Below are 53,866 nucleotides of genomic sequence, written 5' to 3'. Positions count from 1 at the left end.
GGCCGTTCGGGCGCGTCGGAGCCCACGGACGTGAGACGGGACACGCCGCTCTGTGAGGGGCCGGGCACAGGGGGCTGCATTCCGCCAGCCTCCCAAGCCCGTCTGAACCGCCGGTTACGGCGACATGACGTGCGGGACAGCGGGAGGCGTCCCGGGGAGGTCCGGGGCACCGGGCCTCTTGGTCCCACCCGGTGCGGTCAGGACTCCGTGCGGTACATCAGATCCGTCTCGTGCACGGTGAAGCCGAGCCGCTCGTAGACCGTGACGGCCGCCGTGTTGTCCGCGTCCACGTACAGCATCGCCGTGGGCAGGCCCGCCGACTCCAGGTGCCGCAGGCCGATCGCGGTGAGCGCCTTGCCGAGGCCGCCGCCCTGCGCGCCGGGCGCCACCCCCACCACATACACCTCGCCCAGCCGCTCCTCGGCGTGCACCTTCGTCCAGTGGAAGCCGACCAGCTCCCCGGCCGGGCCCTCGCCGCCCGGCATCCGCTCCGCCAGGAAGAAGCCCTCCGGGTCGAACCACGGCTCGGCTGTCCGGTCGTCCAGATCCCGCTGGGTGAGCGAGCCCTGCTCGGGATGGTGCGCGAAGGCCGCCGCGTTCAGCGCCAACCAGGCCGCGTCATCCCGCCCCGGTACGAAGGTCCGCACCCGCACCCCCGGCGGCAGCACCGGCTCCGGCAGCGGGTCGGTCCCCAACGGCCGCCGCATCTGCCGCAGTTCACGGAAGAGGGTGAGGCCGAGCACCTGCGCCAGATGCCGGGCCGCGGAGTGCCCGCCGTGCGCCCACACCCGCAGCCGCTTCCCCGACTCGGCGAGCAGCGCGTTGCCCAGCGCCCGCCCGTGGCCGCGGCCGCGATGGTCCGGATCCACCACCAGCTCGGCGGCGGGCGCCTCCACCGGGTCGGTGTCCTCCAACTGCGCATAGCCCACGAGGTCGTCACCGGTACTCAGCAGCAGATGCCGCACGCCCGCACGGCGGCCGCGCAGTTGAAGCCGCCCCTGCTCGGACACGGCGTGCTGGCCGTCGGTCCTGGCGGCCTCCGCGATCAGCGCGAGCACCCGCTCGGCCTGCCCGGCGGACAGCTCGTCCACGCTCTCGATACGGCGGAGGGGATCGGGCACAGAGGCGGCACCGGCGTTGCTCGTCATGCCTACGAGGGTACGGCCGGCCCCCGCCGCGCGAACCCCTCCCGTCTCCCCCGTATCGGTGCTTTCCCGTACCCGACTGTGCCGGCATGACCCAGCGGCAACCTGTCCGTAACCATCAACCCCCTGTTGTGCTACGCGCGTTGACCCTAGGCTGCGCGCCAGGCGCGGATGAGTCCCCGACCGGCCGCGCCACCGTCCCACGCCACGAACCCCAGGGGGCCCCGTGTCAGCACCAGCCAAGTCAAGACGGTCGGCCGCGCGGCCCGCGCGCCGCACCCGTGTCCTCACCGCTCTCGCCGCGATCGCCACCGTAGGCGGCCTGGCCGCGGCCCTGCCCGCCAGCGCCGACGCCGTGACGACCGACCACGGCCATGGCCACGGCCGCACCGTCGACGTGCAGATGCTGTCCTTCAACGACTTCCACGGCAATCTCGAACCGCCGGCCGGCTCCTCCGGCGAGGTCACCGAGACCCAGCCCGACGGCAGCACCAAGAAGGTCGCCGCCGGCGGCGCCGAGTACCTGGCGAATTCGCTGCGCACCGCGCGCAAGGGCCACCCGTACAGCATCACCGCCGCCGCGGGCGACCTCATCGGCGCCAGCCCGCTGCTCTCCGGCCTCTTCCACGACGAGCCGACCGTCGAGGCCATGAACAAGATGGGCCTCGACGTCACCGGCGTCGGAAACCACGAATTCGACGAGGGCGCCAGAGAACTCGCCCGAATGCAGAACGGCGGCTGCCACCCCGACGACGGCTGCTTCCAGAAGGGCAAGACCTTCGAAGGCGCCGACTATCCCTATCTCGCGGCGAATGTCACCGACGAGAAGACCGACAAGCCGATCCTCAAGCCGTACACGGTGTGGAAGCACCGGGGCGTGAAGATCGGATTCATCGGAGTCACCCTCGAAGGAACTCCGGACGTCGTGACCGCCGACGGCGTCAAGGGCCTCAAATTCCACGACGAGATCAAGACCGTCAACAAGTACGCGAAGGTACTCGACCGCAAGGGCGTCAAATCCATTGTCGCCCTCATTCACGAAGGCGGCGAACCCGCTTCGGGTTCCTCCTACAACTACGACTGCGATTCACCCGGCCCCGGTGACGGAATCTCCGGCCCGATCGTCGATATCGCCAAGGGCATCACACCGAAGGTCGACGCGCTTGTCACCGGCCACACCCACCAGGCCTATGTGTGCACCATTCCCGACCCCGCCGGTCAGCCCCGAATGGTCACCTCCGCCTCGTCGTTCGGCCGCCTCTACAACGACACCACGCTCACCTACGACCGCCACACCCGTGACATCGTGCGGACCAGCGTGAAGTCCGCCAACCATGTGGTGAGCCGGGACCAGCCCAAGGCGAAAGACGTCACCGAGCTGATCTCCCGCTGGAACAAGCTCGCGGAACCCATCGCCAACAAGCCCGTCGGATACATTTCCGCGGACATTCCCGGCCGCGGCGCCACCACGCCCGAAGAGCCGCTCGGCGACCTCATCGCCGACGCCCAACTCGCCCACGGCAAGAGCCTCGACCCGAAGACCGCCGTCGCCCTGATGAACCCGGGCGGAGTGCGGGCCGACCTCACGTACAAGGCGAGCGGCAAGGAGGGCGACGGGGTCGTCACCTACGGCGAGGCCTTCGCCGTGCAGCCCTTCAGCAACACGGTCAACCTGCTCGACCTCACCGGCAAGCAGCTCCTGACCGCACTGCAACAGCAGGTCAGCGGCCCCAACGAGGCCTCGCCGAAGATCCTCCAGGTCTCCGAGGGCCTCACCTACACCCTCGACATGACCAAGAGCGGCGCCGACCGGGTCGTCGCCGACAGCGTCCGCCTCGACGGCAGGCCGCTCGACCCGGCCGCCACCTACCGCGTCGCCATGAACAGCTTCCTCGCCGGCGGCGGCGACGGCTTCACCGCACTCGGCGAAGGCGCCAATCCCCACGTCGGCAGCGACGACCTCGCCGCGTTCAACGACTACCTCACGGCGAACTCCACCAAGGACAAGCCCCTGACCCCGCCGAAGGCGGACCGCATCAACATCGTGAAGTAAAAGAGGACCGGAATTCCCAGAATCCCAAAGGGCGCCCCCGCCGGCCACGGCGGGGGCGCCCTTTTTTCCCTTCCTTTCCTTTTCCCTCCCCTCTCTACCGAGAGCTCGACCGAGAGTTCGAGACGAATTCCGGCCATCGGGCAGGCCGCGGCGCGATGTGCATGTGCGTCCGGTTGACTTCGAATTGCGGGGGAATGGTGGGTGGTGCCATGATCGGCCGCCAGTCGGCTGCGACGGGCGGCCGGACGGGCAGTAGGGGGAATGATGGGTCATGTAGCGCCGGGCTGTGTGGCGTCGACCATCGGCATGATCATCGTTTGTACGACTCTTGCGGGCTCCGCCAGAGCCGGGGAGGTCGGCTGGGGTGATGTGACGGCGTCATACGACGGGAAGAAGCGTTCGGTGGCGCAGGGTGAGTTCTACAACAAGAAAAAGGTCTATGCGGAGAACCGGGTGCGGACGAAGGACCTGGCTCCCGACGGGAACACCGTCTATGCGGAGATGGAGTTCCACTTCGACGGCGGGCTGACAGGAATCGGCTACCACACGCCGGAACACAACCACACCTATTACGTGCAGAACTATCTCAGGTCCGAACTCGACGGCGCTTCGCAGTCGGTTCGCGGGTCCACACACGCCTGTGTCCAGATGGGATACCCGGTACCCGACCGCTGCTCGGTATGGGCGCAACCGTCCTTCTCCTACTGACGGCAGAACACAGAAATGCCCGGTAGAGCAACCTCCGGAAGGAAAACCGTGAATGACACCCCGCAACCGTCGGCACCGGCACGGAGCGCGTTAGCAGAGGCAAGGATCCGTGTGGAGAACCTGGTGGTCAGATACGGCCGCCGGACGGTCCTGGATATCCCGGATCTCACGATCGGCACCGGAGTCACCGCCCTCACCGGGGCCAACGGGGCTGGAAAGACGACCTTGTTGAAGGTGTGCGCACATCTGGCTCCGCCCACCTCCGGCAGCGTGGGCCTGACCCGGCCCGGCACCGAAGAACCGGTACCGGACTCCGAATACCGCAGAATGCTCGGATACCTCCCTCAAGAGCCGGAATTCCCCGGGCACTTCAAGGTCGAGGAAGCCGTGACCTACTCGGCCTGGCTGCGGGCGGTTCCGGCGCGGGACCGGGCCGCAGTGGTCGCGGACGTGCTCGACCGGCTGCGGCTGAGGAAGGTGGCCGCCACCCCGTTGAAGAAGCTGTCGGGCGGCAACCGCCAGCGCGTGTACATCGCCCAGGCTGTCCTCCACCGCCCCGCGGTGCTCCTCCTCGACGAGCCCACCACCGGCATCGACGTCGAACACCGGCTGGAACTACGAGAGGTACTGGCCGAGTTGGGCCAGCAGTGCCGCGTGGTCCTCAGCACCCACCACACCGAGGACATCGAACTGCTCGCCACCCGGGTGGTCTCCCTGCGCGACGGCAAGATCGTCTTCGACGGCACTCCTGCCGAGCTCCTGGCCCGGGGCGATGAACCCGCTGTCGACCTGCCGCGGCCGTCCGCCGGTGCCCGCTCCATCGAGCGGGCTCTGCGTGAGCTGGGGGCGGCGGAATGAACATGCCGGGCATCGTCTCGCTCCATCTGCGGCGCTCACTCGGACGTTCGGCCCTCCCGGCCCTCCTCGTCCTGGTCCTCGCCAACACCCTGCTACGCACGCTGACTTGGCGCCATGAGTGGATGTGGGCCGCCTACCAGTACAACTTCACCGTCGTCCTGCTCGGGCCCCTGGCCGCCGGGGTGGCGGCGCGCGAGGGCTACCGGCTCGCTCGTTCCGGCCCGTTCCTCATCGCCCACCACCGTCCCCTCGCCCTGATCGCCGCCGCCTGGGCCGCGCTCTACGCCTGGTGCGCGGTGGCGTTCCTCACCGGGCTGGCCCTGGTCCTGGCGATCGTCGCCGCGTCCGGTACACCGTCCTTCCCCGGCTGGCGGGAACTGGTGACGGCGCTGCCGGCGCTGGGGCTGCTGGCGGTGGAGACGGCCGCCGGATTCGCGGCCGGCTGGCTCAGCCGCAGCCGGCTGACCGCTCCGCTCGCGGCGATCGTCGTCTTCCTGCTCTCCCTCGCGCTCTACGCGGGCGACCTGTCCTCGTTCGTGACCGTGGGCGGTGCGACCGGTTCTCTCGTCGGACTCCGGCCCAAGGTCCCCACGCAGGCCTCCCAGCTCGTCTTCTACACGCTGACCACGGTGCTGCTCCTCATCACCTCGGTCTGGCTGGCCAGTTGGTACCGGGTCCCGCGGCGCTGGATCCTGGCCGCGACCAGTCTGCTGGTGGTGGCCTCCGCCGCTCACCTCGCGACCCGCAGCCCGCTCTATCTGGAGTCCCGCCCCTCGGACGTGGTGTGCTCCGGGCAGCATCCCCGCATCTGCCTGGGCCGCAGCTACGCGAAGTACGAGGCGGGCGTCCGCAGGGAACTCCGCTCCTACTACACGGCCATGGACTCCATCGGCGTGGCGACGCCCCACGAGTTCCGGCAGGGCGCGGCCGGTGGCGGGCCCGGAGTGGGAGAACTGGGGCTGGACACGATCACCGACGGCAGCACACTTCTCGACGGGTTCCTGGGGACCTACTACGGGACACGCTGCGAACTGCCCATCGGCAGCCAGGTGAGCAAGGACTTCACCAACGCCCGGTACTGGCTGGCACAGGCCGCCGGAGACCCGGCCGACGGCGACGGGGACCCGGAGTTGAGCCCCGTACTGCTCCACGGCACCCGGGCGCAGCAGGCGGACCTGGCCAGGAAGTCCTTCCGCGGACTCCAGGACTGCGCGGCCCGTCATGCCCGCTGACCACCACCCGCCCGCCCCCCTCCTCCTCTACGCGCGGCGTTGGCAACTGGGGCGGCAGGTAGGGGTGTTGGTGGGGTGTGGGGGGTTGTGGGTGGTGACGCCGATGCGGATGTATGAGGTGCCGGCGCGGGATGGGGTGCAGGGGATGTTGTGGCCGCTGGTGCCGGTGGTGTTCGCGGCGTTTCTGCCGAGTGTGCTGGGGACGGCGGCGGAGGTGCCGGAGCGGTGTGCGGCGCGGCCGGGGCGGCTGCGGGCGGTGACGGTGGGGGTGGTGCTGTTGCTGGCGGCGGGGCTGGTGCTGTTCGGGGTGCGGGATCCGGCGGTGGCGGCGCGGAACACGGTGCTGCTGGTGGGCGCGGCCCTGGTCGCCGCCTGGTTGTTGCCGGCCGCCGCGGGGTGGGCCCCGGTGGTGGTGGCGCCGATACTGATGTGGCTGGTGGGTACCCGTCCGCACGGGGCGGTGGCACCGTGGGCCCTGCTGCTGGTCCCGGCCCACGGCACCGCGGCCTGGCTGTCCTGGGCGGTTGCCGTGGCGGCGCTGGTGGTCGGTACGGGCGGGTATGTGCGGTGGGGGCCGCGGGGGCCGGGGGGCGGGTGGGGGTGAAGTAGCGTGGCCGGTATGTCTACGCCGCCGCCTTCCCAGCCGTTCGGGGCGCCACCACCGGAGTTCGGTCCGCCGCCCGGCCAGGCGGCACCGGGAGTACCGCCACAGGAGCCGGGTCAGCAGGGGCGTCCGCAACAGCCGGGCGGGCCAGGCCAGTTGGGGCAACCAGCCCAGTGGGCTCAGCCCGGTCCGCCGGGGCAACCGGGGCAGCCCGGTCAGCCCGGCCCTTGGGGCCAAGGCCCGTACCCGCCGCCAGGGCAGGTGCTGCCCGGAGGCTGGGGCGCGCCACCGCCTCCGCCGGGGCGGCCGCGGGGCCCGAAGGTGATCGCGATCGTCGCCGGGGTGGTGGTGCTGCTGGTGGGGCTGGGCTGGTTCGGCTGGTGGAAGCTGTCCGGCGGGAGCGACTCCAGCTTCCCCGAGGCCCGGTTCCGGCTGACCGTTCCGCAGCAACTCCTCGACGGCGACTGGAAGTTGGCGCAGGACCGGTCGAGCCGGCAGCAGGAGGAGCTGGAGGGGAAGTGGAGCGGGCCGAACGTCCGCGACCTCAAGGCGACCGCCGCGCAGTACCGCTCGACCTCGGACGGTGCCGGCGTACTGGTGGTGTCCGGGATGTCGGGTCGGCTCAAGGACCCGGACCGGGAGCGGGCCGAGATCCTGCGGGGGACGGCCACCGCTGAGGGCGCCACGGTCGAGGTGAGTCCGGCGGACCACACCCCGAAGGGCTCGGACGTCACGGTGACCTGCCAGGTGGTGTCCGCCAACAGGGGTGCGGCGAAGACGAGTTTCCCCGAGTGCGCCTGGGGCGACGGGAACACCGCGGCCGCCGTGGCCGTCATCACGGCCGAGGTGGCGAAGCAGGATCCGCGGGACATCGACCTGGACCGGGTGGCGGAGCAGACGCTGAAGATCCGTTCGGAGATGCGCCGCCCCATCGGCTGAGCGGCCCCCGCCGAGTCTCCAACTCCCGTCCTCCGCAGGCCTGTTGGCGTTCAACCGTACGTCGGCTCAGAGGGCAGGGCCGGGGGTGGGGTCGGTGCGCCGGGGAGGCGGACGGTGGCGACGGTGCCGCCGCCCTCGGCCGGGCGGAGGGTGACCTCGCCGCCGCTCTGCCGTACCGTGCGCGCCACGATCGACAGGCCGAGCCCCGAACCGGGCAGACTGCGCGCCGAGGGCGAGCGCCAGAAGCGGTCGAAGACATGCGGCAGGTCGTCCGCGGGGATGCCGCTGCCGTGGTCCCGTACCGTCAACACCCCTTCGGTCAGGGCGACTTCGATGGTGCCGCCGGGTGGGCTGAACTTGACCGCGTTGTCCAGGACGTTGACCAGGGCCCGTTCCAGCGAGGCCGGTTCCGCCCGTACGTACCAGGGGTGGAGGTCGGCGGTGAGGGTGAGTTCGGGGCCGCGGAGGCGGGCGCGGGCCAGGGCGGTGCCGGTGAGGTCGTGCAGCGCCAGCACCTCGACCCTGTCGGTGTGCTGCCCGATGTCGGGGCGGGACAGCTCCTGCAAGTCCCCGATGAGCGCGGCCAGTTCGGTCATCTGCGCCTTCACCGAGGCGAGCAGGGCACGCCGGTCCTCGGTGGGGAGGGCGCGGCCGGTCTCCTCGCTGCGGGCGAGGAGTTCGATGTTGGTGCGGAGCGAGGTGAGCGGGGTGCGCAGTTCGTGCCCGGCGTCCGCGATGAGCTGGGCCTGCCGGTCGCGGGACGAGGCGAGGGCCTCCGTCATCGAGTTGAACGAGCGGGAGAGGCGGGCGATCTCGTCCTCCCCGTCGGCGGGGATGCGCACGGTGAGGTCCTCGGTGCGGGCCACGAACTCGACGGCGCCGGTGAGCCGGTCCACGGGGCGCAGCCCGGTGCGGGCCACCCAGGCGCCGGCGACCCCGGCGCCGAGCACCCCCGCTCCGGCGACGAAGACCAGGACCCAGACCAGGTTGGACAGCGGGGCGTTGACCTCGCTGAGGGGGCGGGCCACCGACACGGCGCCGGTTACTCCGCGCAGCGGGTAGGTGTAGACGCGGTAGGCGGCGCCGTCGGAGGCGGTGCCGTCGTGCACGGTGGCCTCGGCGCTCCCGTCCGCGACGGCCACATCGTCCGGGGTGACCTTCAGCGACTGCTGGCCGCTGATCACGCAGCTGTGGCCCTGCGGGTCGACGACCTGGATGGTGGACTGGAAGATGTTCGGCGCCCGGGTGCCGCAGCGGCCGGAGTTGACCGCGTCGACGACCTCACTGGACGTTATCCGGTTGGAGCGCAGCGCGTCGTCCAGGTTGTCCAGCAGGACGTCGCGGACCACGAACCAGCAGGCGGTGGCCGCGGCGGCGACCGCCACCGCCACCGCGGCCGCGACCAGCAGCGCCAGCCGGGACCGCAGCGGCAGATCCCGCATCCGGCGGGGGACCCGGCCCCGCCTGCCTCCCGGCTTCCCGGCACGGTCCCCGGGGCCGGCCGCGTCCGGTTCCGGGCGGGGGTGCGCCGGTTCGAAGGCTGCGTCGTCGGTGCTCATTCGGTGCTCATTCGGTGCCGCCGGAGCGCAGTACATAGCCCACGCCGCGCACGGTGTGCACCAGGCGGGGTTCGCCGCCGGCCTCCGTCTTGCGGCGCAGGTACATCACGTACACGTCGAGGGAGTTGGAGGAGGGCTCGAAGTCGAAGCCCCAGACGGCCTTGAGGATCTGCTCGCGGGTGAGGACCTGCCGGGGGTGGGCGAGGAACATCTCCAGCAGGGTGAACTCGGTCCGGGTCAGTTCCACGGTGCGGCCGCCGCGGGTGACTTCGCGGGTGGTGAGGTTCATCCGCAGGTCGCCGAAGGACAGCACCTCGCCCTCGGCGGGCTCCCCACCGGGGCCGCCCGCGCGGTAGGAGCTGCGACGGAGCAGGGCCCGCACCCGGGCGAACAGCTCGTCCAGCTCGAAGGGCTTGACCAGGTAGTCGTCGGCTCCGGCGTCGAGCCCGGTGACGCGGTCGCCGACGGTGTCGCGGGCGGTGAGCATCAGGACGGGCACGGTGTCGCCGGACTGCCGGATGCGGCGGGCCGCGGTCAGGCCGTCCATCCGGGGCATCTGGATGTCGAGGATCACCAGGTCAGGCCGCCCCTCCGCGACCCGTTGCAGCGCTTCGGCGCCGTCCGCGGCGACCTCGGTGGCGTATCCCTCGAAGGCGAGGCTGCGTTGCAGGGCCTCCCGCACGGCGGGCCCGTCGTCGACGATCAGGATGCGCTGGGGGTCGCCTTCGGCGGGGCTCATGGCGGGGGTCCTCGGGATCGGGCGGGCCGGGCGGCCGGCGGGTGGCGGTCGGGTGTGCGGCGGGCGGGCTCGGGGGTGCTCTTACCGGACCGTCCCAGCCTGCCACGCCCACCGCGGACCGGCGCCGTACGGGGTTCCGGCGCTGGTCGGGGGTGGGGACGGGGGGTCAGTTGCCGCGGAGCTGGTCGAGGTCCGCCTTGACCGTGTTGATCGGGATGGCGAAGCCGAGCCCCACGCTGCCCGCTCCGGACGAGGAGGCGCTGCTGCTCGAACTCGGCGCGTACATCGCCGAGTTGATACCGACGATCTGCCCGGACATATTGATCAGGGCGCCGCCCGAGTTGCCCGGGTTGAGGGAGGCGTCCGTCTGGATCGCCTTGTAGGTGGTGGTGGAGGACCCGGGGTCGCCGTTGAACTGCCGCCCGCCGTACTCGAACGGCCACTGGCCGCCGCCCTGCCCGCCCTGTGAGCCCTGCTGCTGGTCCACCGGCACGGTCACATCGCGGTGGAGCGCGGAGACGATACCGCTGGTCACGGTGCCGGAGAGGCCCTCGGGGGAGCCGATCGCCACCACCTGCTCGCCCACGGCCAGCCGGCCCGAGTCGCCCAGGCTCGCCGCCTTCAGCCCGGAGGCGCCGTGCAGTTTGATCAGCGCCAGATCCTTCTTGGGGTCGGTGCCGACGACCTTCGCGGTGTACCTCCTGCCACCGTCCAGGGTCACCTTTATCTGTGAAGCCCCGGCGACCACATGGTTGTTGGTGACGATCTCGCCGTCCGAGGTGACGATCACCCCGGAGCCGGTGGACTGCCCGCCGCCGGACGCCGCGCTGATCTCCACGATGCTGGGGCTGACCGCGGCGGCGACCCCGGCGACGGTGCCCTTGCTGCTCGCCGCGACAGCGGTGCCGGGCACGGTGGCCGCCGCGGTGTCCTGCCCGCCGTCGTTCAACTGCTGGAAGGCGTAGGCGGTACCACCGCCGATCGCACCGGCCACGATGGCGACCGAGGCGAGCAGCGCCATCGGCCCTCTCGCCCGCCGCCTGCCCCGACGGCCCGATCCGCCCGGCCCGTCACCGTGCCCCTGCGGCCCGAAGCCCGGCTCATACGCCGCAGGCGGCGGAAAACCACCGTGGCCGGAGTACGCGCCGGGCTCGGCCGGGGTCGGGCGCCCGGAGTACCCGGGCGCGCTGTGCTGGGGGTCCTGGTCGCCGCTGCGGCGGAAGCTCTCGGTCATGTGCACCAGGCTGTCCGCCGTTCATGAGAGCCCGCTGAGGAGGCCCTGAGAAGCCGGGCAGAAGCTCATGTGCCCGGCATGAGGCCGTGGCAGGGTGGTGGCTCGTGCGCAGTGCCGGGCGCGGTGGCCGGTGCCGTCAGGAACAGCCGCAGGACTGCCGGACGACCAGCCGGGACGGGACCAGCCGCAGGCGTTCACGGCGGGAGCCGACCACCCGCAGCCCGTCGTCCAGCACCAGATCGATCGCGGCCCGCGCCATCGCCGACCGGTCCGAGGCGACGGTGGTCAGCGGCGGATCGGTGAGCGCCGCCTCCTTCACATCGTCGAACCCGGCCACCGCCAGCTCCCCCGGCACATCGATCCGCAGCTCGCGGGCGGCCCGCAGCACCCCGATGGCCTGGTCGTCGGTGGTGCACATCACCGCCGGCGGCCGATGCGGGCCGGTGAGCAGCCGCAGCGCCACCTGGTAGGCGTCGTAGCGGTTGTACGGGGCCTGGAAGAGGCGGCCCTCGATGGGGCGGCCGGCCTCCTGCATGGCCCGCCGCCAGCCCTCGATGTGGTCGGCCACCGGGTCGCCGACCACGGGGGTGCGCTCGGTGCCGCCGAGGCAGGCGACATAGGGGTGGCCGTGCTCCAGCAGGTGGCGGGTGGCGAGCTGGGCGCCGCCCACGTCGTCGGTGACCACGGCGACGTCCTCGATCGCCTCCGGCCTGCGGTGCAGCAGCACCACCCGGGCGTCCCAGGCCTCGATCTCGGCGGCGGCGGTCTCGCTGGGGCCCTGGCTGACCAGGATCAGCCCGGAGACCCGCATCCCGAGGAAGGCGCGGAGGTAGTGCACCTCACGCTCGTCGAGGTAGTCCGAGTTCCCGACCAGGACCATCTTGCCGCGGTCGGAGGCGGCCTGTTCCACCGCGTGCGCCATCTCCGCGAAGAACGGCTGCCGCGCGTCCGGCACGATCATGCCTATGAGGTCGGTACGGCGGGAGGCCATGGCCTGCGCGACCCGGTCCGGGCGATAGCCCAGCTCCTTGATCGCGGCGAGTACTCGCTCCCGGGTGGCCGGGGCGACCGGCCGAGGTCCGTTGTTGATCACGTAGCTCACGACCGCGGTCGAAGTACCCGCCAGTCGCGCCACGTCGTCCCGCGTCACCTTGGCCACCCGCGAAGTCTACGCGGATGGATGCCCCATCCGTCCCCTCTGACCAGGACCCGCACCCGTCCTGCACAAGCCGCGCGGGCCCGGCCGCCCACCGGACCGGAGGCTGACGCTCCGCCGACGGACCGGGAGGGGCCGGGCCCCGCGAGATCTACTGGGCGGTACGGGAGCGGGCGGTCCCGGTGGGGCTCTGCCCGGACTTCTTCGCCTTGGCTGCTTCCGCGGCCCGCTCCGCCTTCTCCGGCACCACGAAGCGGTATCCCACATTGCGGACGGTGCCGATCAGCGACTCGTGCTCCGGGCCGAGCTTCGCCCGCAGCCGCCGGACATGCACGTCCACGGTGCGGGTGCCGCCGAAGTAGTCGTAGCCCCAGACCTCCTGGAGGAGCTGGGCGCGGGTGAAGACCCGGCCCGGGTGCTGCGCCAGGTACTTCAGCAGCTCGAACTCCTTGAACGTGAGGTCCAGTACCCGGCCCTTGAGCTTGGCGCTGTAGGTGGCCTCGTCCACCGAGAGGTCGCCGTTGCGGATCTCCATCGGGGAGTCCTCACCGGCGATCTGCTGGCGGCCGAGGGCCAGCCGCAGCCGCGCCTCGACCTCGGCCGGGCCCGCCGTGTCCAGCAGGACGTCGTCCACGCCCCAGTCCGCGGTGACCGCGGCGAGACCGCCCTCGGTCACCACCAGGATCAGCGGGCAGCCGGGCCCGGTGGACCGCAGCAGCCGGCAGAGGCTGCGTACCTGCGGCAGTTCCCGGCGACCGTCCACCAGGATCACGTCCGCCCCCGGGGTGTTCACCAGGGCGGGGCCCTCGGCGGGGGCGATCCGCACGTTGTGCAGCAGCAGGCCGAGTGCGGGCAGTACCTCGGCGGAGGGTTGCAGTGCGTTGGTGAGGAGCAGCAGCGAACTCATCGGATGCCCCCTCCCCGTGGGGCCCGGGCCGGGCCGGGCGGTGGTCCGCCCGCCCGGCCGGCCCCGCCTGTCCGGGGTCGTGCCTGGGTCGTCGGATGGTGGTGTGCGGTTCGCTCTCCCATTACTCCGGTTCCTCCTCGGTCCCTGAATGGGGTGCGCCCTCGCCCCTGCGGGCGTGGCGTGCGGCACTGCTTCGTACGGGTGCGGCTCCCGCGCCCCGGGGCCGCTGCGCCCTGCGGCCCGCTGGGGTGGCGGGCCGTGAACCGGGGGCGTGCAGCAGGGCTCCCGGAAGCACGAAAGGACCCGGGGGCGTCGCTGCCCGGATCCTCTGACAGGCAAGAATAGCCCACATGTGTGCTGGTCCGGCAGGTCGAACGCAGGGTTCTCGTGTGCCAACCGTCACGGCGCGTGGCGGTCCCGGGCCGCTGAGCGCGGTGCTGCGGACGGCCGACGGAGTACCGGTCGAGGCCGAGTACCGGCCCGGTCCCGAGGGCGATGCGGGCGATGCGCCGGTGGGCGCCGGGGCCGGTCCGGGCCCCGGCCGCGGGGCCGGCGGGACCGGGACCGCGATCGTCCTGGCCCACGGCTTCACCGGCGACCTGGACCGGCCGCAGGTACGGCGGGTGGCCGCGGTGCTGGCCCGGCGGGCGGCGGTGGTGACCTTCTCTTTCCGTGGGCACGGCGGCTCCGGCGGGCGCTCCACGGTCGGCGACCGCGAGGTGCTGGATCTGGCGGCGGCGGTCACCTGGGCCCGCTCCCTGGGCCACCTCCGCGTGGTCACCGTCGGCTTCTCCATGGGCGGTTCGGTGGTCCTGCGGCACGGAGCGGAGTACCGCACTCCGCCGGGTGCGGGCGGCCCGGCGGTACAGGGGGCGCACCCGGCGCGGGACGGCGGGCCCCTGGGCGGCGCCGAGGACGGTGCCGGCGGCCCGGGGCGCACGGGGGCGCATCTGGGCGCGGACCCCTGGGCCGGGGCGGACGCGGTGGTCGCGGTGAGCGCCCCGGCGCGCTGGTACTACCGCGGTACGGCGCCCATGCGCCGGCTGCACTGGCTGGTCACCCGCCCCCTGGGCCGCCTCGTCGGCCGCTACGGCTTCCGCACCCGGATCCACCACCGCGACTGGGACCCGGTGCCGCGCTCGCCCGTCGAGTCGGTCCCGCTGATCGCGCCCGCCCCGCTGCTGATCGTGCACGGCGACCGCGACCCGTACTTCCCGCTGGACCACCCGCGGACGCTGGCCGCGGCCGCCGCCCCCGGCGCCGCCGAGCTGTGGCTGGAGCACGGCATGGGCCACGCCGAACACGCCGCCACCGAGGAACTGCTGGAGCGGATCGGGGACTGGATCGCCGCCCGCACCCCCGCCGCCCGCGACGCCCGACCCGGCGGCGGCCGGGGCGCGGCGGTGAGCGGATAGCCTGTGCAGTCGCGGTCCGGCACACCGCGGGGCCGCCCGGTCCCGCCGACCCGGCCGCGCGCACCGTGAGCAACCGCGGGGAGCAACCGCAGAGAGCAACTGCGGGGAGGGGAGCGCCGGATGGCAACGGGCACGATCCGGTACTGGGCCGCCGCCAAGTCCGCGGCCGGCACCGCCGAGGAGCCGTACGACGCCGAGGACCTGGCGCAGGCCCTGGACGCGGCCCGGCGGCGGCACCCCGGGGAGCTGGTGCGGGTCCTGCTGCGGTGCTCCTTCCTGGTCGACGGGGCACCGGTGGGGACCCGCGACCATGGCACGGTGCGGCTGGCCGAGGGCGGCACGGTCGAGGTGCTCCCGCCGTTCGCAGGAGGATGACCACACACCCATGACCGACCACACCCCCTACGGCACCCCCCAGCCCCAACAGCCGTACGCAGACCCGCAGTTGTACGGCGACCAGCAGCAGCCGCACCCGGCGCCGCAGGCGTATCCCGCCGACCCGCAGGCTGCTTGTGTCTCCGCGCCCCAGCCGTATGCCCTGCCCGATCCCGTTCCGGCGCCCGCTTCCGTGGGGCAGGGGGACGCGGTGGGTGGGGGTGCTCGGCTCACGGCGGCGCAGCGGGCGCGGGCCGAGGGGCGCTCGCCGATCACCGAGCCCGGTGTGCGGCCCGCCGCCCTGACCGCGGTGCTCGCCCTGCTGGCGGCCGGTGGCGCCGCGCTCGGCAGCTATGGACTGCTGCTGCCGGTGGTGCTGCTCCAGGCGGTGACGGCGGCCGGCTGGTTCCGGCTCAACGGGATGTGGCCCGCCCGCCAGGGCATCGCACTCGCCTTCCTCGGCGGCCTGGTCGCCGACGCCGCGCTGCTCGCCGCCGGACGCGACCACGGCCCCGCCGCACTGCTGGGCACCCTCGGCGTCTGGGTCCTGCTCACCCTGGTGCTCCAACTCCGCAGCGGCGCGGCCCCGGAGGAGCGGATGTACGGGCTGACGGTGACCGTGGTGTCCGCCGCGCTGACCGTGCTGGCCGCCGGCCATCTGGCCGCCGCGGACGACGCGGTGCTGGTGGGCGGGATCGCGGTGGCGGTCACGATCCTGGTGCGGGCGGTGCCGCTGCCGACCGCGGCCTCCGTGGTGGTGGCGCTGCTCGCGGGCGCCGGTGCGGGCGCCGCCGCGGGCGGGCTCACCGACTACGGCACCGCCGGGGCGCTGCTCGGCGCGGGCGCCGCGGTGTGCGCACTGATCGGCCACCGGGTGGCGAGCTACGACTACCCGTCCCGCTTCGTCCATATGACGGCCGGTGTCGCCCTGCCCCTGACGGCCGCCGCCCCCGCCGTGTACCTCCTCGGCAACTCCCTTTCCTGACCGGCCAGTTGCACTCCGTCACCATTTACGTACGGAACGTCGCTGTCTGTGGCGGGGAGCCGTCGCGCTCGTCACAGGTGATCGACAAGGGGTTCGACGGCCCCCGCCCGGCGGGCCGTGGCGGTTAGGCTCCGAAACCGCCGGGGGCGGTCCCCGGCGCCCCGGGGAGAAACCCCGGCGGGATGCGGCCGGCGGCCGCGGACAGCGGGGGGAACGACCGAACCATGCGCGCCTTGCGGATACTTCTGATCGTCGTGGTCGTCCTCGGCGGCCTCTTCGTGGCGGCGGACCGGATCGCCCTGTACTTCTCGGAGCAGGACGCGGCCGACCGGCTCCGCTCCACCGAGGGCCTGTCCAAGACACCCGATGTCTCGATCCACGGCTTCCCGTTCCTGACCCAACTGGCCGGCGGCACCTTCGACGACGTCGAGGTGTCCATGTCCGACTACGAGGCGGACGCCGCCGGCGGCAAGCCGCTGCGCATCGCCTCCCTCAACGCCCGGCTGCACGGCGTCACGTTCTCCGGTGACTACAGCTCCGCCACCGCCGACACCGCCACCGGCACCGCCCGCGTCGACTACGACGAGCTGCTGAAGGCCGCCCATGTGAAGCCGGTCCAACTGGCGCCCGGCGTCAAGGCGAAGGTGATCGGCCTCTCCGACGGCGGCCAGGGCAAGATCAAGGTCGCGGTCGAGGCCACCGTCCTCGGCCGTACGCTGCCGCGGCCGGTGATGGTGATGAGCACCGCCCGGGTCACCGGGGACGAGGTCACGGTGCACGCGGACTCGCTGCCGAAGCTGGGCGGGGTGCCGCTCGCGGAGGAGAAGGCGCGGGAGATCACCGACTTCCAGCAGCAGGTCACCGGCCTCCCGGACGGCATCCACATCAAGTCGGTGCAGGCGGCGTCGGACGGCGTCCACATCGCGGTGAAGGGCTCCCACGTCAAGCTGGCCAACTAGAACGGCCGCAAGCGGGCCGACCGGAACGGCGGCGACTCCGGGACCGGTGTCCGTAGTGCGAGACGGGGGCGTCCGTTCCGTAGGTGAGGGGCCGGGGTGGAACGGGCGGTGAAAGGGCCGGGGTCGGTGCGGGAGGTTCGGTATCCCAGAATGAGGACGGCCGCGTCTCATCATTTGACACCCCGGTGACATCTCAGGGGAGGAATCCCTACGATCGCAGACATGCAGTGCTACCTGAGCGGTCCCCGTTCCCGGGGACAGGCTGATCTGACGAAGCGGCGGGCAGTCGACCTGTGCCGCGTCGCCGCCATGCTCTGTCGCACCGTCTGAGCTGGGGATTCGCCCCGCTTCCCGGCCGTAGTCGGCCGGCCCCCCGTGTCCGCGCCCACCGCGCGCCCTCGCCGCAGCGCACCGTCGCGCAGCAGCGCCGCCCATCCCGTCCGGATGCCGGACAACGGCGCGGCCACACCCTCACCGCACCACCCGCCGCAACTGCCCCGGAGGAAAGCATGAGCCGCAGCGACGTCCTGGTAGACGCCGACTGGGTCGAGGCCCACATCGACGACCCGAAGGTGGTGATCGTCGAGGTCGACGAGGACACCTCGGCCTACGACAAGAACCACATCAAGAACGCCGTCAAGATCGACTGGCAGCAGGACCTCCAGGACCCGGTCCGCCGTGACTTCGTGGACCAGGCCGGCTTCGAGAAGCTGCTCTCCGAGCGCGGTATCGCCAACGACGACACCGTGATCCTCTATGGCGGCAACAACAACTGGTTCGCCTCCTACGCCTACTGGTACTTCAAGCTCTACGGCCACGACGCGGTCAAGCTGCTCGACGGCGGCCGCAAGAAGTGGGAGCTGGACTCCCGCGACCTGGTCGCCGAGATCCCGTCCCGCCCCGCCACCCAGTACCAGGCCAAGCCGCAGAACACCGCGATCCGCGCCTTCCGCGACGACGTGGTGGACGCCATCGGCAGCCAGAACCTGGTCGACGTCCGCTCGCCCGACGAGTTCTCCGGCAAGCTGCTCGCCCCGGCCCACCTGCCGCAGGAGCAGTCCCAGCGCCCCGGCCACGTGCCGAGCGCCCGCAACATCCCCTGGTCGAAGAACGCCAAGGACGACGGCACCTTCAAGTCGGACGAGGAGCTGAAGCAGCTCTACGCCGACGAGCAGGTCGACCTCGCCAAGGACACCATCGCCTACTGCCGCATCGGCGAGCGCTCCGCGCTCACCTGGTTCGTCCTGCACGAGCTGCTCGGCGTGGAGAACGTCAGGAACTACGACGGCTCCTGGACCGAGTACGGCTCCCTCGTCGGCGTGCCGATCGAGCTGGGCCCCGCCAAGTAACCGCTGACCGCAGCCATTCACTTACGGAGAGACATATGTGTGGAGCGCAGGCCGGTGGCCCCGACGCCTCGACGATCAAGCCCGGTGAGACCACCATCCAGGGCCAGGTGACCCGCGACGGCGAGCCCGTCACCGGTTATGTGCGGCTGCTCGACTCGACCGGTGAGTTCACCGCCGAGGTCCCCACCTCGGCCACCGGCCAGTTCCGCTTCTACGCGGCCGAGGGCACCTGGACCGTGCGCGCGCTGGTGCCCGGCGGCACCGCGGACCGTACGGTCGTCGCCCAGACCGGCGGCCTCGCCGAGGTCGCGATCGCCGTCTGACGACGGGCGCCGCCGCTGCCCGCGGCGGCTCGGCAGACGGCCGGAGGGCCGCACCCCGGGGGTTGGACGCCGCCGTTGGACGGGGTGCGGCCCTCCGGCTGTGTCCGCGCCCCGGGCCGCCGCTCCAGCCCCTGCGGGCACCCCGAGGCCGGGCCTACGCTTGAGGTATGTACGCGCGCAGGCGTCATATCTACTTCGCCTTGATGGCCTTCTGCATCGCGATGTTCGTGCTGGCCTGGGGTGTCGTACGGCTGTGGTCGGTGCCGGCGGCGGTGGGGATGTGCGTGGTCGCCATGGTGATCCCGCCGGTCGCCGCCATCGTCGCCAACCGGCGCGGCCCGGAGGACCGCTGGTGGGACGACCCCTCCGGGGACCCGCAGTCCGACGAGTGGTGGGACGAACTCGACGGCAAGAAGAACGGCAAGAAGCGGCGCTGACCGCGACCACCGGACGGGCAACTGGGGCTCCCACCACCGCCGTTCAGCACACCGGAGCTTCGGCGCGCGAGGGCGGCTTCAGTACACCAGGGCCTGGACGCCGTCGGCCGTGGCCTCTTGGACGAAGAGCTGGGCGCCTGCGATCCGCACCCCGTCCAGCACGTCCTGCTCGGTGATGTCACGGCGGGCCGCGCACTGGGTGCACAGGGTGATCCGGCCGCCCGCCTGGATGCCCTCGATCAGGTCGGGAAGCGGTGCGGCGTGCGGGAGTTGGAACTCGGCGGCCCGGCCCGGCAGCGCGAACCACGCGGACTCGCCGGTCAGCCAGAGCGACACCTCCACCCCGCTGGCCGCGGCCACCGCCGCCACCGTGAACGCCTGAGAGCACCGCTCCGGGGCGTCCGCCCCCGCCGTCACCTTGATCACGAGCTTCTTGGCCATACCGGAATCGTAATCAACGCCCGCACAACCGCTTCCCCCGTACACCGGTCACCTGGATGTGCGGTACCCGGCCCGCGCTCAGCACCTGGGGGGCAACGCGATGCACGCAGCACCGACACCCGGACACGGCCCGGACACCGGCCGCGCCGCGGCGGGCGTGGGCGCGGTCTTCGAGGTGGAGGCGGCGGGGGACACCACCACCGACCGCGGCCTGCCGCCGTCCGGGCCCGCCCGCGCACCCGCCGGCCGGTTCGGGGGGACCGGCCGGCGGGTGCTGGCCGCCGTGGTGTGCGGTGTCCTCGGTGCCGGGGCCGCCTGGACGATCGCCGCGCAGGCCCGTACCGAAGTGCCGGACCGCGGGGCGGGCGGCGGGTGGACGTATCCGCGGCTCGCCCGGCCGGTGCTGCCGGCCGGGGCGCCGGGTCCCTTCGCCGGGGACAACCCGGGCCGCGTCCACCACGCCGACCTGCGCGACCTGCTGCTCCCGGCCCCGGAGGGCGCGACCCAGGACCGCGAACCGGACGGCGGCTGGACCGGCCGGGACCGCTTCGCCCGCGAGTACGCCGCCGAGGACCGGGGCGCGGTCCGCGACGGGCTGCGGGACCTGCCGGTACGGCAGCTCGCCGCCCGCGCCTGGACCATGCCGGACGGCACCCGCGGCCGCGTCTACCTGCTGCGGTTCGACTCCGCCGCCCGCGCCACCCGCTTCGTCGACGACGTCCTCTACCTCGGCACCACCACCGGACGGCAGTTGGCCGGCGCCCCCGAGGGCGTCTTCGACCCCACCTGGGACGCCACCGGCTCACCCGAGGAGACCGGCCGGTACGTCTTCACCGAGCCTTCGCCGTACGGGGCGGCGCAGGTGCGGCAGGCGTATGTGGCGGCGGGGGACACCCTGGCGCTGGTGGTGCAGGAGCGGCGGGGCGGGGCGGCGGCCGTGCCGTTCCATCAGGCGGTGAGGCTCCAGAGCGGACTGCTGGGCTGAGTCTGGCAGGTCCCGTCGACCCCCGGCCGGGTTTTCCACAGGCCGCCGGACGTTGTCCACAGGCTGTGGGACCTCGGGGAGAGAGCCGGGGCCCACCCGACTAGAGTGGGCCCCGGCCCTGCCGCGGATCCGCAGCCCGCGGCGCCGGCCGGCCACCACCGTCACCACCCACCACCGCCCCGATCAAGGAGCACCCCGTGCTTGAGGCACTCTTCGAAGTCCTGCTTTCCCTGGTCTGCCTCGGCGTTCTCGCCTTCGCCGCGCTCACGGTGAAGAAGCTCTACCAGGGCCAGCGCTGAGCTGAGGCAGCCGTGCCGCGCCAGCCGTCCACCGTCCCCGCCGTCTGAAGAAACACAGAGCATCCCATGATCGAGATCCCCTCTGACCTGCACAAGGACCTCGTCCCGCTGGCCTTCCTCCTGGGGAACTGGGCCGGCGCCGGCGTGCACGAATTCCCCGGCAGCGAGAAGTGCAACTTCGGCCAGGAGGTCAGCTTCACCCACGACGGGCGCGACTTCCTGGAGTACCACTCGCACGCCTGGGCGCTGGACGACGAGGGCAAGAAGGCCCGCCCCCTGGAGAGCGAGTCCGGCTTCTGGCGCATCGACGCCGAGCGCAAGGTCGAGGCCGTGATGTGCCGCGACGACGGCGTGGTCGAGATCTGGTACGGCGAACTCGCCGACCAGAAGCCCCAGATCGACCTGGCCACCGACGCCGTGGCCCGCACCGCCGCCTCCGGCCCGTACAGCGGCGGCAAGCGGCTCTACGGGTACGTCAAGAGCGACCTGATGTGGGTCGGCGAGAAGCAGACGCCCGAGGTGCCGCTGCGGCCGTATATGTCGGCGCAGTTGAAGAAGGTCGTCAGCCCCGAGGACGTGGAGTCCTGGGCGAAGGACCTGGGGGACCTCCCGGACGACGGCATCGCCTTCTTCAAGTAGGCCCCGCTTCCGCCGCCCGGGTCCCGGCCCGGTCGGCGCCCGTGCTCCGGGGGCTACCCTGGTTGCCGTGGTGAGCACCGACTGGAAGAGCGACCTGCGGCAGCGCGGCTACCGGCTGACCCCGCAGCGCCAGCTCGTGCTGGAAGCCGTCGACACCCTGGGGCACGCCACCCCGGACGACATCCTGGGCGAGGTCCGCCGCACCGCCTCCGGGGTCAACATCTCCACCGTGTACCGCACCCTGGAGCTGCTGGAGGAACTGGGCCTGGTCAGCCACGCCCACCTGGGGCACGGCGCCCCCACCTACCACCTGGCGGACCGGCACCACCATATGCATCTGGTGTGCCGGGACTGCACCGAGGTGATCGAGGCGGATGTGGAGGTCGCGGCCGAGTTCACCGCCAAGCTGCGGGCCGACTTCGGCTTCGACACCGATATGAAGCACTTCGCGATCTTCGGCCGCTGCGCGTCCTGCACGGCCCGCTCCACGACGGACACGAGAGACACGACAGACACAGTCAGCGGTCAGGATACGGAATAAGGGCGCGCTTCACACGGTCGTACTGTGTGTGGTTATGCAGCAACACTCCATGCGAAGCCCCCTGCTGTCCCTGCCCGGCGCGGTGCCCGGTGAGGGCGTCGACGAAGGGGTGGCCGCCCACTACGGGGAGCTGTTCCGCGAGCAGCGCGCCCTCGCCGACGGCACCGGATTCGTCGACCTCTCCCACCGCGGGGTGGTCACCGTCACCGGTGACGACCGGCTGGGCTGGCTGCACCTCCTGCTCACCCAGCACGTCAGCGAACTGCCCCCGCAGCAGGCCACCGAGGCGCTGATCCTCTCCGCCCACGGCCATATCGAGCACGCCCTGTACCTGGTGGACGACGGGACCACGGTGTGGGCGCATGTCGAGCCGGGCACCCAGGGCGCGTTGATCGACTATCTGGAGTCGATGAAGTTCTTCTACCGGGTGGAGGTCGCCGACCGCACCGCCGACTTCGCCGTGGTGCACCTCCCGGCCGGCTCCATCGCGGAGGCCCCCGAGGGCACCGTGGTCCGCGAAACCCCGTACGGGCGGGACGTGTTCCTGCCCCGCGAAGGGCTGACGGAGTTCGCCGAAAGCCACGGCCCGGCCGCCGGCCTGCTGGCGTACGAGGCGCTGCGGGTCGAGGCGCACCGGCCGCGGCTCGGCTTCGAGACGGACCACCGCACCATCCCGCACGAGCTGGGCTGGCTGGACAGCGCCGTCCATCTGCAGAAGGGCTGCTACCGCGGCCAGGAGACGGTGGCCCGGGTGCAGAATCTCGGCAAGCCGCCGCGGCGGCTGGTCTTCCTGCACCTCGACGGCAGCGAGGTGCGTCTGCCCCCGCACGGGGCGCCGGTCCGGCTCGCCGCGGACGGGACGGACGGCCGCAAGCTGGGCTTCGTCACGACTTCGGCCCGCCACCACGAACTGGGGCCGATCGCCCTGGCGCTGGTGAAGCGGAACGTTCCGGCGGACGCGCCCCTCATCGCGGACGACACCGCCGCCGCCCAGGAGACCGTGGTCGAACCCTGACCGCCCCGGGCCGCCCCCGCAGCCGTCCGGGGCGGCCTCAGACCTCCAACTGCACTGTGAACGGGCCGTCGTTGGTGAGGGAGACCCGCATCCGGGCGCCGAAGCGGCCGGTGGCGACGGTGGCGCCGAGCGCCCGCAGCCGGGCCACCACCTCGTCCACCAGCGGCTCGGCCACCTCGCCGGGGGCGGCCGAACTCCAGGTGGGGCGGCGGCCCTTGCGGGCGTCGCCGTAGAGGGTGAACTGGCTGATGACCAGCAGCGGGGCGTCCTGGTCGGAGCAGGACCGCTCGTCGTGCAGGATCCGCAGCGACCACAGTTTGCGGGCCAGCCGGTCCGCCTGCTCCTTGGTGTCCTCGTGGGTTACGCCCACCAGGACGCACAGCCCCTCGCCCTCGATCGCGCCGACCGTCCGCGGCACCCCGTCCGCGTCCTCGACGGTGACGCTCGCCCCGTCCACCCTCTGCACCACTGCACGCATACCGCCCATCATGCCGTGCCCCGTACGGGCGCCGCCGGGCCGGTGCCGGGAAGGGGGGTGTGCGCCTCGTACGCCTCCGGGCGCGCCCGTACCGCCATCCGGGGTGATCGGATGCGCCCGAACCCCCCATCCGGGGCCGATCAGGGGCACTCAGCCGCAAACCGCCCATCGGTGATGGCACGATGAGCCGGGCCGGCGACCGGGGCGCCGGCGAGGCGAAGGGGAGCAGTGCCGTGACCACACCGAGTACCGGACGACCGGCAGGGCCCGTGGTGCCGCGGGGGGCGGGCCTGCGGTCCGGCCGCCCGCCCGTACAGCGGTCGGACAGCCCGTCCGCCCCACGCGACATCGCACCGGACCGCCCGGCCGGCCGCGATCCACGGGCGCCGGGCGGGGCGCCCCAAGTCCCCGAGGAGGAGCCGCTGTTGCTGCCCGAGCTGCGTGAACTGCGCCGCCAGGCCCGGCGCGACGAGGCCGACCTGAGCTATGTGCGGCGCCTGGTGCAGGGCCGGATCGACATCCTCCGGGCCGAGTTGGACCGCCGTACCGCGCCGCGGGCACCGCTCGACGGGGTGCCGCCGGTGGACCGGCTGCCGGAGATCCTCACCGACCAGCCCGCCCGCCAGCGCTCCTCCGCCCGCCATGTCACCCTCGCCACCCCGCGCAGCGCCGAGTACGGGCGGCTGGCCGCGGAGATGCTCGCCGAGGTCGAACTCTCCGATCTGGACGCCCGTACGGACGAGGAGCTGAGGGCCGCGATGGGCCGCCTCGTCGCCTATGAGCAGCAGGTCTCCCGGGAGCGGCAGCGGCTCCAGCGGACCGCCGACGCGTGTGGCGCAGAAATCGCCCGAAGGTACCGTGAAGGCGAAGCAAACGTAGACGACCTGCTCGGCTGACCGGCCGCCTGGCGAGCCCGGGGCCTTCCGGACGGGTCCCGCCCGGAAGGCCCGCCATGCAAGCCGAGACCAGTACCGCCGTGCCCGCAGCCATATCCCCGGTCCTCGCCGAGGTCGTGCGCTCCGGTTTTGTCGAGGGCCGCCACCGCGGCAGCCTGGTGCTGCTGGATCCGGACGGGCGGGTGGAGTTGGCGCTCGGCGCCGCGGACACCCCCGTCTTCCCCCGCTCCGCGAACAAGCCGATGCAGGCCGCCGCGATCCTGCGGGCCGGTCTTGAGCTGGCGGGCGAGCGGCTGGCACTGGCCTCGGCCAGCCACTCCGGTGAGCCCTTCCACCGCGAGCTGGTGCGGCGGATGCTCGCCGAGGCCGGTCTCACCGAGGCCGATCTCCAGTGCCCGCCCGATCTCCCGCTGGACCCGGAGGAGGCGGAACTCCACCTGGCCGCGGGCGGGATCCGGGACCGGATCACCATGAACTGCTCCGGCAAGCACACCGCGATGCTCGCCGCCTGCGCCGGCAACGGCTGGCCGGCCGCCTCCTGTCTGGATCCGGAGCACCCCTTGCAGCGGCTGGTGCGGGACGTCGTGGAGGAGGCCTCGGGCGAGAAGGTCGCCGCGGTCGGTACGGACGGCTGCGGGGCGCCGCTGATGGCGATCAGCCTGACCGGTCTGGCCCGCGCCTTCCGGTACTTCGTCCGGGCCGAGCCGGGGTCCGCGGAGCGCCGGGTCGCGGACGCCATGCGGGCGCACCCGGAGTATGTGGGCGGCACCCGCAGGGCGGACACCTGGCTGATGCGGGAGGTGCCGGGCACGCTGTCGAAGATGGGCGCGGAGGGGGTGCAGGCGGTTGCGCTGCCCGACGGCCGCGCCCTCGCCTTCAAGATCGACGACGGTGCGGGGCGCGCCCTCGGACCGGTCCTGGCACGGGCGTTGGAGCTGGCCGGGGTGCGGGGCGCGGTGGTCGAGCGGATCGGCGCGGCGCCGCTGCTGGGCGCGGGCCGCGAGGTGGGCGCGATACGGGCCGCGTTCTGACCTGCGGGGGAGACGGGCTGGGCCGCGGGGGCGGGCGGAAACCGGGCGACAGGGTGGGCGGCCCCGCCTACGTTGGTCGGTATGCCCAGCGAAGCCCCTGCCACCGCCGCGCCCTCTACTACCACCTCTCCCCCCTCCGCCGGGACCGTCGTGCGGCCGATCACCCCGGATGAGGTGGAGCCCTGGCTGCGGGCGCTGCACACCGGCTTTCTGCGGCCGCCGACACCGTCACCGGAGTATGTGGCCTGGCGTACGCGGACCCTCGACCCGCCGCGTACCCTCGGCGCCTTCGACGGGGACCGCTGTGTCGGCACCCTGCGTTCGTTCCCGCAGCGGCTGACGGCGGTGGGTGGCGCGGAGGTCGCCGCCGACGCGATCTCCAATGTCACCGTCAGCCCCACCCATCGCCGCCGCGGTCTGCTCGGCCGGATGATGGCGCGGGACCTGGCGGCGGCTCGGGAGCGCGGTGAGGTGGTGGCGACGCTGATCGCCGCCGAGTACCCGATCTACGGCCGGTTCGGCTTCGGGCCCGCCGCCTCCGTCGCCGATTTCGAGATCGACGTCCCACGGACCGGACTGGGCACCCGCTGGTCGGGGCCCGGGTGCGGGGGCCGGATCGAGCTGGTGGACGCGGCGGAGGTACGGGAGTCGGGGCCCGCTCTGCATGATCGGCTGCGGGCGGGGCAGCCCGGGGCGGTGGACCGGGACGCCGAGTGGTGGGCCCGGGCCACCGGTGCGGAGACCGTCCCCGAGCACCCCTGGCGGGAGCCGTTCCACGCGGTCTACCGGTCCGCGTCCGGGGAGGTGGAAGGGCTGCTGGTGTACTCCGCGGACGATGCGTGGAGCGATGCCAAGCAGCCGCAGAACACGGCGACGGTGCACGATCTGATCGCACTCGGCCCGGCTGCGGAACGTGCCCTGTGGCACTTCCTCTGCTCGGTCGACTGGATCACCAAGGTCCGCACCGGCCACCGCGCCGTCGACAGCCTGCTGCCCGAGCTGCTGCCCGATCCGCGCGCCGCCAGGATCACCACCCGCGCCGACTGGCTCTGGGTCCGCATCCTGGACGTGGTGCGCGCCCTGGAGACACGGAGCTACGAGCGGGAGGGGACGCTGGTGCTCGAAGTGCACGCCCCCGAAGAGGCCCCGCGCCGCTACCGGTTGGCGGCCGGCCCGGACGGCGCGTCCTGCGTCCCGGTCCGGTCGGAGCCCGATCTGGTGCTGGACGTAAGGGAGTTGGGCGCGCTGTGGCTGGGGGAGGGCTCGGCGGTGCGGCTGGGGGCGCTCGGGCGGATCGCCGAGGAGACACCGGGCGCGCTGGCGCTGGCCGACGGTGTGTTCCGTACCGCGCGCGGCCCGTGGTGCCCGGATGTGTTCTGACCACGCCGCGTGGCGGGCGGTTCAGCCGTGGGCCAGCAGGAGGACCAGGACGGCTGCCCCGGTGCCGCTGAACGCGGCGTTTCTGGCCCGGAGCCCGATGGTGAGCGCCAGCAGGGCGGCCAGGCCCAGCGGGCCGTAGCGCACCTGGACGAGCTGTTCGAAGCCGAGGCCCGCGATGGCGACGGTGACTGCGTAGAGCGGCATGTTTCACCTCCGGGGTGCGGTGCGGTGGGCCGGGTCAGGCCGCGGGGCCGGTGAGGAGCAGGGCCAGTACCAGGGCGCCGACCGAGCTGCAGGTGTGGTTTCCGCTGCGCACGCCGACGGTGAGCAGGGTCAGCCCCACCACGCCCATCGGGCCGTACGACCACTGGAGGAGCTGTTCGAGGCCGACGGCGAGGGTCGCCGTGAGCAGGGCTGTGACGGGCATGGTGTCCCTCCTTCGGAGGCTGGCGGGGATGGTGCCAAGTATTGCCATCTTGTTGCGAGTTGGTTGCCAACTCTGTTTGAGGTGTGCCCACTTGGCTGCCATGGGTAAACAATTGCCAGTCAGCGCCCGGGAGATGGAGGCTGGCACTACCGTTTTGCCGTGCCGCGGAAGGACCTTGCAGTGAACGGCAGTGACGATCGGACGACGTCCCAGCAGATCGCCGCCGCCCTGCGCGAGCGGATCAGGAGCGGACCGCTCAAGGCGGGCGACCGGCTGCCCACCCAGGCCGAGTTGGCCGAGGAGTTCGCCGTGGAGCGCGGCACCGTACGCCAGGCGATACGGACGCTGGCCGAGGAGGGGCTGCTCACCAACGTCAGCAAGGGCAGCCCGCCGAGGGTCGCGGCACCGCAGTCCACCCTGGTCAGCCTGGCGCCCCGGCTCTCCGAGGCGTTCGCGGCGCCCGAGGTGAGCATCGACGCGGTGTGCCTGACGGCCGAGTCGCTGCTGGTGGCGGTGGGGGAGCCGCTGCGGCTGATCCACGAGGGCCGGCTGCTGCCCGAGGCGGTACGGCTGCGGGTGCTGCTGCCCGGCCGGGACATCGCCCTGGCCTTCCCCGCACCGGCGGACCACCAGGACGAGCGGGTCCACCAGCGCTGGCTGGCGCAGCGCAACGCCCAGGGCCAGGTGCTGCGTTCCCATCTCCTCGAGCTGCGCGCCTCCCATGGCATCGACGTCCAAGTCGAGTTCCGCGCCCTGCCGTTCACCCCGCCGGTCAAGCTGTATCTGCTCAACGACGCCGAGGCGCTGCTGGCGTTCTACACGGTGGCCCGCCGCGAGGAGGAGTTCGGCGACGGCACCCTCGACCTGTACGACACCCATGGCTCCCAGTCGCTGCTCTTCGGCTTCGAGCCGCAGGCCGGTGAACGGGACGGCTCCTTCGTGCGGGAGGCGAAGAAGTGGTTCAACTCCCTCTGGGACACGATCAGTTCGGAGCTGACGCTTTTCTCGTGAGGCAGGGGGCGGGCGGTCGGGACCCGGTGATCGCCGTCCGTCGATCACCACCTGTGGATGGCCGCCCGTTGATCGAAATGCGGCGTATGTCGGGGCGTGTAAGTCTGGTCGCGCCCCGAACCCCCACATTCCCCAGGAGTGAACATCATGGGCATGAAGGACCAGTTCAGCGAGAAGGCCAATGAGCTCAAGGACAAGGCGCAGCGGGCCAAGCGCGGCGGTGACGGCGAGCGGGAGCGCCGTGGCGGCCAGGACCAGATGCGTGAGCGCGCCGAGCAGGGCCGCGAGCAGGCCGAGGACGCGGCGAAGGACGCCGCGAAGGACGCCCGCGACCGCTTCCAGAGCTGACCCGCCGGCCGCCCCGGCCGCGCACCGTTGAACGGTTGAGGGGCGCACCCCCGCAGGTGCGCCCCCTTCCCCGGTGCCCGGCCGGCGGTCGCGGTCAGCCGCCGACGTACTCCGCGAGGTGCTGCCCGGTGAGGGTGGGGCGGGTGGCGACCAGCTCGGCGGGGGTGCCCTCGAAGACGACGCGGCCGCCCTCGTGCCCGGCGCCCGGACCGAGGTCGATGATCCAGTCGGCGTGCGCCATGACGGCCTGGTGGTGCTCGATGACGATGACCGACTTACCGGCGTCCACCAGCCGGTCCAGCAGCCCCAGCAACTGCTCCACATCGGCGAGATGGAGCCCCGCGGTCGGCTCGTCCAGGACGTAGGTGCCGCCCTTCTCGCCCATGTGGGTGGCGAGTTTCAGCCGCTGGCGTTCGCCGCCGGAGAGGGTGGTGAGGGGCTGGCCGAGGGTGAGATAGCCGAGGCCGACATCGGCCAGCCGCTCCAGGATCCGCAGCGCGGCCGGAGTACGCGCCTCGCCCCCGGCGAAGAACTCCGCGGCCTCCGCCACCGGCATCGCCAGCACCTCGCTGATGTCCCGCCCGCCGAGCCGGTACTCCAGCACCGCGCCGTCGAACCGCCGCCCCTCGCAGTCCTCGCAGGTGGTGGCGGTCCCGGCCATCATCGCCAGGTCGGTGTAGATCACCCCGGCGCCCTTGCAGGTGGGGCACGCCCCTTCGGAGTTGGCGCTGAACAGGGCCGGCTTCACATCGTTGGCCTTGGCGAACGCCTTGCGGATCGGGTCCAGCAGTCCGGTGTAGGTGGCCGGATTGCTGCGCCGGGAGCCGCGGATGGGCGCCTGGTCGACCAGTACCACCCCGGCGTCCTCCGGCAGCGACCCGTGCAGCAGGGAACTCTTGCCGGAACCGGCGACCCCGGTGACGACGGTGAGCACCCCGAGCGGGATGTCCACGTCGACCTCGCGCAGATTGTGGGTGGTGGCGCCGCGGATCTCCAGCGCGCCGGACGGGGTGCGTACCGCGTCCTTGACCCTGGCGCGGTCGTCCAGATGGCGGCCGGTGAGGGTGGCGCCGGCGCGCAGCCCGTCGACGGTGCCCTCGAAGCAGACGGTGCCGCCGGCCGTCCCGGCGCCCGGGCCGAGGTCCACCACATGGTCGGCGATGGCGATGACCTCCGGCTTGTGCTCCACCACCAGCACCGTGTTGCCCTTGTCCCGCAGGCGCAGCAGCAGCCGGTTCATCCGCTGGATGTCGTGCGGGTGCAGCCCGGTGGTGGGCTCGTCGAAGACATAGGTGGTGTCGGTGAGGGAGGAGCCGAGGTGGCGGATCATCTTGACGCGCTGCGCCTCACCGCCGGAGAGGGTGCCGGCCGGCCGGTCCAGGGAGAGGTAGCCGAGGCCGATCTCGGTGAACGACTCCAGGCTCTGCGTCAGGGCGGTGAGCAGCGGCGCCACCGAGGGCTCGGCCAGCCCGCGGACCCAGGCGGCCAGATCCCGGATCTCCATCCGGCAGGCGTCCGCGATGGAGATCCCGGCGATCTTCGAGGCGCGGGCGTGCTCCGCGAGCCGGGTGCCCCCGCAGTCCTGGCAGGGGGTGAAGGCGACCGCGCGTTCCACGAAGGCCCGCACATGCGGCTGCATCCCCTCCTTGTCCTTGGACAGCATCGACTTGCGGATCCGCGGGATCAGGCCCTCGTAGGTCATATTGATCCCGGCGATCTTCATCCGGACCGGCTCGTGGTGCAGCAGGTCGTGCCGTTCCCGCTCGCTGAAGTCGCGGATCGGCTTGTCCGGGTCGAAGAAGCCGGACTCGGCGTAGAGCCGGGTGTTCCAACCGCCGCCGGTGTAGCCGGGGATGGTGAAGGCGCCCTCGTTGATCGACTTCGTCGCGTCGTAGAGCGCGGCCGGGTCCAGATCGGCGACCGAGCCGCGGCCCTCGCAGACCGGGCACATCCCGCCGACCTTGTTGAAGGTGACCTTCTGCGCCTTCCCCGCCTTCCCCACCTTGATCGCACCGGCCGCCGACACCGAGGGCACGTTGAACGCGAACGCCCCCGGCGGCCCGACATGCGGGCTGCCGAGCCGGCTGAAGAGGATCCGCAGCATCGCGTTGGCGTCGGTGGCGGTGCCGACCGTGGAGCGGGGATCGGCGCCCATCCGCTGCTGGTCCACCACGATCGCCGTGGTCAGCCCGTCCAGCACATCCACCTCGGGCCGCGCCGAAGCCGGCATGAAGCCCTGTACGAAGGCGCTGTACGTCTCGTTGATCAGGCGCTGCGACTCGGCGGCGATGGTGTCGAAGACCAGCGAACTCTTTCCGGAGCCGGAGACCCCGGTGAACACCGTGAGGCGGCGCTTGGGGAGTTCGACGCTGATGTCCTTGAGGTTGTTCTCGCGTGCGCCGTGCACCCGGATCAGGTCATGGCTGTCGGCGATGTGCGGTGCGGACGACTGCGGGCCCGCCTTCCTGGCCGTACTCATCGGGCTCTCCTCGGTCCGTCCTGCCGTCCGCCGGTGCCCGTCCGGCCGGGCCGCGGAGTGCCGCCGGTGGTCTCGGCGGGGTGCTCACGCTAGCGGCGGCCCGCACCCGGCGCTTCTCGATTCCTGACCGGTCCGCCCCACCGCCCCCGGACACCGGAAAAAAACCTTCCGGCGGGATGTCGAGAACGGGAGCACGGCTCCGTCCCAGGGATGAGTACGGCCACAATGGGCCGTAGCCCACCAGGGAGAACACCATGGCCAAGTATCTGCTGCTGAAGCACTACCGGGGCGCTCCGGCGCCGGTCAACAACGTGCCGATGGACCAGTGGGAACCGGAGGAGGTCACGGCCCACATCCAGTACATGAACGACTTCGCCGCCAAGCTGGAGACCACCGGCGAGTACGTCGACGGGCAGGCGCTCTCCCCGGAGGGCACCTTCGTCCGCTACGACGGCGAGGGGCGGCCACCGGTCACCGACGGCCCGTTCGCCGAGACCAAGGACCTCATCGCCGGCTGGATGGTGATCGACGTCGAGACCTACGAGCGCGCCGTCGAACTCGCCGGTGAACTGTCCGCGGCCCCGGGCGCCGGAGGCCGGCCCATCCACGAGTGGCTCGAAGTGCGCCCCTTCTACGGCGAGCACTGCCCGACCGCCGAGTGAACGAGGCCCTGCTCAGGGAGCTGGTGCCCGCGGTCATCGGTGTCCTCGTCCGCCGCGGAGCAGATTTCGCGGCGGCCGAGGACGCCGTGCAGGACGCCCTGCTCGAAGCCGTGCGCCGCTGGCCGGACGAGCCGCCGAAGGACCCCAAGGGCTGGCTGATCACAGTGGCCTGGCGCCGGCACCTCGACACCGTACGCGCCGACACCTCCCGTCGGCGGCGCGAGGAACTCGTCGACGCCGAACCCCCACCCGGCCCCGGCGAAGCGGCGGACGACACCCTCCACCTGTACTTTCTCTGCGCCCACCCGTCGCTGACCCCGGCCTCGGCGGTGGCGCTCACGCTGCGCGCCGTCGGCGGCCTCACCACCCGGCAGATCGCCCAGGCCTATCTGGTGCCGGAGGCCACCATGGCCCAGCGGATCAGCCGCGCCAAGCGGACCGTCTCCGGAGTCGCCCTCGACCGGCCCGGCGACCCCGCCACCGTGCTGCGCGTCCTCTACCTCGTCTTCAACGAGGGCTACTCCGGCGACGTCGACCTCGCCGCCGAGGCGATCCGCCTCACCCGCCAACTCTCCGCCAGGACCGACGACGAGGAGGTCGAGGGCCTGCTCGCGCTGATGCTGCTGCACCACGCCCGGCGCCCCGCGCGCACCGGCCCCGACGGCAGGCTGATCCCGCTCGCCGAGCAGGACCGCGGCCGCTGGGACACCGCGCTGATCACCGAGGGCATCGGCATCCTCCAGGCGGCCCTGGCCCGCGACCGCCTGGGCGAATTCCAGGCCCAGGCGGCCGTCGCCGCACTCCACGCCGACGCCAGGACCGCCGCGGAGACCGACTGGGTGCAGATCACCGAGTGGTACGACGAGCTGGTACGCCTCACCGGCAGCCCGGTGGCCCGCCTCAACCGGGCCGTCGCGGTGGGCGAGGCCGACGGCCCGCGGGCCGGCCTCGCCGCCCTGGCCGGACTCGACCCCGCCCTGCCCCGGTACACCGCCGTCGCCGCCCATCTGCACGAACGCGCCGGCGACCGGGACACCGCGGCCCGCCTCTACGCCCAGGCCGCCCGCACCGCCCCCAACGTCCCCGAACGCGACCACCTCACCCGCCAGGCCGCCCGCCTCAACTCCCAGCGGGGCGGGTGAGGGGGCTACCGCTGGAATTCGTGGACGTCGGCGACCACCGCGCTGATGTTGTCGGGGCCGCCGGAGCCGTTGGCGAGGGCGATGAGCGCGCGGACCGCCTGCTCGGGCCCGCCGGCCCCGGCCAGCACCCGGTGGATCTCCCCACCCGGCACCACGGCGGACAGCCCGTCGGAACAGAGCAGGTACCGGTCCCCGAGCCGGGCGTCGCGCAGCCTCAACTCCGGTGTGGCATCGGCCCCTTCACCCAGCGCGCGCACCAGCAGCGACCGCTGGGGATGCGAGGCGGCCTCCGCCGGCGTGAGGCGCCCTTCGTCGATCATCGACTGCACCACGGTGTGGTCGTGGGTGATCTGGAACAACTCCCCGCCGCGCAGCAGGTAGACCCGCGAGTCGCCGATGTGGACCAGGGCGAGCTGCGAGCCGGTCCACAGCATCGCGGTGAGCGTGGTGCCCGCCACCCCCTCGGAAGCACCCGTTCCGGCAGCGCCGCGCACCGCCCGCCCCGCCCGGTCGACCGCGTCCTCCAGCACGGCGAGCAGCTCACCCGCCGCGGCACGCTCGCCCTCCAGTTGCTTGAGCGCGTCCACGGCGGCCGCACTCGCGGGCGCGCCCCGGTTGCCGTACCCGTCGGCCACGGCGAGCAGACGGGCCCCCGCGTAGGCGGTGTCCTGGTTGCTCTCGCGGACCAGGCCGGTGTCGGAGAGCGCGGCATAGCGGATGCCCAGCGGTTCGGTGGTGGGGGACATGGCGGAGTCCTTCCGGGAGAGATGGTCGATGAGGAAGACGGCCAGATCCCGGCGGGCGGTGGCAGTGGCCTCGACCTCGGCCCAGAAGGCCCGGATCTCGACCGCCGCCGCCCCCGCCTCCAGCGAGCCGACGTACCGGATACGGGCCAGCGGCATACCCAGCCGCCGGAGCCACGCGACCAGCCGCGCCTGCTCCAACTGCTCCGGCGCATAACGGCGGTAGCCCGTCACCGGGTCGACGCGGGCCGGAGTAAGCAGGCCCAACTCGTCATAGAGCCGCAGCGCCTTCGGCGACAACCGGCACGCTTCGGCGAACGCCCCGATACCCATCAGCCCCATCCGCCCTCCCCTCATCCCGGGCCCGTCGCCCGGCCCCACCGATCCTGCGGGCTCCCCTTGGGGGAAGGTCAACCACGGGTGCCGGACGTCCCTCGTTCCGGTGGTCGCGGCCGTCGGACGCAAGCTGGTGGGATCCCCGCATGACGGACTGGCCGCCCCTCCTGGACCGCATCGCACGGGAACCCGACCCCGAGCTGTGGAACGACCTGTGGTCGGCGCTGTGCCATCAGGGCAGCGTCTACCCGGCCAGCTTCACCGCACTGCCCTGGCTGGCCGAGACAGCCGGCGGTGACGACCGGGAGCAGTCGGTGAACGCCCTGGTCCTGGCCGGCGCGATCATGGCGGGCGCCGAGCAGCCCCACGGCGCCGGCGACGTCCGCGCCCAGTACACCGCCGAGATCGAGAGCCTCCTGACAGCGGTGAACCAGCAACTCCGGACGGCATCCGACCGCACCGACTACCTCCATCTCCTGGCAGCCGTACCGGCCTTCGAAGGCGCCGCGGACTGGAGCGAAGTCCTGGCCCGGGGGCTCGGCGACAGGGAGTACGAGCTCGACTGCCCCGGCTGCCGCACCGCCCTGTTCATCGCCCTCGGCGAACAAGGCTTCTTCTCCACCACCGAGGACTACGCCCGCTCCGACGCCGACGTCACCACGAGCCCCCTGCTACCGGCCGCCCCGGCCGACCTGCACATCATCCCCCGACGCCTCCACGCCACCGCCCTCTCCGACGGCCACCCCGAACTCGCCCACACCCTGACCCACCTACTCGGCCACACCACCTGCCCCAACTGCGAAACCCACTTCTCCCTCGCCGAGTTGATCACCACCACTCAGCCGCCCCCGGCTCCGCCATGGAGGGCCCGATGGAGCGCCTCCGCCGGGTACGGGGTCTCCCTGTTCTCGTCCTGGATCTTGCCGTAGAAGTCCGTCATCACTGCGGCGAGTGGTGCATGGCGGGAGAGGATCGCCCTGGCCTCTTGCGGGCCATCCGGCGGTTCCTCTCCTTTCGCGCATACACGGATAAGTGCCTCGCGTTCCTTCCGCTCGTATCCGTAAAGCTTGGTGATCAGACTGTTCACCAGCCAACTGCGTGTGTAACAGCGATCGTAGGCCCTGTGGAGTTCAAAGAATCCGGTCTCGGATGGTGACAGATCGAATCGGGAGGAGAGGGCGAGGCCGTAGTCGGCGAAGTAAAGGCGTCGGCCGTCGATCAGGATGTTCTGGAAATGGGCGTCGAAATGCAGAATCCCGCGAGCGCCCATAAAGGACGTACCGGCCTCCAACTCGCCCTCCACCAGGGAACAAGCCCGGTCGGCGGATTCTTCACCAGCCTGAATCTGCTCGGTGAGCCATTCGTCGAGCGTCTGAGGGATGTACTCCAGAAACAGTACGAGGCTCGCAGAGGACTGCTGAAGGGCCTCGATACGACGGCCCACCTCTGGCCTGCCTCCCCAATAGGCCACGACCCGCGCCACGTCCGCGAGTTCCCCGGAAAGCGCGGCCGCGTCCGGCAGTACACGCCAGTGATACATCATCGGGAATCCCTGGTATTGCCCTCCGAGAACCCAGTTCGTCGTCATGATGTGAACAGTGAGCTCCCGCCATGCGCCGAAACCAGGGCCACCCACGCCGTACTGGCAGAAGGCGGGAAGCTCGAACAGATTGGCCGTGGATCCTACGTGCTCCGGCCGCCGCTCCATATCCGTGAGCGGTACCCGCTTCACGAAGACCGGCTTCCCGTCAACCTCCAGTACCGCAGACCTTCCACCGATACCGGAGCCAAGCGGTATGGCGGCACCAACCAGTTCGCCCAATCGGCGATCATTTTGCAGGGCAAGGGACGTGGAGATCGCGCTGTAGGCGGCCAAACGCGCACTCTCCGGCATATCGGGATGAACGGCCGCTACCTGCATCGGAATGCCGACCTCATCTCCACTGTGCGCGCGAGTGTCCACCAACTGCTGCCTCCGCACCGTACGCGAAGGCTGACGGATGTCCTGTCCCGGACAACTGTTGGCCTGGTGAGGCTCTGACCTGCTGTGCTTACGGTGGAGTGGAACGAAGGCGCTCGTCCCGCTCAACGGTAGGCAACCGCCTTCATGGCGTGCGCGGAAGTCCACTGACCGACTCCGAGGTCTCATGCCCCTGCAGATGGAACTGGGTGCGATGACGCTCGATTGTCCTGATCCGCTGGCTCTGGCGGCGTTCTATCAGCGGGCCACCGGCTTTGAACCGCACCCGAAGTCGGACGCCGAGTTCGCCGCTCTCAACCGTGAGGACGGGCTCTCTATCGGCTTTCAGCGGGTCGAGGGCTATCGGGCTCCGAGTTGGCCTGGCCAGATCGTTCCCCAGCAGCTTCACATCTGCTTCAAGGTCGCGGAGAGCCTGGGCGAGGCCGAGGCCCGGCTGCTGGAGCTTGGTGCGGCAAGCCGGATCACCAGCCACACGGGGGCAGGGTGCGGGTCCTCACCGATCCCGCTGGGCACCCCTTCTGCATCGTCACGTGCTGATCGCCGGGTTCACGCCATTGAGGACCGCCCCTCTCCCTAGCCAGCCGGGTCAGGGGGACTTCCTGTACATCGCAGAGACAGGGCAGGCGGCCTTCGCGCCCCCGTGATGTGGCGCACTTTTGCAAGCGGGCGCTTGCAAAAGTTAGCGGGGGTGGGGAGGATCGGGGTATGGGATCGCTCAATGTCGGGAGTCTTGGTGAGTACCTGCGGGAGCAGCGGCGTTCCGCGCAGCTCTCGTTGCGGCAGCTCGCTGATGCGGCCGGGGTCTCCAATCCGTATCTGAGTCAGATCGAGCGGGGGCTGCGGAAGCCCAGCGCGGAGGTGTTGCAGCAGGTCGCCAAGGCGCTGCGGATCTCCGCGGAGACGCTGTACGTGCGGGCCGGGATTCTTGACGAGCGGGAGCGGGACGAGCTGGAGACGCGCGCCGTCATCATGGCCGACCCGTCCATCAACGAGCGGCAGAAGCAGGTGCTGCTCCAGATCTACGAGTCCTTCCGCAAGGAGAACGGGACCGGGTCGGCGCCGGATGCGGAGGCGGTCGACCGGGACACGCCCGGGGACGGTACCTGAGCGGACGAGGACGGTCCGCGTAGTAAGTCCACAGAGCAGCAGAACAGAGCAGCAGAACAGAGCGGCAGAGCAGTACAAGAGCAGTACAGCAGCAGAGCAGTAGTACCAGAGCAGGAAAACCCTCAAGTACGACGAAGAGTGATCCGGGAGGACGCTGTCATGGCCATCACCGACGACCTGCGGAAGACCTTTACCGACCCCACGCCCCTCTACTTCGCGGCCGGCACCGCTGATCTGGCGTTGCAGCAGGCGCGGAAGGTGCCGGGGCTGGTGGAGCAACTGCGAGCCGAGGCGCCGGCCCGTATCGAGGCCGTCCGCAACGCGGACCCCAAGGAGATGCAGGACAAGGCGGCCGGCCGGGCCAAGGAGGTGCAGGAGAACCTCCAGGTCAAGCTGAACGAGCTGCTGGCCTCGCTGGACACCGACTTCCGCAAGCTGGGCGAGTCGGCCCAGGACCTCGCGCTGCGCGGGGTGGGCGTCGCCGCCGAGTACGCGGTCCGGGCGCGGGAGACCTACGAGAAGGTGGCCGAGCACGGCGAGCAGACCGTGCGCACCTGGCGCGGTGAGGACGAGGACGGCGGTGGCGCGGTGGCCGAGCCGCGGGTGGTCACCGAGCCGGCGCCGGTCGTGAAGCCGGCGGGCGGGGCGTCCGCGGCGCGTGCGGAGTCGGTCGCGGTGGACGGCGGCGCCAAGTCCGCTCCGGCCAAGCCCGCGCCGGTGAAGCCCGCTCCGGCGAAGGGCGCGCGGCCCGCGGCCACCGGGAAGCCGGCCCCCGCGAAGAAGGCGCCGACCGCTCGCCGTACCAACTCCCCTTCTCCGGCGGGTACTTCGGCGAACGGGTCCAAGGCCGCGGGTACGAACGGTGCCAAGCCCTCCAGTGCTTCGACTCCCTCGGCCGCCCCGAAGAAGAACACTCCGCCGGCGAAGTAGTGCGGTCGGCGGTGCGGCGGCTGACGTGGGCCGCGGGCCGGGCACGATCGGCGTGCGCCGGGCGTTGGACGGGTACGGTGGCCGCGTAGTGACGAGTCGATATGGGTGGTGGACATCGTGCTGATGCAAGGGTTCGCAGGAGTCATGTGGCTGCTGAATGTCGCCCTGATCGTCTTCAGCGGGTTCGCGCTCTTCGACGCGGCGATCCGGCGTGAGGACGCCTACCGGGCGGTGGGCAAGCAGACCAAGCCGTTCTGGTTGATCATCCTGGCGCTGGCCTTCGTGGTGAGCCTGGTCTTCCCGATCCTGTCGTTCCTGCCGATCATCGGTCTGATCGCGGTCATCGTGTACATCGTGGATGTGCGGCCGGCGATCCGCTCGATCTCCGGCGGGCGCCGCGGCCCGCGCCGCGGTTCCAGCAGCGACGGGCCGTACGGGCCGTACAACGGCGGCCGTTGAGAGCGGCGACGGCGTACAGGAGACGGACGTGTACATGGGCGGGGGCGGTCAGGTGGTGTGGGCGGGGGCCGTCGTGGTCGGGCGGTCTAGGAGGAGGACGGCCACATCGTCGGTGAGGTCGCCGCCGTTCAGCTCGCGGGCCTCGCGTACCGCGGCTTCCAGCAGGCCGTCACCGCGCAGGCCGGTCGCGCGCTGGCGGCGCACCATCTCCAACATGCCGTCCTGGCCCAGCCGCCTGGTGCCGTCGCCGACGCGGCCCTCGATCAGGCCGTCGGTGTAGAGCATCAGACTCCAGGCGCCGCCCAACTCCACCTGCTGGCACGGCCAGCGGGCCTCGGGCAGCAGGCCGAGCGCGGGGCCGTTGTTGTCGTACGGCAGGAGTTCCGCGGGGTGGTCGCCGCGGGCGATCAGAGGGGACGGGTGGCCGGCCAGATAGAGGCCGGCGCTGCGGCCGTCCGGGGCGATGTCGACGGTGCAGAGGGTGGCGAAGATCTCGTCGTCGGCCCGCTCGTGCTCCAGGACCTGCTGGAGGGTGGAGAGCAGTCGGTCGCCGCTGAGGCCGGCCAGGGTGAGGGCGCGCCAGGCGATCCGCAGTTCCACGCCGAGGGCCGCCTCGTCGGGTCCGTGGCCGCAGACGTCGCCGATCATGGCGTGCACCGTGCCGTCGGGGGTGCGGACGGTGTCGTAGAAGTCGCCGCCGAGGAGGGCGCGGGAGCGGCCGGGCCGGTAGCGGGCGGCGAAGCGGAGTTGGGAGCCGTCGAGGAGCGGGGTGGGCAGCAGGCCGCGTTCCAGGCGGGCGTTCTCCTGGGCGCGGAGCCGGGACTCGGTGAGCTTGGCCTGGGCGACGTCGGCGCGTTTGCGTTCCACGGCGTAGCGGATGGTGCGGCTGAGGAGGCGGCCGTCGAGTTCGTCGCGGAAGAGGTAGTCCTGGGCGCCGACGCGGACCGCTTCGGCGCCGCGTTCGGCGTCGCCGGAGGCGGTGAGGGCGAGGACGGCGTGGCGGGGCGCCATCCCCAGGACGTGCCGGAGGGTGGCCAGTTCGTCCACGGCGGGCCCGGCCGACTCGTCTGCTTTGCCTTCCTTGTTCTCTTTGTTCGCGTCATCAGGGATGTCCGGGGCGGGCTCCGGCTCGTTGCGTGCCGTGCGGTCGCCGGCTGGGCGGCCGGTGGCGGAGAGGGCCAGGTCCAGCAGGATGCAGTGGACGTCGTCGGTCAGCAGCCGCTCGGCCTCGGTGAGGTTGCGGGCGGTGCGTACCCGGATCGGGTTGCCCGCGGAGTCGAGCAGTTGCGGCACGCCCAGCGAGGAGCCCGCCGGGTCGTCCTCGATGAGCAGGAGCGTCAGCCCTGCGGTCTCCGGCGCGGGCGGGCGGGCGGACTCGGGCGAGGCACCGGCCTGACCACTCTCCACGGCCGGGATCGCTCTCTGCCGCGGTACGGGTACGGGCATCGGTCTGGTTTCCTTCCCTCCCCCCGAGGGCACGGTGGGCGACGATCGACGCTCCACCGACGGGGACCATAGCGGCAGTCGGTACCGCAATGGAATGGCGCTGGTGACGCGGCCGCCGCCATATGCCGCCTCACGTACCGGAATTGGGCGGGAATGCGCCCTTCGCAGAATGACGAACGTCACGCCGTCCTGATGGAACCGCGGCCGCCCCGGGTGTCCGCGGTCACGTGGCCGAGGTCACTCCGGGCGCCGCCGCGTCGCCGGCCTCACTCGCGGTCCCGTTCCTGGTCCGGGCGGACCACGCCCAGGATCCGCATCGAACCGGCGCCCGTGACGGTCACCGTGCGGCCCGGGCGGGGCGCGTGGATGATCAGGCCCTTGCCGATGTACATGCCGACATGGCTGGCGTCGTCGTGGTAGATGATCAGGTCGCCGGGGCGCATGGCCGCCGGGTCGACATGGCGCAGCAGCCGCCACTGCTCCTGCGAGGTGCGGGGGATGGGCTGCCCGGCGGCGGCCCAGGCCTGCGAGGTCAGCCCCGAGCAGTCGAAGGTCGCCGGCCCCTCCGCGCCCCACTGGTACGGCTTGCCGAGCTGCTCGGTGGCGAACTCGACCGCCGCCCTGCCCTGCCGGGTCGCCTCCGCGGTGAGCGAGTCGAGGGCGCCGGAGCGCAGCCATTCCGCCTGCTGCTTGTCGCCGGCCTGCCGCTCCAGTTGCCGCAGCCGCTCCCGTTCCTCCTTCTCCAACTGCGACTCAAGTGCCTCGGCGGTCTCGATCCGCTGGGTGATGCGCTTCTTGGCGGCGGCCTTCTTCTTGCGGTCGGCCTCCAGCTTCTTCCAGCGCGCGGCGGCCTCACCGGCGTACTTCTTCAGTTCCCGCTGGGTGTCGGCGAGTTCGTGCAGCAGGCCGCGGGTGCCGTGCTGGCCCTGGCGGACCCGGTCGGCGCCGTCCAGGAACTGCCGCGGGTCGTCGCTGAGCATCAGCCGCGCGGTGGGCGGCAGGCCGCCGCCCCGGTACTGGGCGCGGACCGCGGCGCCCGCCCGGTCCTTGAGGAAGTCCAGCCTCCGCTGCCCCGCGGCGATCCGCCGGTTCAGCCGGTGCAGCGCGGCGGACTGCTTGTCGGCCCGCTCCTCCGCCGCGTTGTACGCGTCGGTGGCCAGTCCCGCCTCGTGGTACAGCGTCTCCAGCCGGGCCCGGACGGCCTCCAGTGCGGTGTCGTCCCGCGGCGCGTCACCCCCGGCCGCCGCCTCCGGAGCGCTCTCCCTCTCCGTCCCCTTGTCCTTCTTCGCGGCGTGCCCGGTGCCCCGGTCGGTCTTCTTGCCCGGATCGGTGGGCTGGGCGGGGGTGCTGGGCTTCGGGGGGCCGACGGGGGTGTCCGAGGGCTCCATCGGGAGCTTGGAGCGGCGCGGGGGGCGTGCGGGGGAGGGCGGGGTGGTGATCTCGGCGCCGACGCGGACCGAGCCGGGCCGTACCTCCAGCCACACCGACAACGGGTCTGCGGGCAGGGTGACTTGGGCGGTCGCCGTGCCCGGGGTGAGCAGGACGGTCGTGGCGCAGACCACTGCCACGGCCGCCGTCGTTCTGATACTCCGCTTACTCGTCACGATCCGCCCCCGATACGTGTTAATCACCGGTAACTTACGCTGTCCGCGGATCGTGCCATGCCCGCACCGGTCCGCGACAGAGTCGGGCCCAACTCCGGTGCTGTGTCGCCCCGTTCGTCCCAGTAGTGGCCCGCCGCCGTCCCTCCTCCGACGTATCGGAGGCACTGATCGTTCCGTTGTGGCGGGGTGCGGGCCTCAGTCCGTCGGGGCCAACGCGGCCCAGCGGACGGTGACTTCGCCCTGCCGCCAGCGTTCCGGGCCGTCCACCACCGGCCACTGCCCGGACAGGTCCCGCACCGTGCGCAGCCACCGCTGCCGCGCACCGTAGGAGGCGTAGGGCGCGGCGGCGGCCCAGGCGCGGTCGAAGTCGAGCAGGAAGGCGTGCACCGGCTCGCCCGGCATATTGCGGTGGATCAGCGCCTTCGGGAGCCGTTCCGCCAGGTCGGAGGGGCGGTCCAGGGAGGCGAGGCGGGCGGCGAAGGTGACCGTACGGGGGCCTTCGGGGCCGAGGGCGACCCAGACATGGCGGCGGCCGATCTCGTCGCAGGTGCCCTCCACCAGCAGCCCCCCGCCCGAAGCGTCCCGGCCCCAGCCGCCAGCCGGGCCGCCGTCCGCCGGGGCGAGCCGGGCGCACAGCCGCTCCCACACCGGCCACACCTCCGGCTCCTCGTACTGGCGCAGTACGTTCGCCGCCCGGATCAGCAGCGGGGCGGTGTCCCCGGGCAGCGGCACCTCGAAGCCGCCGCGCCGGAAGACCAGCCCCTCCCGGGCGTACGGCCGGGCGGCGGCCACCCGCTCCGGGTCGATCTCGATCCCCACCACCCGGGTCCGGGGCGCGGCGGTGCGCAGCCGGCGCAGCAACTCCACCGCGGTCCACGGCGCCGCCCCGTAGCCGAGGTCCACGGCGACCGGATCCGCGGCCCGCCGCAGCACCGGCCCGTGTACGGCGGCGATCCAACGGTCCATCCTGCGCAGGCGGTTGGGGTGGGTGGTGCCCCGGGTGGGCGAGCCGACGGGACGGGACGGGATCCGGGGGGCCATGGCCTTGAGGGTATGCGGGGGGGCGACAGGCTTCAGGGAAGGGTGAGGGAGATCCAGGTGTCCGGGGGGATCTCGGGGCGGCCGGGGACCGGGCGGTGTTCCTCGGTCCAGGCGCCGGGCGCGCCCCCGGTGAGCTCGGTGGCGGCCCGCCGCCAGAATCGCGCGGCGCCCGTGTTGGCGTCCTGGAAGGCGACCTCCCAGGGGCCGGGGTGGCGGGCGGTGATCTGGCGGACGGCGGCCATTCCGATGCCGGTGCGCCGGGCGCCGCGCACCACGAAGAAGCTGTTGAGCACCCGCACCGGGCCGTGCAGTCCGCGGACGAAGGCGAAGCCGACCGGGTGCTCGCCCAGGGAGGCGTTCCCCAGGGCCAGTAGATACGGGGCGCGGTCGGTCTCGGCGAAGGCCGCGTGGACCCATTCGTCGCGGTAGCTGCCGTCGGGCCGCGGCAGTGCCCCGCCGTCGAACTCGCTCAGATCGTGCCGGAACATCAGCCACAGCCGGTCCACGGTGGCCCGGTCGGTCTCCAGCGCGGGACGCACGGCGACGGTGGTGGACATGGCTCCTCCTGAGCGGACGGTGGCGGGCGAGAGGTACGGGTGGCGGCACGGGTACACGTAGCAGAGGTGCGGTGGCCGCCGGGCCGGAACGCTCGAAGGGCTCCCGGTCGGCCGCCCGCGACGCCTCTCGTGACCCGGCTTCCGGCAGGCCCCGGCATGGTCACGGTTGAGCCTCGCTCGGTAATGATTCGGTAAACAGGAAATGGAAGCGCGCCTTCCGGTGTTGGGGGTCTGGCGGAGGGAGAAGCACGCCCTCCCCGTCGGCATGTCCCCGCCCCGCCGCGCGGCAGACCCGCTTCCGCAAGGAGGACCGCCAGGTGAGTCACTCCGTGGCCCGTCTCGGTCGCCGTTCCCCCGCGGCACCCGCCCGACTCCGCTTCCCCGGCACCGGCCGCAGGCCCCGCCGGGTGGCGATGCTCAGCGTGCACACCTCGCCGCTGCACCAGCCAGGCACCGGGGACGCCGGCGGGATGAACGTCTACATCGTGGAGCTGGCCCGCCGCCTCGCCGCCAACAACGTCGAGGTCGAGATATTCACCCGCGCCACCACCGGCGGCCTCCCCCCGACGGTCGAGATCGCCCCCGGCGTCCTCGTCCGGCATGTGGACGCGGGACCGTACGAGGGGCTGGCCAAGGAGGAGCTGCCGGCGCAGTTGTGCGCCTTCACCCACGGTGTGATGCGCGCCTGGGCCGACCACCGGCCCGGCCACTACGACCTGGTGCACTCGCACTACTGGCTCTCCGGGCACGTCGGCTGGCTGGCCGCGGAGCGCTGGGGCGTGCCGCTGGTGCACGCCATGCACACCATGGCCAAGGTGAAGAACGCGGCGCTCGCCGAGGGCGACACCCCCGAACCCGCCGCCCGGGTCATCGGCGAGACCCAGATCGTCGGCGCCGCGGACCGCCTCATCGCCAACACCGCTGAGGAAGCGGAGGAGTTGGTACGGCACTACGAGGCGGACCCGGCCCGGGTGGCCGTGGTGCACCCCGGGGTCAACCTCGATGTCTTCCGCCCCGCCGACGGCCGGGCCGCCGCCCGTGCCCGCCTCGGCCTGCCGCAGGACGCCCTGATCCCGCTCTTCGCCGGCCGTATACAGCCCCTCAAGGCGCCCGATGTACTGCTGCGCGCGGTGGCCGTACTCCTCGCGCGGCGGCCGGAGTTGAGGTCCCGGATGGTGGTGCCGGTGGTGGGCGGGCCCAGCGGCAGCGGTCTCGCCCGGCCGGAGAAGCTGCAGAAGCTGGCGGCCCGGCTGGGGGTGGCGGATGTGGTGCGGTTCCGGCCGCCGGTGGGGCAGGAGCAGCTCGCCGACTGGTTCCGGGCGGCGTCGCTGCTGGTGATGCCCTCGTACAGCGAGTCCTTCGGGCTGGTGGCGATCGAGGCGCAGGCGGCGGGGACCCCGGTGCTCGCGGCGGCCGTCGGCGGGCTGCCGGTTGCGGTGCGCGACGGGGTCACCGGACATCTGGTGCGGGGCCACGACCCGGCCGACTACGCCCGTGTCCTCGGCGCCTTCGCGGACGACCCGGGGCGCACCGCCGCCCTGGGCGCGGCCGCCGCCCGGCACGCCCGCTCCTTCGGCTGGGACGCCGCCGCGCTGGCCACCGCCGACACCTACACGGCGGCCGTGCAGGAGTACCGCCGCCGGGCCCGCGGCCACCACCACCTGCCGTCCTGACTCACGTACGCTCGCGGCATGGGTGAGGTGCACAGGGGCCAAGAGGTCAGCAGGGCCACCGGAGTCATCGAGGCGGCGTTGCGGGACGCGGAGCTGGAGTGGGAGAGCCCCGAGCGCGGCAGCTATGTGGTGAAGCTCCCCGGTACCCGCAAGCTCTCCACCACCCTCTCGCTGATCGCCGGCCGGCACTCCCTGTCGCTGAACGCCTTTGTGATCCGCCGCCCCGACGCCAACCAGGAGGCCGTGCACCGCTGGCTGCTGGAACGCAACCTCCGCCTGTACGGGGTGAGTTACGCGGTCGACCGGCTGGGCGACGTCTACCTCACCGGGCGCCTGCCGCTGGCCGCGGTCACCGCCGAGGAGGTGGACAAGCTGCTCGGCTCGGTCCTGGAGGCCGCCGACGGCAGCTTCAACACCCTGCTGGAGCTGGGTTTCGCGGACGCCATCCGCCGCGAGTACGCCTGGCGGGTCTCCCGCGGCGAGTCCACCCGCAACCTGGACGCCTTCAGCCATCTGACCCGGCCCTCGGCCGACACCCCGCCGGAAACTGACTGAACGTCAAATCCCTGGCCACAGCTTGGCGTTGAAGTGAACGAGCTGCGAGGACGTCGTTCGGAACCGGGGTGGAGACGGCCGCTCGATACGCCAACTCCCCTGATTGTGGCAGCCTGTTGAGCGCACACGGTTCGGACCGCGCGGGCGTTGGACGCGCGGCTGCCCCTCCCTGAAGGGGCCGGTCGGGTCCGGCCGCTTCCGCCCACGGCAGGAGAGGTATCGGAGCGTCCCATGACGGCTGAGCTGCCCCGGATCGACACCACCAAGCCACACCCCGCGAGGGTCTACGACTATCTACTCGGCGGCAAGGACCACTACGACGCCGACAAGGAGGTCGGCGCGAACCTCCCGCCGATCGCCGCCCCCGCGGCCCGGCTGAACCGCGCCTTCATGCAGCGCGCCGCGGCCTGGTGCGCCCGCGGCGGTACCGACCAGTTCCTCGACATCGGCACCGGCATCCCCACCGAGCCCAACCTCCACCAGGTCGTCCAGGCCATCCAGCCGGCCGCCCGCGTCGTCTACACGGACAACGACCCGGTGGTGCTGCGGCACGCCGAGGCCCTGATGTTCAGCACCCGCGAAGGCGCCACCGACTACATCCAGTCCGACGTCCGCGAACCGGAGCAGATCCTCCGGCACGCCCGCCAGTTCCTGGACTTCGACCGCCCGGTCACCCTGTCGCTGATCGCCCTGATGCACTTCGTCACCGACGAGTGGGACCCGTACGGCCTGGTCCGCACCCTCGTCGGCGAACTGCCCTCCGGCAGCCATCTGGTGATGTCGCACGCCACCTGGGACTTCACCCCGGAGATCGCGGAGGACTTCACCCGGGTCTACACGGCCAGCGGGATGCCGCTCGCCATCCGCGACAAGGCGGGCGTGGAGCGCTTCTTCGACGGCCTCGAACTCCTCGACCCCGGAGTGGTCCCCATCGCCTCCTGGTACAAGGATGGCGAAGCCCCGGAACCCGTGCGGAACATGCTCTACGCGGGCGTCGCCCGCATCCCGTAAGCCCGAGCCCCCGCCGCGCGGGTGCACCCCGTCACCCGGCCTGCTCCCGCGCGACGGCCCCGGGCACCTCCGGCACCGCCACCTCGGACGCCGGGGGCACGGGGGCCGCGGCCGGCTCCGGCGGCAGGCGCTTCATCAGCAGCCAGTACCCCAGCGCGGCCGCCGTACCGAGTACCGCGCAGCCGCCCCACAGCCAGTCCGCGCCGTACCGGTCGATCACGAAGCCGGACATCAGCGGTGCCACCAGCGCCGCCACCGCCCAGCACAGGTGATACACGCCCTGGTAGCGGCCGCGGCCGTGGACCGGGGAGAGGCGCACCACCAGACCGGACTGGACAGGCGCGTTGACGACCTCGGCGAGCGTCCACACGCACACCGTCAACGCGAACACCCCGACCGAGCCGGCGAACGCCGTCAGCCCGAACCCGTACCCCGCCAGCAGCGAGGACACCATCAGCAGACGACTCGGATCGCGGTGCTCGATGAAGCGGGTCACCGGGATCTGGAGGGCCACGATCAGCACGCCGTTGACCGCGATCGCCATCCCGTAGTCCGCCGCCGAGAAACCCGCCCGCCCCATCGCCACCGGCAGCCCCACCGCACCCTGCTGGAAGATCAGCGCGATCAGGAAGCACAGGCCGACCACCCCCATGAACGGGCCGTCCCGCAGTACCGTGCCCAGCCGCGTCTCCGCACCCGCGGCCCGCTCCGCCGCACTGCGCACCGGACGCGACTCCGGCAGCTTCACGAACACCACCACCGCACACGCCAGCGTCATCCCCGCCTCGACGAGGAACCCGGCGAGATAGCTGACCTCGGCGATGAAACCGGCCGCCATGGAGGACACCGCGAAGCCCAGGTTGATCGCCCAGTAGTTCAGCGAGAAGGCCCGCACCCGGTCCTCGGGGCGCACCAGGTCCGCCATCATCGCCTGCACCGCGGGCCGCGAGGCATTGCTCGCCATCCCCACCAGGAACGCCACCGCGGCGATCGCCACCGGATGCGTCACCAGCCCCAGCGCCGCCACCGTCAGCGCCGTGCACACCTGCGCCACCAGCATCGTCGGACGCCGCCCCAGCCGGTCCGCCATCACCCCGGCACCCAGCGAGGACACCACCCCGCCCAGCCCGTGCACCGCCACGACCAGGCCCGCGTAGGAGGCCGAGTAGCCGCGTTCCAGGGTCAGATAGAGCGCCATGAAGACGGCGACGAAGGCGCCGAGGCGGTTGACCAGGGTGCTGGTCCACAGCCACCAGAAGGCGCGGGGCAGCCCCGACACGGACTCCAGCGCGGCACGTCTGACGGCGGCCAAGGACACCGCCACACCTTACGAAGCCCGGCGGAGCCCCGTCACCCCCTGACCCCGAACCCGCCCCCGAACCGCCGCCCGCCCCCGCTCACCCGCGCCGCACGGCCCACTCAGGCCGTCGTTTACGCTCAGAGCCATGGCCGACGGTACGTACAAGCTGATCCTGCTCCGCCACGGCGAGAGCGAGTGGAACGCCAAGAACCTGTTCACCGGGTGGGTGGACGTCAACCTCACCGAGAAGGGCGAGAAGGAGGCGATCCACGGCGGCGAACTGCTCACCGCCGCCGGCCTGCTGCCCGACATCGTGCACACCTCGGTCCAGAAGCGCGCCATCCGCACCGCGCAACTGGCCCTGACCGCCGCCGACCGGCACTGGATCCCGGTCCACCGCTCCTGGCGCCTCAACGAGCGCCACTACGGCGCCCTCCAGGGCAAGGACAAGGCGCAGACCCTCGCCGAATTCGGCGAGGAGCAGTTCATGCTCTGGCGCCGCTCCTACGACACCCCGCCGCCCCCGCTCCCCGACGGCGCCGAGTTCTCCCAGTCCGACGACCCGCGCTACGCGGACCTCCCGCCGGAGCTCCGCCCCCGCACCGAGTGCCTCAAGGACGTCGTCCAGCGCATGGTGCCGTACTGGTACGACGGCATCGTGCCGGACCTGGTCGCCGGCCGCACCGTACTGGTCGCCGCCCACGGCAACAGCCTGCGCGCCCTGGTCAAGCACCTCGACCAGGTCTCCGACGAGGACATCGCCGGCCTGAACATCCCCACCGGCATCCCCCTCTTCTACGAACTCGGCCCCGACTTCCGCCCGCTCAACCCGGGGGGCACGTACCTCGACCCCCAGGCCGCCTCCGCGGCCATCGAGGCGGTCAGGAACCAGGGCAGGAAGTAGGCAAGAAGTAGGTCCGCACCGACCGACACCGACAGCCCCCTGCCCGCGGATCCGCCGCCGGCAGGGGGGTTTCGACGGCCTGCGGGGGCAGGCGCGGGGCGGGCGCGCGGGCGAGGCCGGGGGCCGCGAGCCGGGACGCCGGGAAGCGCTCGACCAGCCGGTTCTCGCACGGCTAATCTCCTCGACTGATCTCCCCGACGGATACGGGGAGCGGGTGGGTGGGGGCGAGGATGCGTCGTATCGGGTCGGCCGGAGCCGTGCTGGCTGCCGGATTGCTGCTGGTGACCGGGTGTTCGGGCGGCGGGAGCGATTCCGGGCCACGGGTGACGAAGGCGCTGGCCGAGAGCGTGCCCAAGGGCTGCGGTCACTATCTGAAGCCGGAGTCGGTGGCCGCGGCGCTCGGCGCCAACAAGTTCGCCGGGGCGAGCGGGCGGTTCCGCGACGGCAAGGGGTCCTGCTCGGTCGACATCAAGGTGGGGGAGGCGGGCCGCGACGGTATGGACGGGCCGCAGCACATCAATGTGAAGTTCTCGCTGGAGATCTTCGACTGGGGACCCGCCCTGGTGGCCGAGTCCCTCAAGGAGAAGTGCCACGCCGCCGGGGACGACGGAGTCACCAGCACCTTCAAGGGGCCCAAGGGGGCGTGCGGCGTCTACCGGGCCGAGCCTACGGAGGAGTTCCTGGTCGGCGGCCGGCTGGACGCCTACGCGGGCGAGGGACGGAAGCTGCTCACGATCACCTTTCACGGCGTGGACGGCACGCTGAAGAAGGACCGCGGGCGAGTCCTCCGGCTGCTGGCCGACGCCCGGGCCGAGGCCCGCGCCCAGGCCTCCGGAAGCTGACGGCCGGGGCTCGTCCGGCCACCCTCAACATCCGTAGGACAGCGGCCGGTTGAGGTCCACATGGCATCCCCGGCGCGGGCGGCGCACGATGGAGGTGTGGCCAGTAGGCAAGGAGGAATTGCCATGTTGCAGGTCAAGACCCCCAGTAAGCCGGATGAAAAGCGGGAGTACCACCACGGCCACCTGGAAGCGGTCCACCTTTCCGGGCTGGACTTCGCGGTGGCGACCTTCGAGCCGGGCTGGCGGTGGTCGCAGGACGTCGCGCCGATCGCCGGGACGGAGAGCTGCCAGGTCCACCACAACGGGATGGTGGTGCAGGGCCGGATGCACATCCGGATGGACGACGGAACGGAGACCGAGGTCGGCCCCGGAGACGTCTTCGTGTGCACCCCCGGGCACGACGCCTGGACCGTCGGCGACCAGCCGTGCGTGCTGTACGACTTCGCCGGTCAGATGGCGCAGGACTACGCCAAGCCGGAGTAGAGCCCGAGTAGCACCCCGGAAGGCTCCCGCGAAAGGCGGTCAAGCGCCCACGATCAAGCCCCCTGCCAGCGGTTTCCCCGGTGGCAGGGGGCTCGTCTGTGTTCTGTGTTCTGTGCGGGCGGCGGCGGTCAGGGGGTGAGGTCGATGCGGACGGTCAGCAGGCCCGAGCCGAAGCCGCGGACGGCCGCGCTGTTGAACCGCGGCAGGGTACGCAGCCGGGCCGCCGCGTCGTCCTCCGGCAGCGGGTGCGCCGTGCCGGAATACCAGCGTCCGCGCAGCCGGACCCGCACTCTCGGGTCGGCGCGGACATTGCGTACGTACTGGGAGCGGTCGCCGAACTCGGAGACCAGCCAGAAGGTGTCACCGCTGCGCCGCCCGCCCACCGGAGTGCGGCGCGGCAGGCCCGAGTTGCGGCCGGTGGTCTCCAGCACCGTCTGGAACGGGAGCCGGGACAGCAGCGGATTGAGCCTGCGCTGAAAGGCGGTGACGGTCCGGTACTTCCGCTCGCGGTCCAGAGGCATGGCCTGGCTCTCCCGAAAAAAGTCTGCGAATCCGCGTGAGCTTTCCCGATCCGCGGTGTCTGAAGAGAAACAGCGCATTCACGGAGCCAGGGGAAGGCACATGGCGATGACGACAAGGACGACGGGGTTGATGGGGATGGTTAGGACGATGACGGGACGCAGCGTATGCGGCGTGGACCGGGCAGAGCGAGAGGCCCCGCCCGGTGCGGACGAGGCCCCTCGGACGGATGGCGGTCAGCCCCTCAGCAGGCGCCGCCGCACTGGCACGGCGCTCCGGACTGGCAGCCGCAGCCGCAGCCCGAGCCGCACCCGCAGGCGCCGAGCAGCACCAGCGGCGGCGGCTCTGCCAACTGCCGTTCCGCGGTGGTGGGTTGAGGCGTCGGGGACTCGGCCATGGGATCCCTCCCGTACGAAGACCGCGGAGCGCTCCGCGGACATCGGACGGCGTACCGGTGGCGGGCACGCCGCGGGGGCGGGCCGCCCCCGCAGAGTGCATTCCCACCCGGGCGGGCGCATCAACGGCGCACATACGTACAGACCGGGGCACGCACGCCCACCCGGGCGCGAGCCCCCGTCCGCCGCTACGCCCCCTCGCCTCCGGTCGCCGCCGGCTGCTGCACCTCGTCCGCGTGCTCTCCGGTGACCAGGTAGACGACGCGCTTGGCGACGGAGACCGCATGATCGGCGAAGCGCTCGTAGTACCGGCCGAGCAGGGTCACATCAACGGCCGTTTCGATGCCGTGCTTCCAGCGGTCGTCCATCAGGTGCTGGAAGAGGGTGCGGTGCAGCAGATCCATGGCGTCGTCGTCCTTCTCCAACTGCAGCGCCAGATCGACGTCCTTGGTGATGACGACCTCCGCGGCCTTGGCCATCAGCCGCTGCGCCAGTTGCCCCATCTCCAGGATCGTGGCGTGCAGATCGTGCGGCACGGCGCGCTCCGGGAAACGCAGCCGGGCCAGCTTGGCCACATGCTGCGCCAGATCGCCCGACCGCTCCAGATCGGCACTCATCCGCAGGGAGGTGACCACGATCCGCAGATCCGTGGCGACGGGCTGCTGTCGGGCGAGCAGGGTGATGGCCCGCGCCTCCAGATCGTGCTGGAGGTCGTCTACCTTCTGGTCGGCGGCGATCACACTCTCCGCCAGCTTCAGATCGGCGTCGAGTATGGCCGTGGTGGCGCGCCCGATCGCCGATCCGACCAGGCGCGCCATGTCGACCAGGCCGTCGCCGATCGAGTCAAGTTCCTCGTGGTACGCGTCCCGCATGGGTCGTCCCTCTCTCGGTGCTCGTGCTCGTGCTCGGTGCGTGTTGTGGCGGGGGGCGGCTCGACGGCCCCACGCTGCCACGTTCCGCCGCGTACGCGACCGTTTCCGGCATCACAAGTGAATCGGCCCTGACCCCGAGGTGAACTCTGGGCGACGAGTGTTCGAGGTGACACTCGGACGACTGTGGGCGGCCCGCAAAGCACGCATAACCTGGACGGCATGGACGTGAACGCGGCGGTCGCCGCAGCGGCTGCGATCGCCGGGGTGTGTACCGGTGTGATCGCGATGCTGGCGTTCCGCTGGAGCGAACGCGACCTGAAGCGCCCCACCCGCGCCTCCCTGCACACCGACTGGGCCCTGCCCCCCGGAGTGGACACCGTCCTCTCGGTACTCCGCTCCTCCGCGGTCGTACTCGACGAGGCGGACGCCGTGGTGAAGGCCAGTTCCGCCGCCTATGCGCTCGGCCTGGTCCGGGGCGGCAAGCTGGCCGTGGAGCCGATGCTGCAGATGGCCCGCGACACCCGGCGCGACGGCGAGATACGGCAGGTCGAGCTGGACCTGCCGCGCCGCGGTACCGGCCGCGGCGACGCGCTCGCCGTCTCCGCCCGGGTGGCGCCGCTCGGCTCCCGTCTGGTGCTGCTGCTCGTGGAGGACCTCACCGAGGCCCGCCGGATCGAGGCCGTCCGCCGGGACTTCGTGGCCAATGTGAGCCATGAGCTGAAGACCCCCGTCGGCGCCCTCTCCCTGCTCTCCGAGGCCGTGATGGACGCCTCCGACGACCCGGAGGCGGTGCAGCGCTTCGCCGGGCGGATGCAGGGCGAGGCCACCCGCCTCACCAACCTGGTGCAGGAGCTGATCGACCTGTCCCGGGTGCAGAACGACGACCCGCTGGAGGACGCCGAGCCGGTCCTGGTCGAGGAACTGGCCGCCGAGGCCATCGACCGGTGCCGGCACCAGGCCGGCTCCAAGGAGATCACCATGGCCGCCTCGGTGGGCGGCGCCGACGGCCTCCATGTCTGGGGGAACCGCGGCCAGCTCGCCGCCGCCCTCGGCAATCTCGTGGAGAACGCCGTCAACTACAGCCCCTCCCGCACCCGCGTCGGCATCGCCGCCCGCCGGGTCACCGCACCGGGCGGGGACCAGATAGAGATCGCCGTCACCGACCAGGGCATCGGTATCTCCGACCGGGACAAGGAGCGCATCTTCGAGCGCTTCTACCGGGTGGACCCGGCCCGCTCCCGCGCCACCGGAGGCACCGGCCTCGGCCTGGCCATCGTCAAGCATGTGGCCGCCTCGCACGGCGGAGAGGTCAGCGTCTGGAGCTCCGAGGGGCAGGGCTCCACCTTCACCCTGCGCCTCCCGGAAGCCGCCGCACCCGAGCGCCCCCAGCGGACCACCCGCACCGAAGCCCCCGCCTCCGCCCTCCAGGGCACCGAGACCACAGCCGCTGCCGAAGGCGCCGGCCGGCACACCGGGGCGACCGCCGACGGGGCGGACGCCTCACCCCCGTACGCATCCCTTCCCGCCCCGGAGGTCCTTCCGTGACCCGAGTGCTCGTCGTCGAGGACGAGGAGTCCTTCAGCGACGCCCTGTCCTACATGCTCCGCAAAGAGGGCTTCGAAGTGTCCGTCTGCACCACCGGGCCCGACGGACTGGACGAGTTCGAGCGCAACGGCGCCGATCTCGTGCTGCTCGATCTGATGCTGCCCGGCCTGCCGGGTACCGAGGTCTGCCGCCAGTTGCGCAGCCGCTCCAACGTCCCGGTGATCATGGTCACCGCCAAGGACAGCGAGATCGACAAGGTGGTCGGCCTGGAGATCGGCGCCGACGACTACGTCACCAAGCCGTTCTCCTCACGGGAGTTGGTCGCCCGGATCCGTGCTGTGCTGCGGCGCCGCGGCGAGCCCGAGGAGGTCACCCCGGCCGCCCTGGAGGCCGGCCCGGTCCGGATGGACGTGGACCGGCATGTGGTCACCGTCTCCGGCACCAAGGTCGACCTGCCGCTCAAGGAGTTCGACCTGCTGGAGATGCTGCTGCGCAACGCGGGCCGCGTACTGACCCGGATGCAGCTCATCGACCGGGTCTGGGGCGCCGACTACGTGGGCGACACCAAGACGCTCGATGTGCATGTGAAGCGGCTGCGCGCCAAGATCGAGCCCGATCCGGGCGCCCCGCGCTATCTGGTGACGGTCCGCGGCCTGGGCTACAAGTTCGAGCCGTAGGCCGCGGCGGAAGTCGTGGAACGCCGGAGGGGGGGCCCCCCCGGTCGGGGGGGCCGCCGGCCGGCTGGGTGTTGCGTGGGGGGAGTTGGCCGAGGCCGGGGGAGGGGGGGGCGGCGGGGGGGGCGGAAACGTAGG

At 72.1% G+C, this 53,866-nt stretch carries 57 protein-coding genes and 2 pseudogenes; 38 read left to right on the top strand and 21 right to left on the bottom strand.

Going from position 1 to position 53,866, the window contains the following annotated elements; all coding sequences use genetic code 11:
• Positions 1-197: 197 nt before the first annotated feature.
• Positions 198-1,148, bottom strand: coding sequence for a mycothiol synthase (mshD, locus tag ACFVST_RS19325; protein ID WP_390153122.1), 951 nt, complete (start codon positions 1,146-1,148; stop codon positions 198-200).
• A 223-nt stretch (positions 1,149-1,371) separates the two neighbouring features.
• Here mshD and ACFVST_RS19320 point away from each other — a divergent pair, with 223 nt between their 5' ends.
• The 6 genes from ACFVST_RS19320 (at position 1,372) to ACFVST_RS19295 (ending at position 7,539) form a co-directional block, all read left to right on the top strand.
• Positions 1,372-3,198 carry a bifunctional metallophosphatase/5'-nucleotidase gene (locus tag ACFVST_RS19320; protein ID WP_390153119.1) on the top strand — a complete coding sequence of 609 codons (1,827 nt, stop codon included), beginning with the start codon at positions 1,372-1,374 and terminating at the stop codon, positions 3,196-3,198.
• 288 nt (positions 3,199-3,486) lie between these two features.
• A complete protein-coding gene (locus ACFVST_RS19315) occupies positions 3,487-3,906 on the top strand; it encodes a hypothetical protein (RefSeq protein ID WP_390153116.1) in 420 nt (139 codons plus the stop codon).
• A 111-nt stretch (positions 3,907-4,017) separates the two neighbouring features.
• Positions 4,018-4,764 (top strand): ATP-binding cassette domain-containing protein, encoded by a 747-nt coding sequence (locus ACFVST_RS19310; protein ID WP_390153113.1) that lies wholly within the window; start codon positions 4,018-4,020, stop codon positions 4,762-4,764.
• 2 nt (positions 4,765-4,766) lie between these two features.
• The gene (locus ACFVST_RS19305) at positions 4,767-5,996 is read left to right on the top strand and encodes a hypothetical protein (RefSeq protein WP_390153109.1); all 1,230 of its coding nucleotides are present in this window, start codon (positions 4,767-4,769) and stop codon (positions 5,994-5,996) included.
• The gene (locus ACFVST_RS19300) at positions 5,986-6,600 is read left to right on the top strand and encodes a hypothetical protein (RefSeq protein WP_390153107.1); all 615 of its coding nucleotides are present in this window, start codon (positions 5,986-5,988) and stop codon (positions 6,598-6,600) included. The genes ACFVST_RS19305 and ACFVST_RS19300 overlap by 11 nt, the downstream gene beginning before the upstream one ends.
• A gap of 321 nt (positions 6,601-6,921) precedes the next feature.
• Entirely contained in the window at positions 6,922-7,539 is a 618-nt protein-coding gene (locus tag ACFVST_RS19295; RefSeq protein ID WP_390153104.1) for a hypothetical protein, read from the top strand.
• A 50-nt stretch (positions 7,540-7,589) separates the two neighbouring features.
• On the opposite strand, the gene ACFVST_RS19290 is transcribed toward ACFVST_RS19295, so the two are convergent.
• The 5 genes from ACFVST_RS19290 to ACFVST_RS19270 all read right to left on the bottom strand — a co-directional run bounded on the left by ACFVST_RS19290 (position 7,590) and on the right by ACFVST_RS19270 (position 13,134).
• Complete coding sequence (locus tag ACFVST_RS19290) at positions 7,590-9,098, bottom strand: sensor histidine kinase (RefSeq protein WP_390153102.1); 1,509 nt, start codon at positions 9,096-9,098, stop codon at positions 7,590-7,592.
• Positions 9,099-9,105: 7 nt separating this feature from the next.
• Positions 9,106-9,837 carry a response regulator transcription factor gene (locus tag ACFVST_RS19285; RefSeq protein WP_390153099.1) on the bottom strand — a complete coding sequence of 244 codons (732 nt, stop codon included), beginning with the start codon at positions 9,835-9,837 and terminating at the stop codon, positions 9,106-9,108.
• Between the two features lie 166 nt (positions 9,838-10,003).
• On the bottom strand, positions 10,004-11,071 hold the full coding sequence (locus ACFVST_RS19280; protein WP_390153096.1) for a S1C family serine protease: 1,068 nt from the start codon (positions 11,069-11,071) through the stop codon (positions 10,004-10,006).
• A gap of 136 nt (positions 11,072-11,207) precedes the next feature.
• Positions 11,208-12,230 carry a LacI family DNA-binding transcriptional regulator gene (locus tag ACFVST_RS19275; protein ID WP_390153093.1) on the bottom strand — a complete coding sequence of 341 codons (1,023 nt, stop codon included), beginning with the start codon at positions 12,228-12,230 and terminating at the stop codon, positions 11,208-11,210.
• A gap of 148 nt (positions 12,231-12,378) precedes the next feature.
• Positions 12,379-13,134 carry a response regulator transcription factor gene (locus ACFVST_RS19270; protein ID WP_390153090.1) on the bottom strand — a complete coding sequence of 252 codons (756 nt, stop codon included), beginning with the start codon at positions 13,132-13,134 and terminating at the stop codon, positions 12,379-12,381.
• A 350-nt stretch (positions 13,135-13,484) separates the two neighbouring features.
• Between ACFVST_RS19270 and ACFVST_RS19265 the strand changes: the two genes are divergently transcribed.
• From ACFVST_RS19265 to ACFVST_RS19230, 8 genes and pseudogenes are all read left to right on the top strand, one after another.
• Positions 13,485-14,549, top strand: coding sequence for an alpha/beta hydrolase family protein (locus ACFVST_RS19265; protein WP_390153087.1), 1,065 nt, complete (start codon positions 13,485-13,487; stop codon positions 14,547-14,549).
• A 120-nt stretch (positions 14,550-14,669) separates the two neighbouring features.
• Positions 14,670-14,924, top strand: a complete 255-nt coding sequence (locus ACFVST_RS19260; RefSeq protein WP_390153084.1) for a MoaD/ThiS family protein — start codon at positions 14,670-14,672, stop codon at positions 14,922-14,924.
• Positions 14,925-14,952: 28 nt separating this feature from the next.
• Positions 14,953-15,909 (top strand): annotated as a pseudogene (locus ACFVST_RS19255) (hypothetical protein); the annotation flags it as partial.
• A gap of 224 nt (positions 15,910-16,133) precedes the next feature.
• Positions 16,134-16,868, top strand: coding sequence for a DUF2993 domain-containing protein (locus ACFVST_RS19250; RefSeq protein WP_390153081.1), 735 nt, complete (start codon positions 16,134-16,136; stop codon positions 16,866-16,868).
• Between the two features lie 222 nt (positions 16,869-17,090).
• Positions 17,091-17,198, top strand: a complete 108-nt coding sequence (locus ACFVST_RS19245; protein WP_390153078.1) for a putative leader peptide — start codon at positions 17,091-17,093, stop codon at positions 17,196-17,198.
• Between the two features lie 179 nt (positions 17,199-17,377).
• Positions 17,378-18,217, top strand: a complete 840-nt coding sequence (locus tag ACFVST_RS19240; protein ID WP_390153075.1) for a sulfurtransferase — start codon at positions 17,378-17,380, stop codon at positions 18,215-18,217.
• 35 nt (positions 18,218-18,252) lie between these two features.
• Positions 18,253-18,540 (top strand): DUF1416 domain-containing protein, encoded by a 288-nt coding sequence (locus ACFVST_RS19235; RefSeq protein ID WP_264244916.1) that lies wholly within the window; start codon positions 18,253-18,255, stop codon positions 18,538-18,540.
• A 167-nt stretch (positions 18,541-18,707) separates the two neighbouring features.
• Positions 18,708-18,977, top strand: a complete 270-nt coding sequence (locus ACFVST_RS19230) for a DUF3099 domain-containing protein (RefSeq protein WP_390153072.1) — start codon at positions 18,708-18,710, stop codon at positions 18,975-18,977.
• Positions 18,978-19,055: 78 nt separating this feature from the next.
• On the opposite strand, the gene ACFVST_RS19225 is transcribed toward ACFVST_RS19230, so the two are convergent.
• Complete coding sequence (locus tag ACFVST_RS19225; protein WP_390153069.1) at positions 19,056-19,418, bottom strand: DsrE family protein; 363 nt, start codon at positions 19,416-19,418, stop codon at positions 19,056-19,058.
• Between the two features lie 100 nt (positions 19,419-19,518).
• On the opposite strand from ACFVST_RS19225, the gene ACFVST_RS19220 reads away from it, so the two are divergent.
• From ACFVST_RS19220 to ACFVST_RS19205, 4 genes are all read left to right on the top strand, one after another.
• Positions 19,519-20,403: a hypothetical protein gene (locus ACFVST_RS19220; RefSeq protein WP_390153066.1), complete on the top strand. Its 885-nt coding sequence runs from the start codon at positions 19,519-19,521 to the stop codon at positions 20,401-20,403.
• Positions 20,404-20,768: 365 nt separating this feature from the next.
• Entirely contained in the window at positions 20,769-21,341 is a 573-nt protein-coding gene (locus tag ACFVST_RS19215; protein WP_390153063.1) for an FABP family protein, read from the top strand.
• A gap of 67 nt (positions 21,342-21,408) precedes the next feature.
• Complete coding sequence (locus tag ACFVST_RS19210) at positions 21,409-21,882, top strand: Fur family transcriptional regulator (RefSeq protein WP_390153060.1); 474 nt, start codon at positions 21,409-21,411, stop codon at positions 21,880-21,882.
• A 49-nt stretch (positions 21,883-21,931) separates the two neighbouring features.
• Complete coding sequence (locus tag ACFVST_RS19205) at positions 21,932-22,897, top strand: YgfZ/GcvT domain-containing protein (RefSeq protein WP_390153057.1); 966 nt, start codon at positions 21,932-21,934, stop codon at positions 22,895-22,897.
• A 37-nt stretch (positions 22,898-22,934) separates the two neighbouring features.
• Here ACFVST_RS19205 and dtd read toward each other — a convergent pair whose 3' ends face one another.
• Positions 22,935-23,375: a D-aminoacyl-tRNA deacylase gene (gene dtd, locus ACFVST_RS19200; protein WP_390153055.1), complete on the bottom strand. Its 441-nt coding sequence runs from the start codon at positions 23,373-23,375 to the stop codon at positions 22,935-22,937.
• 233 nt (positions 23,376-23,608) lie between these two features.
• Between dtd and ACFVST_RS19195 the strand changes: the two genes are divergently transcribed.
• From ACFVST_RS19195 to ACFVST_RS19185, 3 genes are all read left to right on the top strand, one after another.
• Entirely contained in the window at positions 23,609-24,271 is a 663-nt protein-coding gene (locus ACFVST_RS19195) for a hypothetical protein (RefSeq protein WP_390153052.1), read from the top strand.
• Between the two features lie 56 nt (positions 24,272-24,327).
• Positions 24,328-25,302 carry an asparaginase gene (locus ACFVST_RS19190; protein ID WP_390153049.1) on the top strand — a complete coding sequence of 325 codons (975 nt, stop codon included), beginning with the start codon at positions 24,328-24,330 and terminating at the stop codon, positions 25,300-25,302.
• A gap of 81 nt (positions 25,303-25,383) precedes the next feature.
• Positions 25,384-26,682 carry a GNAT family N-acetyltransferase gene (locus ACFVST_RS19185; protein WP_390153046.1) on the top strand — a complete coding sequence of 433 codons (1,299 nt, stop codon included), beginning with the start codon at positions 25,384-25,386 and terminating at the stop codon, positions 26,680-26,682.
• A 21-nt stretch (positions 26,683-26,703) separates the two neighbouring features.
• On the opposite strand, the gene ACFVST_RS19180 is transcribed toward ACFVST_RS19185, so the two are convergent.
• Together ACFVST_RS19180 and ACFVST_RS19175 are read right to left on the bottom strand one after the other, a co-directional pair.
• Entirely contained in the window at positions 26,704-26,886 is a 183-nt protein-coding gene (locus ACFVST_RS19180; protein ID WP_390153043.1) for a hypothetical protein, read from the bottom strand.
• Positions 26,887-26,920: 34 nt separating this feature from the next.
• Complete coding sequence (locus ACFVST_RS19175) at positions 26,921-27,109, bottom strand: hypothetical protein (protein ID WP_390153041.1); 189 nt, start codon at positions 27,107-27,109, stop codon at positions 26,921-26,923.
• 180 nt (positions 27,110-27,289) lie between these two features.
• On the opposite strand from ACFVST_RS19175, the gene ACFVST_RS19170 reads away from it, so the two are divergent.
• Positions 27,290-28,120: a GntR family transcriptional regulator gene (locus ACFVST_RS19170; protein WP_390153038.1), complete on the top strand. Its 831-nt coding sequence runs from the start codon at positions 27,290-27,292 to the stop codon at positions 28,118-28,120.
• 147 nt (positions 28,121-28,267) lie between these two features.
• The gene (locus ACFVST_RS19165; protein WP_390153035.1) at positions 28,268-28,468 is read left to right on the top strand and encodes a hypothetical protein; all 201 of its coding nucleotides are present in this window, start codon (positions 28,268-28,270) and stop codon (positions 28,466-28,468) included.
• 94 nt (positions 28,469-28,562) lie between these two features.
• Here ACFVST_RS19165 and ACFVST_RS19160 read toward each other — a convergent pair whose 3' ends face one another.
• Entirely contained in the window at positions 28,563-30,947 is a 2,385-nt protein-coding gene (locus ACFVST_RS19160; RefSeq protein ID WP_390153032.1) for an ATP-binding cassette domain-containing protein, read from the bottom strand.
• 254 nt (positions 30,948-31,201) lie between these two features.
• Between ACFVST_RS19160 and ACFVST_RS19155 the strand changes: the two genes are divergently transcribed.
• Positions 31,202-31,609, top strand: a complete 408-nt coding sequence (locus tag ACFVST_RS19155; RefSeq protein ID WP_390153029.1) for a YciI family protein — start codon at positions 31,202-31,204, stop codon at positions 31,607-31,609.
• The gene (locus tag ACFVST_RS19150) at positions 31,606-32,751 is read left to right on the top strand and encodes an RNA polymerase sigma factor (RefSeq protein WP_390153026.1); all 1,146 of its coding nucleotides are present in this window, start codon (positions 31,606-31,608) and stop codon (positions 32,749-32,751) included. Before ACFVST_RS19155 ends, ACFVST_RS19150 begins: the two co-directional genes overlap by 4 nt.
• 5 nt (positions 32,752-32,756) lie before the next feature.
• Here ACFVST_RS19150 and ACFVST_RS19145 read toward each other — a convergent pair whose 3' ends face one another.
• Positions 32,757-33,836 carry a MerR family transcriptional regulator gene (locus ACFVST_RS19145; protein WP_390153023.1) on the bottom strand — a complete coding sequence of 360 codons (1,080 nt, stop codon included), beginning with the start codon at positions 33,834-33,836 and terminating at the stop codon, positions 32,757-32,759.
• 140 nt (positions 33,837-33,976) lie between these two features.
• Here ACFVST_RS19145 and ACFVST_RS19140 point away from each other — a divergent pair, with 140 nt between their 5' ends.
• On the top strand, positions 33,977-34,759 hold the full coding sequence (locus ACFVST_RS19140) for a hypothetical protein (RefSeq protein WP_390153020.1): 783 nt from the start codon (positions 33,977-33,979) through the stop codon (positions 34,757-34,759).
• Here the strand turns inward: ACFVST_RS19140 and ACFVST_RS19135 are convergent.
• Entirely contained in the window at positions 34,669-35,724 is a 1,056-nt protein-coding gene (locus tag ACFVST_RS19135) for a protein kinase family protein (RefSeq protein ID WP_390153201.1), read from the bottom strand. The genes ACFVST_RS19140 and ACFVST_RS19135 overlap by 91 nt on opposite strands.
• A gap of 253 nt (positions 35,725-35,977) precedes the next feature.
• Here ACFVST_RS19135 and ACFVST_RS19130 point away from each other — a divergent pair.
• The 4 genes and pseudogenes from ACFVST_RS19130 to ACFVST_RS19115 all read left to right on the top strand — a co-directional run bounded on the left by ACFVST_RS19130 (position 35,978) and on the right by ACFVST_RS19115 (position 38,307).
• Positions 35,978-36,348, top strand: a pseudogene (locus ACFVST_RS19130) (VOC family protein).
• Positions 36,349-36,516: 168 nt separating this feature from the next.
• Positions 36,517-36,918: a helix-turn-helix domain-containing protein gene (locus tag ACFVST_RS19125; RefSeq protein WP_390153017.1), complete on the top strand. Its 402-nt coding sequence runs from the start codon at positions 36,517-36,519 to the stop codon at positions 36,916-36,918.
• A gap of 159 nt (positions 36,919-37,077) precedes the next feature.
• Positions 37,078-37,848: a hypothetical protein gene (locus ACFVST_RS19120; protein WP_390153015.1), complete on the top strand. Its 771-nt coding sequence runs from the start codon at positions 37,078-37,080 to the stop codon at positions 37,846-37,848.
• Positions 37,849-37,971: 123 nt separating this feature from the next.
• Positions 37,972-38,307: a DUF2516 family protein gene (locus ACFVST_RS19115; protein WP_390153013.1), complete on the top strand. Its 336-nt coding sequence runs from the start codon at positions 37,972-37,974 to the stop codon at positions 38,305-38,307.
• Positions 38,308-38,355: 48 nt separating this feature from the next.
• Here ACFVST_RS19115 and ACFVST_RS19110 read toward each other — a convergent pair whose 3' ends face one another.
• From ACFVST_RS19110 to ACFVST_RS19095, 4 genes are all read right to left on the bottom strand, one after another.
• Positions 38,356-39,753 (bottom strand): PP2C family protein-serine/threonine phosphatase, encoded by a 1,398-nt coding sequence (locus ACFVST_RS19110; RefSeq protein ID WP_390153010.1) that lies wholly within the window; start codon positions 39,751-39,753, stop codon positions 38,356-38,358.
• A 266-nt stretch (positions 39,754-40,019) separates the two neighbouring features.
• Entirely contained in the window at positions 40,020-41,321 is a 1,302-nt protein-coding gene (locus tag ACFVST_RS19105; protein WP_390153008.1) for an NlpC/P60 family protein, read from the bottom strand.
• Positions 41,322-41,552: 231 nt separating this feature from the next.
• The gene (locus ACFVST_RS19100) at positions 41,553-42,398 is read right to left on the bottom strand and encodes a class I SAM-dependent methyltransferase (protein WP_390153005.1); all 846 of its coding nucleotides are present in this window, start codon (positions 42,396-42,398) and stop codon (positions 41,553-41,555) included.
• 32 nt (positions 42,399-42,430) lie between these two features.
• A complete protein-coding gene (locus tag ACFVST_RS19095) occupies positions 42,431-42,955 on the bottom strand; it encodes a GNAT family N-acetyltransferase (protein ID WP_390153003.1) in 525 nt (174 codons plus the stop codon).
• Positions 42,956-43,272: 317 nt separating this feature from the next.
• On the opposite strand from ACFVST_RS19095, the gene mshA reads away from it, so the two are divergent.
• The 3 genes from mshA to ACFVST_RS19080 all read left to right on the top strand — a co-directional run bounded on the left by mshA (position 43,273) and on the right by ACFVST_RS19080 (position 46,194).
• The gene (gene mshA, locus ACFVST_RS19090) at positions 43,273-44,628 is read left to right on the top strand and encodes a D-inositol-3-phosphate glycosyltransferase (RefSeq protein WP_390153000.1); all 1,356 of its coding nucleotides are present in this window, start codon (positions 43,273-43,275) and stop codon (positions 44,626-44,628) included.
• A gap of 18 nt (positions 44,629-44,646) precedes the next feature.
• Positions 44,647-45,183 carry a YbjN domain-containing protein gene (locus ACFVST_RS19085; RefSeq protein WP_390152997.1) on the top strand — a complete coding sequence of 179 codons (537 nt, stop codon included), beginning with the start codon at positions 44,647-44,649 and terminating at the stop codon, positions 45,181-45,183.
• Between the two features lie 231 nt (positions 45,184-45,414).
• Positions 45,415-46,194: an SAM-dependent methyltransferase gene (locus ACFVST_RS19080; RefSeq protein WP_390152994.1), complete on the top strand. Its 780-nt coding sequence runs from the start codon at positions 45,415-45,417 to the stop codon at positions 46,192-46,194.
• 31 nt (positions 46,195-46,225) lie between these two features.
• On the opposite strand, the gene ACFVST_RS19075 is transcribed toward ACFVST_RS19080, so the two are convergent.
• Positions 46,226-47,512 carry an MDR family MFS transporter gene (locus ACFVST_RS19075; protein WP_390152992.1) on the bottom strand — a complete coding sequence of 429 codons (1,287 nt, stop codon included), beginning with the start codon at positions 47,510-47,512 and terminating at the stop codon, positions 46,226-46,228.
• 127 nt (positions 47,513-47,639) lie between these two features.
• Here ACFVST_RS19075 and ACFVST_RS19070 point away from each other — a divergent pair, with 127 nt between their 5' ends.
• The 3 genes from ACFVST_RS19070 (at position 47,640) to ACFVST_RS19060 (ending at position 49,723) form a co-directional block, all read left to right on the top strand.
• Positions 47,640-48,398 carry a phosphoglyceromutase gene (locus tag ACFVST_RS19070; protein ID WP_390152989.1) on the top strand — a complete coding sequence of 253 codons (759 nt, stop codon included), beginning with the start codon at positions 47,640-47,642 and terminating at the stop codon, positions 48,396-48,398.
• Between the two features lie 230 nt (positions 48,399-48,628).
• Positions 48,629-49,240 carry a hypothetical protein gene (locus ACFVST_RS19065; RefSeq protein WP_390152987.1) on the top strand — a complete coding sequence of 204 codons (612 nt, stop codon included), beginning with the start codon at positions 48,629-48,631 and terminating at the stop codon, positions 49,238-49,240.
• 123 nt (positions 49,241-49,363) lie between these two features.
• Positions 49,364-49,723 carry a cupin domain-containing protein gene (locus ACFVST_RS19060; protein ID WP_390152984.1) on the top strand — a complete coding sequence of 120 codons (360 nt, stop codon included), beginning with the start codon at positions 49,364-49,366 and terminating at the stop codon, positions 49,721-49,723.
• Between the two features lie 128 nt (positions 49,724-49,851).
• Here the strand turns inward: ACFVST_RS19060 and ACFVST_RS19055 are convergent, their stop codons facing one another.
• From ACFVST_RS19055 to phoU, 3 genes are all read right to left on the bottom strand, one after another.
• Positions 49,852-50,244 (bottom strand): nitroreductase/quinone reductase family protein, encoded by a 393-nt coding sequence (locus ACFVST_RS19055; protein ID WP_390152981.1) that lies wholly within the window; start codon positions 50,242-50,244, stop codon positions 49,852-49,854.
• Positions 50,245-50,486: 242 nt separating this feature from the next.
• Positions 50,487-50,639 (bottom strand): hypothetical protein, encoded by a 153-nt coding sequence (locus ACFVST_RS19050; protein WP_390152978.1) that lies wholly within the window; start codon positions 50,637-50,639, stop codon positions 50,487-50,489.
• A gap of 186 nt (positions 50,640-50,825) precedes the next feature.
• Positions 50,826-51,509: a phosphate signaling complex protein PhoU gene (phoU, locus tag ACFVST_RS19045; RefSeq protein WP_390152975.1), complete on the bottom strand. Its 684-nt coding sequence runs from the start codon at positions 51,507-51,509 to the stop codon at positions 50,826-50,828.
• A gap of 219 nt (positions 51,510-51,728) precedes the next feature.
• On the opposite strand from phoU, the gene ACFVST_RS19040 reads away from it, so the two are divergent.
• Complete coding sequence (locus ACFVST_RS19040) at positions 51,729-53,054, top strand: sensor histidine kinase (RefSeq protein ID WP_390152972.1); 1,326 nt, start codon at positions 51,729-51,731, stop codon at positions 53,052-53,054.
• On the top strand, positions 53,051-53,731 hold the full coding sequence (locus tag ACFVST_RS19035; protein WP_390152969.1) for a response regulator: 681 nt from the start codon (positions 53,051-53,053) through the stop codon (positions 53,729-53,731). Before ACFVST_RS19040 ends, ACFVST_RS19035 begins: the two co-directional genes overlap by 4 nt.
• Positions 53,732-53,866: the final 135 nt, after the last annotated feature.

This window comes from Streptomyces sp. NPDC058045 (assembly GCF_042885635.1).
Lineage (GTDB): Bacteria > Actinomycetota > Actinomycetes > Streptomycetales > Streptomycetaceae > Streptomyces.
Note: the sequence above shows the minus strand (reverse complement) of the source record. Positions and strands in the feature narration are given on the sequence as shown.

Bases quoted from the DNA above. Each gene is read 5' to 3' on its own strand.
- mshD (WP_390153122.1), bottom strand. From the start codon at position 1,148: ATGACGAGCAACGCCGGTGCCGCCTCTGTGCCCGATCCCCTCCGCCGT.
- ACFVST_RS19305 (WP_390153109.1), top strand. From the start codon at position 4,767: ATGCCGGGCATCGTCTCGCTCCATCTGCGGCGCTCACTCGGACGTTCG.
- ACFVST_RS19300 (WP_390153107.1), top strand. From the start codon at position 5,986: ATGCCCGCTGACCACCACCCGCCCGCCCCCCTCCTCCTCTACGCGCGG.
- ACFVST_RS19290 (WP_390153102.1), bottom strand. From the start codon at position 9,098: ATGAGCACCGACGACGCAGCCTTCGAACCGGCGCACCCCCGCCCGGAA.
- ACFVST_RS19285 (WP_390153099.1), bottom strand. From the start codon at position 9,837: ATGAGCCCCGCCGAAGGCGACCCCCAGCGCATCCTGATCGTCGACGAC.
- ACFVST_RS19280 (WP_390153096.1), bottom strand. From the start codon at position 11,071: ATGACCGAGAGCTTCCGCCGCAGCGGCGACCAGGACCCCCAGCACAGC.
- ACFVST_RS19270 (WP_390153090.1), bottom strand. From the start codon at position 13,134: ATGAGTTCGCTGCTGCTCCTCACCAACGCACTGCAACCCTCCGCCGAG.
- ACFVST_RS19265 (WP_390153087.1), top strand. From the start codon at position 13,485: ATGTGTGCTGGTCCGGCAGGTCGAACGCAGGGTTCTCGTGTGCCAACC.
- ACFVST_RS19260 (WP_390153084.1), top strand. From the start codon at position 14,670: ATGGCAACGGGCACGATCCGGTACTGGGCCGCCGCCAAGTCCGCGGCC.
- ACFVST_RS19250 (WP_390153081.1), top strand. From the start codon at position 16,134: ATGCGCGCCTTGCGGATACTTCTGATCGTCGTGGTCGTCCTCGGCGGC.
- ACFVST_RS19245 (WP_390153078.1), top strand. From the start codon at position 17,091: ATGCAGTGCTACCTGAGCGGTCCCCGTTCCCGGGGACAGGCTGATCTG.
- ACFVST_RS19240 (WP_390153075.1), top strand. From the start codon at position 17,378: ATGAGCCGCAGCGACGTCCTGGTAGACGCCGACTGGGTCGAGGCCCAC.
- ACFVST_RS19235 (WP_264244916.1), top strand. From the start codon at position 18,253: ATGTGTGGAGCGCAGGCCGGTGGCCCCGACGCCTCGACGATCAAGCCC.
- ACFVST_RS19230 (WP_390153072.1), top strand. From the start codon at position 18,708: ATGTACGCGCGCAGGCGTCATATCTACTTCGCCTTGATGGCCTTCTGC.
- ACFVST_RS19225 (WP_390153069.1), bottom strand. From the start codon at position 19,418: ATGGCCAAGAAGCTCGTGATCAAGGTGACGGCGGGGGCGGACGCCCCG.
- ACFVST_RS19220 (WP_390153066.1), top strand. From the start codon at position 19,519: ATGCACGCAGCACCGACACCCGGACACGGCCCGGACACCGGCCGCGCC.
- ACFVST_RS19215 (WP_390153063.1), top strand. From the start codon at position 20,769: ATGATCGAGATCCCCTCTGACCTGCACAAGGACCTCGTCCCGCTGGCC.
- ACFVST_RS19205 (WP_390153057.1), top strand. From the start codon at position 21,932: ATGCGAAGCCCCCTGCTGTCCCTGCCCGGCGCGGTGCCCGGTGAGGGC.
- dtd (WP_390153055.1), bottom strand. From the start codon at position 23,375: ATGCGTGCAGTGGTGCAGAGGGTGGACGGGGCGAGCGTCACCGTCGAG.
- ACFVST_RS19190 (WP_390153049.1), top strand. From the start codon at position 24,328: ATGCAAGCCGAGACCAGTACCGCCGTGCCCGCAGCCATATCCCCGGTC.
- ACFVST_RS19185 (WP_390153046.1), top strand. From the start codon at position 25,384: ATGCCCAGCGAAGCCCCTGCCACCGCCGCGCCCTCTACTACCACCTCT.
- ACFVST_RS19180 (WP_390153043.1), bottom strand. From the start codon at position 26,886: ATGCCGCTCTACGCAGTCACCGTCGCCATCGCGGGCCTCGGCTTCGAA.
- ACFVST_RS19175 (WP_390153041.1), bottom strand. From the start codon at position 27,109: ATGCCCGTCACAGCCCTGCTCACGGCGACCCTCGCCGTCGGCCTCGAA.
- ACFVST_RS19165 (WP_390153035.1), top strand. From the start codon at position 28,268: ATGGGCATGAAGGACCAGTTCAGCGAGAAGGCCAATGAGCTCAAGGAC.
- ACFVST_RS19160 (WP_390153032.1), bottom strand. From the start codon at position 30,947: ATGAGTACGGCCAGGAAGGCGGGCCCGCAGTCGTCCGCACCGCACATC.
- ACFVST_RS19155 (WP_390153029.1), top strand. From the start codon at position 31,202: ATGGCCAAGTATCTGCTGCTGAAGCACTACCGGGGCGCTCCGGCGCCG.
- ACFVST_RS19145 (WP_390153023.1), bottom strand. From the start codon at position 33,836: ATGGGGCTGATGGGTATCGGGGCGTTCGCCGAAGCGTGCCGGTTGTCG.
- ACFVST_RS19140 (WP_390153020.1), top strand. From the start codon at position 33,977: ATGACGGACTGGCCGCCCCTCCTGGACCGCATCGCACGGGAACCCGAC.
- ACFVST_RS19135 (WP_390153201.1), bottom strand. From the start codon at position 35,724: ATGCCGGAGAGTGCGCGTTTGGCCGCCTACAGCGCGATCTCCACGTCC.
- ACFVST_RS19125 (WP_390153017.1), top strand. From the start codon at position 36,517: ATGGGATCGCTCAATGTCGGGAGTCTTGGTGAGTACCTGCGGGAGCAG.
- ACFVST_RS19120 (WP_390153015.1), top strand. From the start codon at position 37,078: ATGGCCATCACCGACGACCTGCGGAAGACCTTTACCGACCCCACGCCC.
- ACFVST_RS19115 (WP_390153013.1), top strand. From the start codon at position 37,972: ATGCAAGGGTTCGCAGGAGTCATGTGGCTGCTGAATGTCGCCCTGATC.
- ACFVST_RS19110 (WP_390153010.1), bottom strand. From the start codon at position 39,753: ATGCCCGTACCCGTACCGCGGCAGAGAGCGATCCCGGCCGTGGAGAGT.
- ACFVST_RS19100 (WP_390153005.1), bottom strand. From the start codon at position 42,398: ATGGCCCCCCGGATCCCGTCCCGTCCCGTCGGCTCGCCCACCCGGGGC.
- ACFVST_RS19095 (WP_390153003.1), bottom strand. From the start codon at position 42,955: ATGTCCACCACCGTCGCCGTGCGTCCCGCGCTGGAGACCGACCGGGCC.
- ACFVST_RS19085 (WP_390152997.1), top strand. From the start codon at position 44,647: ATGGGTGAGGTGCACAGGGGCCAAGAGGTCAGCAGGGCCACCGGAGTC.
- ACFVST_RS19080 (WP_390152994.1), top strand. From the start codon at position 45,415: ATGACGGCTGAGCTGCCCCGGATCGACACCACCAAGCCACACCCCGCG.
- ACFVST_RS19070 (WP_390152989.1), top strand. From the start codon at position 47,640: ATGGCCGACGGTACGTACAAGCTGATCCTGCTCCGCCACGGCGAGAGC.
- ACFVST_RS19065 (WP_390152987.1), top strand. From the start codon at position 48,629: ATGCGTCGTATCGGGTCGGCCGGAGCCGTGCTGGCTGCCGGATTGCTG.
- ACFVST_RS19060 (WP_390152984.1), top strand. From the start codon at position 49,364: ATGTTGCAGGTCAAGACCCCCAGTAAGCCGGATGAAAAGCGGGAGTAC.
- ACFVST_RS19055 (WP_390152981.1), bottom strand. From the start codon at position 50,244: ATGCCTCTGGACCGCGAGCGGAAGTACCGGACCGTCACCGCCTTTCAG.
- ACFVST_RS19050 (WP_390152978.1), bottom strand. From the start codon at position 50,639: ATGGCCGAGTCCCCGACGCCTCAACCCACCACCGCGGAACGGCAGTTG.
- phoU (WP_390152975.1), bottom strand. From the start codon at position 51,509: ATGCGGGACGCGTACCACGAGGAACTTGACTCGATCGGCGACGGCCTG.
- ACFVST_RS19040 (WP_390152972.1), top strand. From the start codon at position 51,729: ATGGACGTGAACGCGGCGGTCGCCGCAGCGGCTGCGATCGCCGGGGTG.